Origin of the sequence: Phaeobacter sp. PT47_59 (assembly GCF_028890025.1) — a bacterium.
Lineage (GTDB): Bacteria > Pseudomonadota > Alphaproteobacteria > Rhodobacterales > Rhodobacteraceae > Phycobacter.
Genome location: NZ_JARCJL010000025.1, coordinates 1 through 52692 on the forward strand (window position 1 = coordinate 1; position 52692 = coordinate 52692).

A 52692-nucleotide genomic window follows, 5' to 3' on the forward strand; every position below is an offset into this window, starting at 1 on the left:
CGCCAGCCCGGCCGCGCGCTGCGCTACGCCAAGGGCTTCGCGCGCGGCCTCTTACACCACCCCACGGGGCACTACCGATACGGTGCGACATGAAATGCGCCCTTGAGATTTGTGTCTATGATCGCGTCGATTTCGGCCGGCCCGTGTTCCAATGCGGGAAGAGATGCCGTCGTTCCGGCATTGTTGATGACAGTGTCAAAGACCCGTCCCTTCAGCGCGGCTTCCACCGACTCCGGGTCCGCCACGTCCATCTCTATCACATCGGCCTGCCCCCCTTCCGCCGCTATCTTTGCGGAAAGCTCAGACAAGCGGGCGACGCGGCGGGCGGCCAATGTGACGTCGACATCCTGCCCCGCCAGCAGTTCGGCGAAATGCTCGCCCAATCCCGAAGATCTGGCGGACGACTATCAATTCATCCCGGGCCAGTACGTCACGCTGCGCCGTGCCGGTGATATCGATGGTGTGCGGCGATGCTATTCGGTCAGCTCCGGCCGAGACGATGGCGAGTTGCGCGTTCTGGTCAAGCTGCTGGAAGGCGGAGCGTTTTCCTCTTTCGTTCATAGCGAACTGCCACCGGGCACCGAACTTGATGTCATGACGCCCGAAGGCACATTCGGATCAAAGATACGACAAGGCGGACCACGCACCTATCTCGCCCTGGCCCCGGGCAGTGGAACTACTCCAATCATTTCGATCATCCGCTCGGTGCTTGCCACCGAGGCCGGGGCCAACTTCATCCTTTTTTACGGCAGTCGAACGCTAAGTTCCATCATCTTCCGCGACGAATTGAACGATCTCAAGGATACCTATCCCGGACGGTTCTCTCTTTTTCATACACTGACGCGCGAAGGCACCGATTCCCCACTATTCTCGGGCCGGCTTGATGCGGAAAAGCTGCGCAAGTTCTCCGGTGCCCTGTTCGCTCCGGCAGAAATAGAAGATGCTTTTCTTTGCGGCCCCGCCGAGATGATTCAGGAACTCAAGACCGCGCTCCGCGACCTCGGCGTTGAAGAGAACCGTTTTCATGACGAGCTGTTCGCTCCCGCCGATGCTGACAATACCGCCACCGTCACGCTTGCGCCGCTTACGGCGGAAGCCGCCACTGGAGAAGGAGTTCAGGTCACGGCGATCCTTGATGGCACCGCCCGCAGCTTTGTGATGACACCTGATCAGGAAAGCGTGGTCTCCGCCGCCGCAGCAGGTATCGAACTACCCTATTGCTGCAAGGGCGCAATGTGTTCCACCTGCCGCGCCAAAGTTATCGAAGGCGAGGCAGAGATGACGCTGAACTATGCTTTGGAGCCTCGGTAGTTGAAGGAGAACTTTGTCCTGACCTGCCAGGCCCGTCCGAAAACCAAAAAACTGACAGTCGATTTCGACCACGTTTGACCTGTGCCGCTTTCCGCGACACCCCACGGGCGCGCGGGGCCGGGATCCCCAAGACCTTCGCCAAGTTGAAAGTCTTGGGTCCACGAAAACCCGCGTGCCAGTGTCGGCTAAAAGGTCGGATTCAGGCAAAGCGCACAGAACCCGATCTCAGCGGTCTTTTTGGTTGACGATCAGTTCTGCATTTTCGGGTAGTTCCGAAACAATGTTCACCTCGTCAGCACGAATTCGTGCATGCAGTTTGAAGGTATCAGCGGCGGCTGCTTCTGCGGCGGAAGCGTCGGCACCGTCTTCCAGCACAAGCGAGAGGCGGATCATGTCGCGATCGTTCTCGCGCGTTACCACGGCCTGCGCGGCCTTTGCGCCCGGCGTGCCGATGACAACTTCTTCAACCACGCGCGGATAAACGAAAATCTCGCGCACTTTGACCGCTGCCCCGACCCGTCCCTGCAATGCTGAAATCCGGCTGACGGTGCCATCCGCGTTGCTTTCCAGGGCAAAGGCGCTGTCGCCGGTGCCGAACCGGATCATCGGCCAGGTGGAATCGCGCGCGGTCACGACAACCTCGCCAGGATCGCCATGAGCGACCTGTTCGCCGCTGACCGGATCGCAGATCTGCACCACGCGGTCGGGATGAACCAGGTAGCCTTCGCCGCCATCCTCATAGGCGACAAGGCCCAGATCGGCGGTGGCATAGGCGGCCCAGGTGGACACGCCGTATTCGGCCTCGATCCGGCGGCGCTTGGCCATCCAGTCGCCCATCTCACCGCCGAGGAAGGCTGTCTTCACCTTCCATGCGTCGCGGCCATAGGTTTCGATCACCTTGTCCGCCAGCGTCAGGAAAAACGCGGTCGAAGCGCAGATCGAAGTCACGCCGGTTTCGGCGATGATCTGTGCCTGAAGCTCCGTATTGCCGACGCCTCCGGGGATCACCGTGGCGCCTGCGGCCTGTGCCGCTTCGTCGAACAAAAGCCCCGCGGGCACCAGATGATACATCCAGGTGTTCAGGATGATATCCCCCGGCCCCACGCCTGCCGCCTTGAACAGCCGGTCAAGGCCGTGGCCGCCACCGTCCGAAAGGGCCGGTTCGAAAATCGGGCCGGGGGACACGTAGATCCGCCCGACATCCTTCAGATCCGAGGCCAGGAACCCGCCAAAGGGCGGGTTCTCGCGCTGGATCTTCAGAAGCTCTTCTTTTTTCATCACTGGAAGACGCGAGAGGTCCGCCACCGATGTGACAGCTGCCGGATCGAATCCGGCAGCTGTAAATCGCGATTTCAGGCCAGGAGCTTTTTCGGCCGCAGCGGCATAGGCTTGAGCTATATCTTTGTAGATATCATCAGACATTTCCATGCCTCCTCGTCCAATCTGGTGTTAAAGCGGGCAGTCCTTACGGAAGTTCGGCGCGCGCTTCTCGCGGTGCGACAACACACCTTCCTTGACGTCCTCGCTCATGAAGCCAAGCATCTCCAGCGCGGTCGACGCATCAAAGATCGGCCCGGCCTGGCGCAGCCAGTTGTTCAGCGAATACTTGGTCCAGCGAATCGCGCTTTGCGAGCCGTTGGCCAGTTCGACGGCTGTATCCAGCGCGATCTGCTGCAGCTCGTCATCCTCGACGCACATTGATACCAGACCGATACGCTCGGCCTCTTCGCCCGACACCGGCTTGCAGGTCATCAGATAGTATTTCGCCTTGGCCATCGAGGTCAGCAGCGGCCAGATAATCGCCGCGACGTCACCGGCGGCAACACCAAGGCGGGGATGACCATCGACAATCTTGGCCTTCTTTCCGGCGATCGAGATGTCGGCCAGGATGGCAACCACAAGGCCTGCGCCGGCCGCAGGGCCATTGATCGCGGAAATGATCGGCTTGTTGCAGTTGATGATGTTATAGACGAGATCCTTGGCTTCTTTCCACGTCTTCATGATCTCGTGCGAATTGCCAATCATGTTTTCGATCAGGCTGAAATCACCCCCGGCGGAAAATGCCTTGCCCGCACCGGTCACGATGACCGAATTGATGTCTGGGTCACGGTCGATATCGATCCACATGTCCGTCATCTGGGTGTGGGTTTCGGCATCGACCGAGTTGAATGTCTCGGGCCGGTCGAACGTGATGCGCAGGACGCGATCCGCCGGGTAGTCAAATTTCAGTTTATCGTATTTTGCATAACGATCCGACATGGTTCTATTTCCTCCGTGGGGTATTGATTCAGCCAGGCAGTCCCAGGACGGCCTTGGACAGGATGTTTCTTTGGATTTCGTTCGATCCACCGTAGATCGTGGTAGGTCTGGCCTTGTAGAAACTCGCCAGAACATCGACACTTACGTTGCCGACCTGAAGCGGCCCGATGGAGCCGCCATCGGGACCGGCTGCTTCGATCATCAGCTCGGTGATGCGCTGGAAGCATTCAGTCACCCAAATCTTCAGCATGGACACATCCGCACCGAGCGTCTCGCCACGTTTGAGCTGATCTGCAAAACGGGCATAAAGCGCGGCATGATCTTCCACATCCAGTGCCGCCTGGGCAAAGCGGTCACGGAACACCGGATCGTCAAACGCGCCACGGCCACGGGCAAAACTTTCAAGCTGTCCCAGAGCGTTCTGGGCCAGACTTGGCGAACCGATGAAAATGCGTTCGAAGCTCAAGAGAGCCTTGGCCATCGTCCAACCCTTGTTCAGCTCGCCCACGAGGTTCTCGCGGGGCGTCCGTGCATTGTCAAAGAAGACCTCGCAAAACTCGGTCTCGCCCGACAGGGTCGTGATGGTGCGCACCTCGACTCCGGGTTGATCCATCGGAGCGAGCAGGAAACTGATGCCCTGCTGTTTCTTCGGCGCATCGGGATCGGTGCGCACCAGCATGAAAATATGCGTGGCGTCATGCGCCATCGTGGTCCAGATCTTCTGTCCGTTGATGACAAAGTCGTCGCCGTCAATCTCTGCGCGTGTGCGCAGGTTCGCCAGATCGGACCCGGCGCCGGGTTCCGAATAGCCCTGACACCAGATATCTTCGCAACTCAGGATACGCGGCAGCCAGTAATCTTTTTGTTCCTGGGTGCCGAATTTGATGATCAGCGGCCCGACCATCTGCACGCCCATGTCGCGGCCGCGATTGACGCCCCAGCGCTGCTGCTCTTCGTAAAAGATCAGCAACTTGGCGGCGTTCAGCCCCATACCGCCGAATTCAGCGGGCCAGGCTGGCGCGACCCAGCCCTTGGCGTGAAGCTTGCGGTGCCAATGTTCGATCTCGGCGAACTTCGGTCGGTGCGGCAGGTGACGCAGCTCCTCGGGATATTCCGCCTCGAAGAACTGGCGCACTTCTTTGCGGAACTCTGCATCGGTCATAGCGTTCCAGTCGGTCATTGTGCTGCCCCCTCTGCTTCGCGTGCCTCGAACCATATCCGCCTGTGATAGGCATCGTCGCCCAACCAGGCCGACAGCACCAGCGCCCGGTTCAGGTAGAGCCCGATATCGAACTCATCCGTGTACCCGACGGCCCCGTGCAGCTGGATGGCGTCGCGGGTGATTTTCTTGGCGGCCGTGACGGCGCGCGCTTTGGCGCGGCTGGCAATCGGGGCCCGAACCTTCGGATCGGTTTCGCTGTCCATCTGCGCAAGCGCCTCCCGCACTCCGGCCTGCGCGACCTCGCACATCACGTTGAGGTCGACGGCACGGTGCTGGATGACCTGGAATGATCCGATCGGCTTGTCGAACTGCTCCCGCGTCTTGATGTAGTCGAGCGTGATCTCGAAGGCGCGCTCGCTCAGGCCGACAAGCTCGGCCGCGGCAAGCGCCGTTGCATCGGCGACAGCTTCGGCCAGTGCAGTGAGAACCGCACCGCTGCTGGCCAATTCCGCGGCCGGAGTTCCCGAAAACGAAAGCTCGCCCAGAGAGCTGCCATCCGCCTGCGTCCGCTTGTCGATGACAAGCCCCTGCGCGTCTGCCTCAGCCAGAACCAGAACCGGACCATCATCCTGTTCGGCCACGACAAGGAACCCGTGCGAACCGATCGCACCGACGACCCAGGCCTTGCCACCGGTCAGCTTTCCGTCCGCGTATCGGCAGGTCGCATCGGCAGGCGCCCCGTCGGGGCCGCGTTCCTGCCAGGCAACCGCCAATGAAATTTCGCCGCCGATGAGCTGTGCCATCTTCGGATGATCCGGACAAAGGCGGCGCAGAAGGCCGAGGCTCAGACCGATCGTCGACACGACCGGTTCCGGGGCAATCACACGGCCGACTTCCTCGGCGATGACACCCCCGGCGGCTAGGCCCATGCCAAGCCCGCCCTGATCTTCGGGCACCGCCACGCCGAAAACACCGGCCTCGGCCAGTTCCCGGACCATCTCCGGATCGAAACCGCCCCCGGCATCACGGAGTTGTCGGGCTCTGTCACTTCCGCCCGCCCGTTCAAACAACGTGCGCACGCTCTCGCGCAACAGGCGAAGGTCTTCTTGTTCGCTGGAAAGGATATCAGTTTGTGTCATTTTGTTTTCGCTGGATCATCACGGGGGTGTCGGTCGAAAAAACGACCTCGCCCTCGGGGTTTTTGGCGCTGAGCGTATAGTGCAAAACACCTCTGTCGGGCTTGCTTTTTGACGGTGTGACCGAGTTGACCGTCAGTTCGACATCAAGGGGTTCGTTCGGGTGCACAGGCCGCAGCCAGCGCAAATTGTCAAAGCCCATGCCGCCGATATTGGCAACATCGACCATCATCTCGGTCATGACCGGCTTGAACACCTCAAGCATGGTCTGAAAGCCCGAGGCGATCAGGCTGCCATGTATGGCGGTTGCATAGTCTTCATCGGTGTGCAGCCGCTGCGGATCCCATTCCTTGGCAAAGGCCTTTATTGAATCCGCGCTCATCGGAGCGCTGCGAAAGCGATAGACTTGGCCCGGCGAGAAGTCTTCCAGATACCTCAAGAGGCACCCTCCTTTGCGAAACCGTCATCGTATCCGCTCGCATCCTTGGATATCCGGATGCGGTTGAATTCTTCCAGCTTCGGATAGGTTTCCTTGAACGCCACCAGGAACTCACCCATCGGCGCGTCGAAATAGAGACCACGGTCGTTCACATATTCCATGTGCCGGTGATTCTGTTCGTCGAACTCATGAAAGAGCGCGTCGTGATAGCCGTCGAAGACCAGGGGTTTGACCCCGAATCTTTCACACAGTTCCATGTTGAATGCAGGTGTCACCTTGTAGGCCTCATTCCCCAACCACAGCTGAACATAGCCGTGGTAGATAAAGAGATCGGTCCCCATCAACTCCTGCAACTTGGGTGTATTCAGGTGGTTGCGCACATCCGCGAACCCCAGAGCGGCGGGGATACCCACAGCACGCAAACAAGCCGCCAGAAGAATTGCCTTGGGAACGCAAAACGCCGCTTCCGCCCCAGCGATACGGCTGGCACGGTAAGAGTCCTCATCCAGCGCAAAACAATAGGGATCATAGCGAATATCGTCGCGCACCGCTTCGAACAGGCGGATCGCCTTGTCGCGATTGGTTGCGCCCACAGGGAGATCACGCAAAGCCGATGTCACGAAACCCTGCACTTCCAAGCTATCGCTTTCCACAAAGCGCGATGGCATGACATAACGCTCAGCTTCAGTCGGCAGGTCATCGTCAGACTTGTCCATTGGCCCCTCCTTTTTTCTAACAAATGTTAGATTACCGATTCAAAACCTGCCCGTCAACGGGATTTACTCTGTCTTTGGTTGGTCCAAGCCATAACGCGTATTGTCTTCGCCCAGAGTGGCTGCAACTCCGACCGAATTTCCGGAAGAACGGAACTCCGGCGCAATTGGCAGCGGCAAAGCAGGCGCGTCCCGGCCGGAGATTTTTACTGTCCGCCCGAACACGTCACGCGCTTTGAAATGCGGGTCGCGCGCCGCCTCGGCGGGCGTTTTCACGACCGAACAGCAGCAATCTGCCGCTGCCAGCAAAGGCTCCCAATGGGTCGAGGGGTGTTCCCTCAGACGACGTGCAACCTCTGCGGCGCAGGCATTGGGATCGGACCAGTCATCGCGAAGGGCCACCGGCAAACCAATAACATCGCAGAACGACTGCCAGAACTTTTCTTCCAACGCGCCGACGGCGATCTGACGCCCGTCCGCAGCCGAATAAAGCCGATATCGGGCCAGGCCACCCGTCAGACGGCTGCCACCGCTTTCGATGTTCTGCCCGGCAATCACACCTTCGGCATGGGCCCAATAGGCAAAGGCGAACGCCCCCTCGGCCATTGCGATATCCAGATGCGTTCCCTGCCCGCTTGCCTGCCGCGCAATCAGGGCCAGCAGGATATTCATCACCGCAGGATAGGTTCCGCCTCCGATATCGGCGACCAGCCCGAACGGGGCCGTTGGCTGGTCATCCGGTCCACGACTGAGCGACAGGATACCCGCATCACCGACGTAGTTGAGGTCGTGGCCGGCGGCGCTGGCCTTTGGTCCGGTCTGGCCATAGCCGGTGATCGAACAATAGATGAGACCGGGATTGATCTTGCGCACCGCTTCATAACCAAGCCCCAACCGGTCCATCACGCCGGGACGGAACTGCTCGACCAGAACATCGGCCCTCTCGATCAAGGGGCGCAGACGTTCCACTGCGCCCCTTGACTTGAGGTCGATGGCCACCGATCGCTTGCCGTGGTTCAACACGGCAAATCCGATGCTCTCTCCGTCGATCTTGGGCTCGGTTTGGCGCGCGTCCTCGCCGACTCCGGGACGCTCGAACTTGATCACTTCGGCGCCGACCTCGGACAACATGAGCGTCGCCATCGGACCGGGAAGAAGTGTGCTGAAATCCAGCACCAGGATATCCTTGAGCGGTTGAGCCATCTTCACTGCCTCAGGCGAAGCGCGCCGCGCCGTTGTTCAGAACAACCACGTCGCGTGCCGGAATAGATGCTCGAAACCGGGCCTCGCCGTCCTCTTCCCAGATTTCGAACCGCACGGTTTCGCCGGGATAGACCGGCGCCGAGAACCGAACATCCAGACCGACAAGCCGGGCAGAATCATAGTCCAGCAACGTCTTGAGAATCGCCCGGGCCGCCAGCCCATAGGTCGCCAGACCATGCAGGATCGGGCGGTCGAACCCGACAGAACGGGCAACATCCGGGTCAGCATGAAGCGGATTGAAATCACCGCTGAGACGATAAATAAGGGCTTGGCGCGGCAGGGTATTGATATCACATACATGATCAGGCGCCCGATCAGGCAGCACTGCGGGTGCCGGACCCGCCTGGTTTTCACCGCCGAACCCCCCATCACCGCGACAGAAAGCCGACATCGCCACGCGCGCCAGTTTTTCGCCGCTGTCCGCGTCGATAATATCGCGGCTTTGGTAAATGACGGCTCCCTTGCCCTCGCCCTTGTCGGCGATAAAGTCGATCTTGCTGCGGCCGACAATTCGGCCATGTGTCGGCAGCGGCTTGTAGATGTCGAGCCACTGTTCTCCGTGCAGCACTTTCTGCCAGTTCACGCCGGTTTTCGGATTGCGCAGCCAGAAGCCCGGATACCCCAGGGTAACGGCCATAGAGGGAACCGCCTTCAGACCGTCCTCATAGACAAAGGCCAGTTCTTTCTTGTCTGTCGGATCTTCGCCGAACCCCAGCCCGAGTGCGTAAAGGATGGTATCCCGCTCGGTCAGAGTCTGCTTGATCTCTTCGAAATCCCAATTCGAAAGTGCTTCGAAATCCAGTGGCATGATCTTTCCTCCCTTGATCGCCGTCAGAGCGTGTTTCGTGACCCCAGTATTGCCGTGACCTGGCTGGACAGCACACCGCCATTGCCATGCGCCAGCGCCAGATCAATATCCTTCAACTGAATGCCCGGCGCGTCGCCACGGATCTGACGGGCAGCCTCGATCACTGTGAAGATGCCGTACATCCCGGGGTGCACGCAGGACAGGCCGCCGCCATTCGTGTTCACCGGCAACACGCCGCCAGGCGCGATGCGTCCGCCCTCGACAAAGGCCCCTCCCTCGCCCTTCGCGCAGAACCCAAGATCTTCGAGAAACAAAATCGTGTTGATGGTGAAGGCATCATAGAGCTCGACCGCCTGGATATCCGCAGGGGTCACTCCGGCCGCCGCAAAGGCGCGCGCGCCCGAGTCGCGGGCCGCGGTCACGGTGAAATCCTTCATCTGGGAAATCTGCCGGTGCGAGCTTGCCGCAGCACTGCCCAGCACATAGGCAGGTGCCTTCGGGAAATCCCGGGCGCGGTCCGCGCGGACCATTACGATCGCGCCGCCACCGTCGGTGACAAGACAACAGTCGCGCACGGTCAATGGATCGCCCACCATGCGCGAACCCAACACGTCCTCGCGGGTCAGCGGGCCGCGCTCGAACGCTTCGGGGTTGCGCTGCGCCCAGGCCCGCGCGGCAACGGCCACGTCGGCCAGCTGTTCGCGGGTGGTACCATATTCATGCATGTGCCGCGCCGCCGCCATCGCATAGGCCGAGATCGGATAGCGCGGATTATACGGCGCCTCGTAGGCCGGCGGACGTGAAGCGGTCACCAGTCTGCCCGACGCGGTGCGCTGGTTGGAGCCATAAACAATCAGCGCGACATCACACAGACCGGCGTCCAGCGCCATGGTCGCGGACGTCAGGTAGTTTACGAAGGACGAACCGCCCGACATCGTGCCATCAATGAAACGGGGCTGGATGCCCAGATACTCCGCCGCCATAAGCGCCGGCATGCTGTCTTCCATCATGGTGCAAAACAGCCCGTCGACGTCGGACAGTTTCAGCCCGGCATCGCCAAGCGCCGCAAGCGCAGATTGCGCCATGACATCATAGGCCGTCAGGCCATGGGCTTCTCCGAGACCGGCATGACCGGTTCCCACGATGGCGGATTTCCCCCGAAGTTCAGTGGTCATGGCCTATCCCTCCGACGGTTTGAAAAGCACGGCCGGAACACCCTCGGCCTCGCCCACGAATGCGGTTACAGGCATGTCGATGACGACCTCACCCGGGGCAATGCCCTCGACCCGGCTCATCATCCGGACACCCTCGTCCAGCTCGACGACGCATACGTTGTAGTCGCCGCCCCGTTCGGGCTTTCGGCGCACGACTGTTGTGGTGTGGACCCGTCCCTTGCCGCCGGCCTGCTTCCACGAAATCGCGGTGCCATGACAATGTGGACACAGGACTCGCGGGAAAAAGTGATAGGCCCCGCAGTCGTCGCACTTGGGCAGCAGGATCTCTCCCTCTGCCAGCGCGCGTTGGAAAAGCTGGTCTGGTCCTTTGGCATCCTGCATTGGCGTTCTCCTTCAAGCGACCCAGTCTTTGTTTAAGCGTATTGATAATCTTTCTAACAATTGTTAGATTTAGTCAACCTTTCAGGATCAATTGAGAGAAACTCATGTCAGGTTCAGACTTAGCCCCCCTTTCCGGCAAACTCGTCGTTGCGTTGGAACAGGCAGTCGCCGCGCCTTTTTGCTCCTCGCGGCTGGCCGACGCCGGCGCGCGCGTGATCAAGATCGAACGCAAGGGCGCAGGCGATTTCGCCCGCGCCTACGATACCGCCGCCAACGGTGAAAGCGCCTATTTCACATGGCTGAACCGAGGCAAAGAATCGGTCGCCTTGGACATTAAAGCCGACGAAGACCGTGAAATCCTGCTCAGGATGCTGGAAAACGCAGATGTGTTTATTCAGAACCTGCTGCCGGGCGCGCTGGCCAAGCTGGGGCTCGATTCCGCGAGTCTGCGAGAGAGCTTCCCGCGTCTAGTGACCTGCGACATCACCGGATATGGCGAAGACGGCCCGATGCGCAACGCCAAGGCCTATGACCTTCTGGTGCAATGCGAGAGCGGTCTGGCATCAGTGACCGGTACACCCGACGGACCAGGACGGGTGGGCGTGTCGGTCTGCGATATCGCCACCGGTATGACAGCCCATGCTGGAATCTGCGAAGCACTTGTCGGGCGTGATCGCACCGGCAAGGGCAGCGGCGTTTCCGTGGCAATGTTTGATGTGATGGCCGACTGGATGTCGGTTCCACTGCTGTATCACGATTACCTTGGCAAGCCGACACCTCGTGTCGGACTGAACCACACGGTCATTTGCCCGTACGGGGCCTATGAATGCAAGGACGGTCAGCTTGTCGTCATTACCGTGCAACACAACGGCGAATGGCAACGGTTCTGTGAACACATACTGGGCGATGCGGCTTTGGCAACCGACCCCCGGTTCCATGACAACACGTCGCGAATTGAAAACAAACCCGCGCTCGAAGTTCTCATCAAGGCCGTGTTCGCCTCGCATGACCGCGCCGAGATGCTGAAGCGGCTTGACGCTGCGGGCATTGCCTCGGGCGCGGTGAACGACGTGGCGACCCTGTCCGGTCACCCCCAGCTCGACCGGTCCGTAATTCGCACGCCTTCCGGTGAAATCAACGTCCCGACCCCCCCGATCCGGCGCAGCCTCGGCGAAACGGCACTGGGCCCCTGCCCGGCCTTCGATGCGCAAGGCAAGGCCCTTCGCGCCGAGTTCGGCCGTCGTTCATAAAAAACGGTAGGCAACTAAGTGGACAATCAAATGACCGATGAGAACAATCCGGCGATCCTTCAAGACGTGAAGATCGTCGATCTGACTTCTGTAGTTTTCGGACCTTTGGCGACGCAGATGCTGGGCGATCTGGGGGCCGATGTGATCAAGGTGGAAGGCCCCGAGGGCGATCTTCTTCGCCAGGTCCAGCCATCGCGCAACAAGCTGATGGGTGCCGCTTTTCTGGGGGCCAACCGTAACAAGCGCAGTGTCGTACTCGACCTCAAAACACAAACCGGTCTCGATCAGTTGCGCAAACTGCTCATCGATGCCGATGTGATGATTTCGAGCATCCGGCCTGCGGCGCTTGCCAGATTGTCTTTGGAACCCGAAACCCTGCGCCAGGAAAACCCGAACCTGATCACGGTATCCGCCACCGGTTTCGGACAGGACGGGCCCTATGCCGCCAAGCCAGCATTCGACGATTCCGTCCAGTCGGTGTCGGGATTGGCCAGCCTGGCAACCTTGCGCGACCCCGAGGCACCGCCCGCTTATGCCCCGACAATTCTGGCCGACAAGCTTGGCGGGGTCACCGCCGCCTATGCCGTGATGGGCGCCCTGTTCCACCGCGAGCGTACGGGACAGGCCCAGCATGTCGAAGTTCCGATGTTTGAGACGCTGGCCGCCTTCCTGCTGGCCGAACATATGGATGGCGCCACCTTCGAGGAGGCTCCGCAGGATTTCGGCTATGCCCGCATGCTGGTTCCGCACCGGCGTCCGGTTCAGACCGCAGATGGCTACATCACAATTCTGCCTTACACCAACGTACAATGGGCGCGGTTTTTCAAGACGGTTGGGCGCAATGACATGATCGACCATGTCTGGGTCACGGACATGGACGCCCGTAGCCGCAACATCGGCGCAGTATACGATATGGTGGCGCACATTGCGCTGACCCGGACCACAGATGAGTGGCTTGACCTCATGGAGCAGGCCGACATACCCGCCATGCCAGTGCGCAACCTGTCAGATTTACCGAACGATCCCCATCTTGCCGCAACCGGGTTCTTTCAACGGATTGATCACCCGACCGAAGGTGCGATCTGGACGACACGCCCGCCGGTTCGCTTTTCGGCGACCCCTGCGCGACATGATCATCGCCCGGCCCCGCGACTTGGGGAACACAGCGACGAAATTCTGGGGCCGGGCAGGGAGTAGCCCCACCCGGCACCGGACGGATCAAACATCCATCGAGCGTGCGATCAGTTCCTTCATGATCTCGTTGGTGCCGCCATAGATCATCTGGACCCTGCTGTCGGCATAAAGTCGCGCGATGGGGTATTCCATCATGAAACCGTAACCGCCGTGCAGTTGCAGGCATTCATGCATGACCTCGTTCTGCGTCTGGCTGCCCCACCATTTCGCCATCGAAGCCGTGGCCGCATCAAGTTCGCCCGCTTCAAGACGCGCGAGCCCGTCATTTACGAAGGAGCGTAGCAATTCGGCCTTGGTTTTGCATTCCGCCAGTTTGAAGCGTGTATTCTGGAAGTCCATGATCCGGCTTCCAAATGCCTTGCGGTCCTGAACATATTTCACCGTTTCATCGATCGCAAAATCAATAAAACCGAGCGCGGTAATGCCGATCATCAGCCGCTCCCAAGGCAGCTGCTTCATCAGCTGGTAGAACCCCTGCCCCTCTTCCGGACCAAGCAGGTTCGCCGTGGGCACGCGCACATCCTCGAAGAACAGCTCAGCAGTATCCGAACCTTTCATACCCAGTTTCTTCAGGTTCCGTCCCCGGCGAAAGCCCTCGGCGCCCTCGGTTTCCAGAACGATCAACGAAACGCCCTTGGCGCCGGCGTTGCGATCGGTCTTTGCCACGATAACAACGAGATCCGCCGTGTGCCCGTTTGTGATAAAGATCTTCGAACCGTTGATCTTGTAGTGGTTGCCATCCTTTTCCGCATAGGTTTGTACGTTCTGGAGGTCAGAGCCCGTTCCAGGCTCGGTCATGGCAATCGCCGCAACGCTGTCGCCGCTGACCAGTTTCGGCAACCACTTTTTCTTCTGTTCCTCACTGCCATATGCGTTGAGATAATGGATTACGATGGACTGAATCCCATAGCCCCAACCCGTATCACCGGTGCGCCCCTGCTCGTAGACGGTAATCGCGTCGAACCCGATGCCGCCACCGAACCCACCATATTCTTCGGCAATCGAGCCACCCATGACACCCTGCTGACCGACTGTTTTCCAGAAGTCGCGGTCAACAATTCCCTGCTCCGCCCATTTTTCAATCTTCGGAGCCATCTCTGCATCGAAAAGCCTGCGTGTACTATCGGCGAACATCTTGTGTTCATCCACTGCCCAACTCGGGGAGTTCTTGATCAGAGACATGTTTTATTCCTATCGGTTCATGCTTGCATTGAAGAAATCTAACAAGTGTTTTATTTCCTGGCAATGAACCCGAGGCGTTCTGACGGGGCGTCACAAGGCTTCGGACCGTGCGCATCCGGATTTATCTAATCACGCGCCGCCCATTCGGCTCGTACAAAAAAGGCCCGCCAAAACAGGCGGGCCTTTTTGTAATTTTTTCGCAATGACTTACAGCCTGTCGGTCAGTTCGGGCACGGCGTCGAACAGGTCGGCAACCAGACCGTAATCGGCAACCTGGAAGATCGGGGCTTCTTCGTCCTTGTTGATCGCAACGATGATCTTGCTGTCCTTCATGCCGGCCAGGTGTTGGATCGCACCCGAGATGCCAACAGCGATATACAGGTCAGGCGCGACCACCTTGCCGGTCTGGCCAACCTGCCAGTCGTTCGGTGCAAAGCCCGAGTCGACGGCGGCGCGGGATGCGCCAACGGCGGCGCCCAGCTTGTCGGCCAGTTTCTCGATCAGGGCAAAGTTCTCTTCGGAGCCGACGCCGCGCCCACCGGACACGACCACACCGGCCGAGGTCAGTTCGGGACGATCCGATGCGGCGACCTTGTCTTCGACCCATTCCGACAGGCCGGGGTTGTCCCCGGCACCGATGCTTTCGACCGAGGCAGACCCGCCTTCGCCAGCGGCATCAAAGGTCGAGGTGCGGAAGGTGATGACCTTTTTCGCATCCGACGATTTGACGGTTTGAATCGCGTTCCCGGCATAGATCGGGCGCTCGAACGTTTTGCCATCGACAACGCCGGACACGTCCGACAGGACCATCACGTCCAGCAGCGCGGCAACGCGCGGCATGACGTTCTTGGCGTCCGTGGTGGCCGGGGCGACGATATGTTCATAATCACCGGCCAGCGATGCGATCAGCGCGGCGGTCGGTTCGGCCAGGCGGTGACCCAGCGATGCGTCTTCGGCGACCAGAACCTTGGTCACACCGTCGATCTTGGCGGCGGCGTCGCCTGCGGCAGCAGCAGAGGCGCCCGCGCACAGAACGGTCACATCGCCTAGGGCCTTGGCCGCGGTCACGGCCTTGGCGGTTGCGTCGATTGCCAGTTCACCATCGGTCACTTCTGCGAGAAGAAGAACAGCCATTATACAGCCCCCGCTTCTTTGAGTTTTGCGACCAGCTCGTCCACCGAGCCGACCATGATACCGGCCGCGCGTGCCACGGGCTCGGAGGTTTTGACGATTTCCAGACGCGGCGTGACATCAACGCCGTAATCATCGGCGGTCTTCTCATCCAGCGGCTTTTTCTTGGCCTTCATAATGTTGGGCAGCGACGCATAGCGCGGCTCGTTCAGGCGCAGGTCCACGGTGACGATCGCGGGCATCTTGACCTTGATGGTCTGCAGGCCGCCGTCAACTTCGCGGGTCACGACGGCACTGTCACCGTCGATGTCCAGTTCCGAGGCAAAGGTACCCTGCGACCAGCCCAGCAGGGCTGACAGCATCTGGCCGGTGGCATTCATGTCGTTGTCGATCGCCTGCTTGCCGCAGAGAATCAGACCAGGCTGTTCCTCTTCCACGACCTTGGCAAGGATTTTGGCCACTGCCAGCGGCTCGATATCATGGTGCACGTCATCCGCTGCAACGACCAGGATGGCGCGGTCGGCACCCATGGCCAGTGCGGTGCGCAGGGTTTCCTGCGCCTGTTTGACGCCGATGGATACCGCGACCACCTCTTCGGCCTTGCCGGCCTCTTTCAGGCGTATCGCCTCTTCGACGGCGATTTCGTCGAAAGGGTTCATCGACATCTTAACGTTGGCCAGATCGACACCGCTTCCGTCCGCTTTGACACGAACCTTCACGTTGTAGTCGATCACGCGTTTCACAGGCACGAGTACCTTCATTGGCGTGGTCTCCTTGAGTTTTGCGATAAGGTTTCAACCGAGCTAACGGTCTTTGAATTCTGGAGTTCTTTTTTCCGAAAACGCTTTCATGGCCTCGGGAAAGTCATGCGCGCACAGCAAAACGCTTTGGGCATCGCGCTCGATATCCAGCGCCTCGAGATAGCTGCACTCGGCTGCGGCGCGCATCACACGCTTGGCGGTCTGAACGCCAAACATCGGGTGCGTTGCAATCTCGCGGGCAATTTCCAGCGCCCGTACCTCGACCTGGTTGGCCGGCACGCATTCTTCGACAACGCGCAGGTCCCTGGCGGTGCGCCCGTCGATTTCACGGCCCGTGAGCACAAGCATCCGGGCAACGCCCGCACCGGCGCGCTGGTGAAGCAGCCAGCTTGATCCCGTGTCGGGACAACCGCCGACGCGTGCAAATACTTCGCACAGCCGGGCATCTTCGGCGGCAACGACAATGTCCGCCGACAAGGCCAGGCTGAGGCCCGCGCCAAAAGCCACGCCGCATACCGCGGAAATCAGAGGTTTGCGAAACAGATAGGCCGCGCGTCCGCCATCGTGAACCAGGTCCACCATTTCCGACGTCGCCCGCGCGCCTTTGGCGATCTCGGACTGAAACCCGACAAGATCGCCGCCGCTGCTGAAATGATTGCCACCGGTCATAACAACGACACGGATCGTAGCGTCCCGTTCGGCTTCGCGCAGAAGCGCCACCAGTTCTTCGACGAACCCGATGCTGTAAGGGTTGCGTTTTGTCGGCTGAAGAAAACGCAGGATTCCGACAGGGCCTTCCCTGTCCAGGCGAATAAGCTCAGTCATTCAAGTCTCCATCAGGTCCCGGTCCAGACGGGTGCTCGCTTTTCAGCAAAGGCCTTTGGGCCTTCAATCGCGTCGTTGCTGGCGTAAACCACCTCGTGAAGGCGCTTGCCCTCTTTCAGGCCACCCGCACAGCCCAGGTCCATGGTCGCGCGAACGCCGCCTTTCGCGGCAACAACCGACAGCGGGGCCGCGCTGGCAATGCGTTTGGCAAGGTCAAATGCCCTTGCGCGGACAGCATCGGGAGTGTCTTCGATATAGTTGGTGAACCCGTATTCGTGCAGGCGCTCGATCGGCATCAAGTCGCCGGTCAGAACGATTTCCATAAGGATGGGCTGCGGTAGCATGGACAGTGCCGGCGATGCCCAGGGCGATCCACGACCGATCTTTACTTCGGTGATACCGACCTTGGTCCCCTTGAGACCGACCCGCAGATCGCAATTCAAGGTCAGCATCATGCCGCCCGCCATCAGCGACCCTGTCATCGCCGCGATGATCGGTTTCTTGCAGGCGCGCATGGTCTCGTGAAACGGGTCGCGCATCTTGGTCAGAATATCGACACCCTCGTCGCGTGCGATTTGTGTGGCTTCCTTCAGATCCAGTCCGGCGCTGAAAACGCCGCAATCGGCAGAAGTCAGAATGGCCACACGAACGCTGTCATCCGCCTCGATCTTCTCCCAAGCGTCGGTCAGCCCGTTCGTCGCCGCCACGGAAAGCGCGTTTTTACGTTCGGGCCGGTTGATACAGACGGTCGCAATTCCGTCTTCGATCTTCACGTCAATGGGGCTCATGATACCTGCTTCGCTTTCTCGGGACAATCTAACTGCGGAAAGCTTCCCCGCGACATGTCTGCCGCGGGGAAGCTCTGTCTTATTCGACGGTGAACGTCGCGGAGCTGTGCTTGATGACATCCCAAACAACGTCAAGATAGTCGGCGCTCCAGTCGGTCAGCGGAACCCAGGTTTCGCCATTCCACTGCTCGACCCGGGTCTTGCCGCCACCACCGTGGTCTTTGTCGGTCACTGTAACCGGGGCCATGATGCCGTTTCCATCGAAGTTCTCGATCGATTCATAGGCATTCTTCATGCTTTCCGGTGTGATCGGCCAACCGTTTTCAGTAATTGCGATCCGCGCGGCTTCGAAACCGGCCGAGTAGATCGCCATGCCCGTGTTGTAGTACACGTCGCGCACCAGGCTCTCGGGACCGCTGCCCTTGCCATTGGCATAGTAGGTGTCCAGCATCGTCTTGACGATCGGAACTTCCTGGCCACCGGCCACGTTGGTCCCGCGCAGGATGCCTTTCGCCTCTTGTGCGCCGATATTGGCGATATCGACTTCGTTCAGCCAGTTCACCGACAGATAGCGGTCGATCGGGAAACGGTTGCGGCGCATTTCCTTCGAGGCGACCACATGCCCGCCCGCCAGCAGCCAGCTGATCACGTAGTCAGGCTTGTCGCGGCGGATTTTGCTCCATGCGCCGGCCTGATCCGACCCGGGAAGGGGTACGGGATACAGCTCCAACTCGAACCCTTCCTTTTCGGAAAGCGTTTTCAGGATCTCGATCGGTTCCTGGCCAAAGGGATAATCCAGATAGATGAACCCGATCTTCGCCTTGCTCAAGTCACCGCCCATCTGACCCTTGATGAAGGCAACGTCATTTGCCGCCTGCTGCCAGTACGTCGGACCGACCGGGAAAACCCATTCGAACACTTCGCCGTCCACCGCGTCACCGCGGCCAACGAAAGACTGCATCAGTACGTTACCGTCCTTCATGGCACGCGGCAAAACCGCGTTCGTGACCGGCGTGGACAGAAAGTTGAACAGGAACACGCCTTCGCGCTTGAGCTGCTCGTAGCATTCCACACCGCGCTGCGGTTCGTTGCCGTGATCGCGAATGATGACTTCAACCGGATGACCTTCGATACCGCCATTTTCGTTGGTGTACATCGCCAGGTCCTGCGCGGCCTGGGCCACCTGCGGTGAAATGAACGTGTAGGATTTACTAAGGTCGAAGCAGAGTCCGAAGCGGATAGGCTCCTTGTCCTGCGCTGAGGCAACAGTCGCGCTTGCTGCCAGTGCAGTAGCAACGGCCACTGCCTTAATGTGCTGTTTGACTTTCATGTTATCTATCTCCCGTTGGTTTAGTGTAGGGCGGTGATACCGTTCCGTAAGCGCCACTGCCGCCCCGCGTAGCGTCACACTTCCTGCAATCAGTCATTCACTGCTCGTATTTCGCGGAACTCTCTTTAACCACACCCCACACAACGTCCGTGTACTCAGAGATCCAGTCGGTTTGCGGCACCCAAGTCTCTCCGTCCCACATTTCGATACGGGTCTTGCCCCCGCCGCCATGATCTTCGGCCGTCACCGTAATGGGGGCCATCAGCCCGTTCGCGTCATAGCCCTCAAGCGACTCCAGTCCGGCCTTGTAGGATGTCGGAGTGATCGGCAGCCCCTCGGCTTCCGCCGCCTTGCGCGCGGCTTCGAACATGATCGAATACATGGCCAGCCCGGTGTTGTAGAAAACGTCCTGCGTCTTCTCGATCGGGCCGGATCCCTCGCCCTTGTCATAAAGCTCGGCCATGATTTCCTGATACAGGGCAATATCCTGACCGCCCACGACATTGGTCCCGCGCTTGATACCTTTGGCGGCCTCTTTACCGATGTTGGCGATATCGACTTCGTTCAGCCAGTTGACCGAGATGTATTTGTCCATCGGAATGCGATTGCGCTTCATCTCTTTCGAGGCAACCACATGGGCACCGCCCAGCATCCAGACGATCACATGATCGGGCTTGTCGCGGCGCACCTTGGACCACACGCCGGCCTGGTCGCTGCCAGGCAGTGGCACGGGGTACAGTTCAAGCTCGAAACCCTCTTTCTCGGACAGGGTTTCCAGGATCTCGATCGGCTCCTGCCCGAAGGGATAATCGAAGTAAACAAACCCGACCTTCACATCTGACAGATCGCCGTCATGCAATTGCTTGATGTAGGCGACATCGTTGGCGGCCTGTCCCCAATAGGTCGGCCCGATCGGATAGACCCAATCGAAGACGGTGCCATCAACGGCATCGCCGCGCCCGACAAGAGACTGCATCAGGATACGCCCGTCTTCCATGGCCCGCGGCAGGATAGCCAGAGACACCGGAGTGGACAGGGTATCGAAAACAAAGACGCCCTCGCGGCTGAGTTTCGAGTAGCACTCGATTCCGCGCTGCGGTTCGTTCCCGTGGTCACGCACGATGACTTCGACCGGTTCCCCACCGATGCCGCCCTTCATGTTGATGAGCTTGGCAAGGTCCATCGCGGCCTGCGAAACCTGCGGCGTGGCAAAGGTATAGGCTTTGCTGAGATCGTAGCAGATGCCGATCTTGAATGGCTCGGCCAGCGCCTGGGTGCCAAACATTGCTCCGCCGAACATTGATAATACGGCCAACGCTTTGGTAAGTTTCTTCATTTGTTCCTCCCTGAACAGCTTCTGATTAGTACCTCAACTCAACCAACGTTTGCGTCGGCTGTAGTGCTTGACGTTGTGAAAATCGGTCTCTCCGCCGCCTAGATAGAACTCCTGAATGTCGGAGTTAGATTTGAGCGCCTCGGCGGTGCCGTGCATAACAACGCGGCCGTTTTCGATAAGGTACCCTTGCGAAACGATTTCCAGAGCCGCCAAGGCGTTCTGTTCCACCAGCAGGACGGACAGGCCCTCATCCTTATTGATCTTTTGCAGGATGCCGAAGATTTCCTCGACCAGGAACGGAGCAAGCCCGAGACTTGGTTCATCAAGCATCAACAGCTTCGGCTGGGTCACGAGGGCCCGCCCAATGGCAAGCATCTGTTGCTCACCACCCGACAAATAGCCTGCTTGCGAATTTTTGCGTTCGGCAAGCCGCGGAAAATATCCGTAGATCTTTTCCTTTTCCGCATTCAGCGTTGATCGGGACATTCCGCGTGGCGCGGCGGCGGTCAGGTTCTCGTCGGGGGTCAGGTGTTCGAAGACCCGCCGCCCTTCGATGACATGACAGATGCCCATCTCGACGCGTTTTTGCGCGAGCGCTTCGGTAATGTCCGTTCCCTGGAACGTTATCTCACCTCGGCTGATGCGTCCGCGCTCGGCTTTCAAAAGACCGCTGATCGCTTTCAACGTGGTGCTTTTTCCCGCTCCGTTAGAACCCAAAAGTGCGATCATCTCGCCCTTTGGAACCTGAACCGAAACACCTTTGATCGCCAGCATTACATTGTCGTACAGCACCTCGACACTGTTCATGGACAGAATGTTCTGGGCTTCAACTTTTTCTTGCATCGGCATTCCCCTATTTCTTGAACTGATCGAAGGGCCAGACCATCAGATAGTCTCTGATGTTGCCGTAGAGTTTTCCCAAACCGAGTGGTTCGATCAGAAGGATAATGACGATCAGTGCGCCATAGACTGCGTTCGGGATGTGAGCGAGTGTTTCAACATCGATCTGCATGCCAAGCCCGTCACTCAACGTGACGACGAGACCGTTCACGATACCCGGAACAAGAAGGATCAGGGCAACACCGAAATAGGAACCGATAATGCTGCCAAGGCCGCCAACAATCACCATCGCAAGAACCTGGATCGAAACGGCAACCGAGAATTGCTCGGGTGCGGCGAGAAAGAAAAAGGTGGCAACAAGCAACGCACCGCTGACGCCTGCGATGAACGAAGAAGTCGCGAATGCGAGGATTTTGTAGTAGAAACTGTTCACACCCAGGATCGCGGCCGCAAAGTCTTTTTCCCGGACAGCGACCAAGGCGCGACCGAGTCCAGTCCGCTTGAGATTAAGCATGAAGATCGTCACCAACACACACCAGCCGAAGGCGACATAGTAGAAGCCAGTATCAGTGGTAATCTCTTGCCCGAGCAGCGCCAATGTCGGTGACTGGAGCGACGCGTGTGAGCCCCCCGAGATCGCCGGAGAGTGGGTCAGAACCCAGTCCATCACGAATTGCATAGCGAGAGTAGTGAGAGCGAGATAGAGGCCCTTGACCCGCAAAGCGGCAAAAGCGAACAGGCTGCCGATCACGGATGACGTCAATCCGCCGATGATAAGGGCGAATTCCCACGGCACCCCGAAACGCGCGGCATGGATCGACGAATACGCTCCAACGGCCATGACTGCAGCATAACCCAAGTGAAGTTGGCCTGCCCAACCTGTCACCAGATTCAATCCAAGCGCGGCGGCCGTCCAGATCAGCCAAGGAAGCATGTAGCTGTTCAGATAAAGCGACGGGATGATGAATGGCGCGGCAAGGCCAATCAAGAAGATGAATGCTGTCAGATTCCGGTCAGCAGGCACCTTGAAGATTCGGCTGTCCGAAACGTAGTTGGCGTGATGGACGCCAGAAAGTCTGTAAAACATGCCTTACACCCTTTCGATGTCGTGACGACCGAACAGCCCGTGCGGACGGATCATGACGGTAAGAATGAGCACGGCAGCGACGATAAGCTCACGGCTTCCGCCTCCGACAAGCGGATCGAGGAAATCAGCGCCAACGTTTTCGACGACGCCCAGGATGATGCCTGCGATCACGGCGCCAAGGATACTGTCGAGACCACCGAGAACGGCAACCGTCAGACCTTTGAGAAGCAACAGCGACAGCGCCTGATCGACACCCTGAATCTCGCCCCAGATAACGCCAGCGGCGACGGCAACAACGGATGCCAATGCCCAGGACAACCCAACGCCGCGCTCAACCGCGATACCGACCGACCACGAAGCCATGTAATCATCCGCGATCGCCCGCAACTTGATCCCGGTCCGGGTTCGGAAGAACAGCATGAATGCGACAAACAAGGCGAGCGCAACACCGGCACCAACCAGATGGATGCGGCTGATGAAGATGTCGCCCAGGAACAGCGGATCATAGCTGACGCCCAGTTCCATCGAACGCGACGTCCCGCCCCAGATCGCAAGCGTTGTACCCCGCAGGAAAATGTCGAGGCCGAGTGTCAGCATCAAGATCATGACAACCGGCCGACCTGCGAGACGGCGCAGGGCAACACGCTCAATGCCGAACCCAAGGCCTAACATTACAACCGCAGCCAGAGGGATGGCCAGCCACAAGGGTAAACCCACGTCGCGTGCCAGCGCCAGGACCACATAGGCCCCGACCATGGTCAACCCGCCCTGCGCCAGATTGGGCACCGAAGATGCCTTGTAAATCAGCACGAGGCCGATGGCGAATAGCGAGTACAGCAGACCCGTCAAGGCTCCGTTGATCGCAAGCTCTGATAGAAAGACCCAGTCCATTTATACCTCCCTGATGGGAAGGCTTCTTTCGACCTTCCCTACTTCCCCGGTCTCGTAAGTCACCTGCGCGCTTACATGGACCTCTTTTGAACCGTCGTAGAGCGCCGCGATCACGTCAGCATAGCGTTCCTGAACGACCTTCCTCCGCAGTTTTCGGGTTCGCGTGATTTCACCATCGTCCGGGTCGAATTCTTTCGGCAGACTGACAAAGCGTTGCAGGCGCAATGGTTCGGTGACGGCCTTGTTGACCCGTTGGAAGGCCTCGCGAAGCAACGTCGCGACCTCTTCACGCTGAGAAAGATCGGCATATGACACGTAAGGTACGCCGTTCACTTCGGCCCAGTGCCCCACGGCCTCGAAATCCACGCAGACCATCGCCGTCAGTTCCTTCAGCCCGGCGCCAATCACGGCCGCATCCTTGATATACGGGCTGAATTTCAACCGGTTCTCGATGTAGTTTGGAACGTAACGTTCACCGTCGGCGGTGTGCATGACCTCGGATACACGCCCCAGAACAACCAGGTGTCCGTCGTCCTCCAGATAGCCGGCATCACCTGTATGCAGCCACCCGCCGTCAAGGGCTTCGGCGGTCGCTTCGGGTTTGTTGAAGTACCCTTTAAACACGCTGTCCGAGCGCACCAGGATCTCACCGTCTTCGGCAATGCTGACCTCGACGCCAGGCGCGGGTTTGCCAACCGTATGAAGACGGACCTCGCCCGGAGCCTGAATCGCGTTGATCGCGCTGTTCTCGGTCTGGCCGTAGAGCTGACGCAACTTGATCCCCAGGGCGCGGTAGAACACAAAGGTGTCTTCCCCGATCGCTTCACCGCCGGTGAACGCATTCTTGAGGCGGCTCATCCCGAACTGGTCCTTGATCGGACCGAAAACAATCGCCTCGCCCAGAAGCCGGCCCAATGGCTCAAGAACACCGCCGCTTTTGCCATTCAGCTTGCGCGTTTCCGCCGCGATGGCCCGATCCATGAAAAAATGGTACAGCCACTTCTTTAAAGGGGTCGAATTTTCGATACCAACCTGGATTGTCGTCAGCATCTGGTCCCAGCTTCTTGGCGCCGCCAGATAGAATGTCGGAGCGATCTCGCGCATGTCGCGCACGACCGTTTCCTGGCGCTCAGGCACATTCACGGTGAAACGCCAAAGGAGTGCCGCGGCAACGGTTATGGCGTAGTCTCCCACCCAGGCCATCGGCAAGTACGCGAGGATCTCCTCATTTTCGTCGAAGGCACCCGCCGCATGTCCATTCCGAGCAGCAGCAAGAACGTTCTTCTGACTCAGTACGATGCCCTTCGGCGCGCCCGTCGTTCCGGAGGAGTGCAGAAAAATGGCCGGATCTTCCGGCTTCGCACGACTAAGCAGTTCCTCACGCAGGCCCGGGGTTTCGTTCAGATCGTGCTGACCAACTTCGATCAGGTGATCCCAGGACAACAGTCCTTCAACCTCGTAGAAGCCAAGACCGCGCGCTTCATCATAAATGATGTGGTCGATGCCCTCGGCGCCCGCGTCCTTCAGTTCCAGGATCTTGTCAACCTGTTCCTGATCTTCGGCGATGGCCGCGACGATTTCGACTTCGCCAAGAAAGTGCCGGAGTTCTTCGAGCGTCGCGCCGGGATAGGCAGGCATTGCATAGGCACCCAGCAACGAAATAGCCAGCATTCCGCCATACAGCCGCGCCCGGTTGTCGCCCAGGATAAGCACCGCCTTGCCCGGTGTTACGCCGATTTTCTCAAGCCCGGCCGCGCAGGCCAGCACCTCTTCGGCGTATTCCGCCCATGTGGTTTCCTTCCAGATCCCACGCTCTTTTTCGCGAAGCGCGATTTCCGAACCGTGTTTCGAGGCGTTCCGCGCCAGAATTGCGCCGATCGTGTCGCCGCCCGAAGACTGTTTCTTCGTCAAATCAGTCATGCGACCCTCCGATATATGCCTCGATGACCCGCGGGTCCTTCACAACCTCCTTGGGGATGCCACTGGCGATCATTTCACCATAATTCAGGGCCAGCATCCGATCACAAATGCCGGTGATGACATCCATATGGTGTTCGATCAGCAGAACGCTGACGCCGCGTTCGGCACGGGCATCCAGAATGAAACGGGACATATACCCTTTCTCTTCCTGGTTCATGCCGGCCATCGGTTCATCGAGAATCAGCATCTGTGGCTCGGCCACCAATGCCCGCGCCAGCTCGACCCGTTTTTTCAACCCGATCGGAAGGCCATCGACCAACTCATGCCGGATGCTCTCGAGTTGTAGAAACTCGATCACCTCTTCGACGATCTTGCGGTTTTCGATTTCTTCACGCTGTGCTGCCCACCAGTAAAGCGCGGTGCGCAGAACGCCCGGTTTCATGTGGATGTGCCGCCCCAGCAGGATGTTGTCCAGAACGCTCATCCCGTTGAACAAGGCAAGATTCTGGAACGTCCGGGCGACGCCGAGCTTGGCAACCTTGTGAGGTGCCGTACCCGTGATTTCCTTTCCTGCCAACCGGACAGTCCCCACATTCGGTGGGTAGAACCCGGTAATTGCGTTCGTCAGTGTTGTCTTGCCGCTGCCGTTCGGGCCGACAAGTCCAAAGATTTCCCCCTGCCGAATGACGAGGTCCACACCGGTGACAGCGACGATGCCGCCGAACCGTCGCTCGACCCCGCTGCACTCCAGTATCGCCCCATCATCGGCTCCGATTGCTGTTTTAATCTTAGTCGTCATCTAGATATCATTGTCCCCCTAAGGTTCACGGCCAACATCAGGTAATCCGGAAGTAGTCCGGCCGCCCCGTTGGCCATGGATCCCCCCACAATTGCTGCCCACCGTCGATGTTCAGAACTTCTCCGGTTACGAATTTCCCTGAATTCGCCGCCATATAGACAACCCCTTCAGCGACATCCCATTCGTCCCCGGCGTGCCGCATCGGGTTGGAGTCCTGAAAGGTCGCAGAACCCTCCGGAGGGTAGTTCCCGAAACCGTTGCTTTCGCAGCAACCCGGCGCCACGCAGTTCACTCGGATACCGTGCGGGGCCCACTCCACCGCAACCGACTTGGACAGGTAAACTACCCCTGCCCGGGCCGCACAGGTATGCGCGATGCCGGGCATGCCGCGCCAGATATCGGCCACGATGTTGACGATGGAGCCCGATTGCTTGTTGGCAACCCAGTGGCGCGCCGTGGATTGCATCATCCACCACGTGCCGTTCAGGTTGGTGTCTATGACCGCATTCCAGCCCTTTGGACTAAACTCCAACGCTGCTTGCGGAAACTGACCCCCAGCATTGTTCACCAATACGTCAATCGCCCCGAACTCCTGGTTCGTCTTGGCGACAAAATCCTCGACCTGCTCAGGCTCCCGGATGGTCATAGGCACAGCGAAAACTTCGCCCCCGAAACTTTCAAGGAACTCCTTGGCCAAAGCCAGTTTCTCTTCGTTGCGTCCATTGATCGCCAGATTGGCCCCGAGCCTTGCGAACAAGGTCGCAATTGCCAGCCCCAATCCGCCTCCGGCCCCGGTCACCACAACGACTTTGCCGGTGAATAAACCGCTTGCGTAAACGGTTGCACGTTTTGATAGGTCCTCCCTCGAAGACCCAAACTGCGTCTTATTCATGACGCCTCCTCCCATTCCCATTAGGGGCAGCTGCCAGTAATCTAACGGGTGTTAGAAAATTGGTCAAGACAACTTTTCCCACCAGCCCCGCCCGTTATCTCCGATCAGTAAGACTTTGGAAGTCCAAGGGCTTTTTCTGCTATGAACGACAGAAGCATCTGCGGTGTCACCGGTACGATGCGGAACAGCAGAGCTTCACGTACCAGTCGCTCCACGTGATATTCCTTAGCATATCCGAATCCGCCAAACGTAATTTGCGCGGCTTCGGTCGCCTCGACCGCGGCGTCGGCGGCCAAAAGCTTGGCGGCGTTCGCCTCGACGCCGCAGGGTTCTCCCGCATCGTAGAGGGCTGCAGCGTGCATCACCATGAGATTGGCAGATTCCACTCGCGCCCAGGCTTTGGCGAGTGGATGCTGAACACCCTGATTTTGGCCGATCGGGCGGTCAAAAATCACACGTTCGTTTGCATAATGCGCCGCTCGCGCCAGTGCGTTGCGCGCAATACCGATGCATTCACCGGCCACCAGGATGCGTTCGGGATTCAACCCGTGCAAAATTTGCCTAAAGCCTTTGCCCTCCTCCCCGATCAGGTCCTCAGCCGGAATCGGCAATCCATCGATGAAGACTTCGTTCGAATCGACAGCCTTTCGACCCATCTTTTCGATCTCTCGCACGTCAACGAAATTTCGGTCGAGATCTGTATAGAACAGGCTCAGCCCTTCGGTCGGGCTGCTCACATCCTCTAGCCGCGTTGTTCTGGCCAGAAGCAACATCTTGTCCGCCACCTGCGCGGTAGAAATCCAGACTTTTTGTCCGTGCACGACATATCTGTCCCCCTGCCGCACCGCCATGGTCTTCAGCTTTGTGGTGTCTAACCCGGTCGTCGGTTCGGTTACGGCGAAACAGGCCTTTTCATCGCCTGCTATTAGAGGGCCAAGCATACGCGCGCGCTGCTCATCGGTCCCAAACTTCACCACCGGGTTGAGCCCGAAAATGTTCATGTGGATGGCCGAGGCTCCGCTTGCGCCGGCCCCCGACTCGGCAATTGCCTGCATCATTATGGTCGCCTCGGTGATCCCCAGACCCGCGCCGCCGACAGCTTCTGGCATGGCGATACCTAGCCAGCCGCCATCGGCCATTGCCCTGTGCAGATCATGGGGAAAACCACCGTTGCGATCCCGATCCAGCCAATAGTCGTCGTCGAACCCTGCGCAAATCCGCAGAATCTGGTCGCGAATCTCTTGTTGGTCGGCGGTCAATCGAAATGTCATAGCGCGCGCCCTCCCTCCAATCTTACGAGCCCAGCCTCACATAGGGCAGCGATCCGCTCATCGTTAAAACCAAGATCACGCAGAATGCTTTGGCTGTCTGCGCTAGGCGGTCGTCCCAGCCAACGAAGCTGACCGGGCGTCGCGCTGAGATGAGGGACCGGACCAATGACCTGGGTCTGTTCGCCGTCGACCGACACGATGTCCCCACGATGGCGTATCTGCTCGTTCGTCATGATCTCTTCGACGCTCAACACACGCGAGGCAACCGCATCATGGCGGGCGAATACCGCTTCCACTTCCTTAGCCGTGTGCTGCGTGACGAAATCATTGATCGCGTCAAAGACCACCGTCATGTGCCGCGACATCTCGCCCAATGTCGCGAACCGCGGGTCATCGGCGAGGGCATCGCCTCCGACCGCCCGCAACAGGCGCTGCGCGGTTTCCGCGCTCCCTGCCGAAACGCTCAGCCACACCCCATCGGACGTTCGGAACATCCCCCCCGGAGCAAAGTCCATCGGCTGGCGCAGCCCATTGCGTCGCGGCGAGAGGTTCGCGCCAGTCAATGCGGGAACAGGATAATCCATCAACCGAAGCAGGGCCTCGAATACTGCAATATCGACGACCTGACCGCGTGCTATCCCCTTTTCGCGAGCAAATAGCGCGATCATGATTCCCAAAGCGCCCATTAGCCCTGTCGTGCTGTCAGCCGCCGGAAAGCCGGGGTGCATCGGCGGCCCGTCGGGAAAACCGGTCAGATGCGCTAATCCACTCATGGCCTCCGCAGCACGCCCAAACGCTGGCAGGTCGCGCATCGGACCGTCCTGTCCGTAACCTGAAACCCGCAAGACAACCAAGTCCGGGTTCCAATCGTGCAAGACGTCTGGCCCAACACCGGCACGTTCCAGCACACCCGGTCGGAAATTCTCGATCAGCACGTCGGCATCTTCGACCAACTTTCGCAGGATGTCCCGGCCCTCGTCGGACTTCCAGTCCAGACCTAGTGTTTTCTTGTTACGGCCCAAAGTCTTCCACCAGACGCCCACCCCATCCTCTGCCTTGGGTCCAAGGTCGCGCATCATATCCGTCCGGTTGGGGGCTTCGATCTTGATGACATCTGCACCAAAATCCGAGAGTAAAGCTGCCGCAAGTGGTCCGGCAATTACGTGACCAAGTTCTATAATCTTCAGTTGATCAAGGGGTCCAGACATCTGCACTTTCGACTTTGCTAATTTTCTAATGGTTGTTCGATTCCTAGCAAAGGCGAAGTCGGATCTCAAGATTCAAAGGTAATCACCTCCCCGAAAACGTAACCGCCCGGTTGTTACCATGGATCAGTTCATTGGCGTCCAGTTCCATGGAAGCGGTTCGTTGAGCGGGTTGGTCATGTGATTGTGGATGCGGTCGAGGATTTCGGCCAGCCAGGCTTGCCGATCGAGGCCGTTCATCTTGGCTGTCTCGACAAGAGACATCGCCCGGGACAGCGTTTCGCCACCGCTGTCGGAGCCTGCAAAAAGCCAGTTTTTTCGCCCGATGCTGATCGGGCGCATGACGCGCTCGGCGGTGTTGTCGTCGATGCCGACGCGGCCATCTCCAAGGAAGAGCTCGAATGACGGCCAGCAGCTGAGACCATAGCGGAAGGCCTTCGCGAGATCGCCCTTGCCGGGAATGCGTAGCAGTTGGGCCTCGGTCCATGCCTTGAAGGCCTAGACCATGGAGCGGGAGTGCGCCTGGCCTGCTGCCAGCCGCAGTTCCGCTGTATTTCGTGCCCTCACGAATTATGGCCAGCCGTGCGTTCTTTCAGGCCTGCGGGACGAAGCGCTCGTCTTTGGCGGCACCGAAGTGGCTCCGACATTCGGCGGTTTTCTCGAAGGCGCGCTTGAGGCGGCGGAATATGCCTACACCGTCCTTAAGATGGGTCGAGGGCGCTCAGAGAAGCGCTTATAACTGCATCTGCGTTCAGGCTGTCGCTGGGGAACCTGAAGTAGCGTTTTCTTTTTTGGGCGGCTTGATCCGGAAGAACAGTGCATAAAATACCGGAACCGCGACCAGCGTCAGGATCGAGGCGAACGCGAGGCCACCCATGATCGTCGCGGCCATCGATGCGAAGAAGGCGTCTGGTAAGAGCGGAATCATACCGAAAATCGTTGTGCCCGCAGCCAGCACGACGGGCCTCAAACGGCTGACCGAGCCATCGATCACCGCCTGATAGTCCTCGACACCTTCGGCGCGTTGCTGATCGATTTCTTCCACCAGCACAATGGCATTCTTCATCAGCATCCCGGAAAGGGACAAGAAGCCGAGAAGCGCCGTGAACGTGAACGGTAGCCCAGTGAACAGCAGACCGAGAACCATCTGTGAACCGGCATGCAAAATTGACCCTGTAGAGGGGTGATCGGCGTCCAAAAATGACCCCCTTACAATGATGTGGATGATGCCCCCGAGGTCATCGGGGAGCGCAGTGTGGGATGTTGGTCGTGGAGACGATAGCGAAGATCCGGCGGGCGTATTTTCAGGACAAGAAGTCGATCAAGCAGATCTGCCGTGAGCTGCGGGTATCTCGGAACACGGTGCGCAAGGTGATCCGGTCGGGTGCGACGGAGCTCACCTATGAGCGAACCATTCAGCCGCAGCCGAAGATCGGGCCCTGGAAAGACATGCTGGACGAGATGCTGGCGGTGAATGCGCGGAAGCCCAAGCGCGAGCGACTGACCCGCATTCGGATCTTGGAAGAACTTCGGGCCCGAGGTTATGATGGCGGCTATGATGCCGTCCGGCGATACGCGGCCTCCTGGTCCAAGGAGGAAGAGGTGGCATCTGCCGCGGCCTATGTGCCGCTAAGCTTCGATCCGGGGGAAGCCTACCAGTTTGACTGGAGCCACGAGATCGTGGTGATCGACGGCGTGACAATCACCGTGAAGGTCGCCCACGCTCGCCTCTGCCACAGCCGGATTCTGTTCGTGCGGGCCTACCCGCGCGAGACGCAGGAGATGGTGTTTGACGCGCACGACAAGGCCTTTGCCTTCTTCGGTGGAGCCTGCGCGCGGGGCATCTACGACAACATGAAGACGGCGGTGGATACGATCTTCGTCGGCCGAGACCGCGCCTACAATCGCCGGTTCCAGCAGATGTGCGGGCACTATCTGGTCGATCCGGTGGCATGCACCCCGGCCTCGGGCTGGGAGAAGGGCCAGGTCGAGAACCAGGTCGGTGTGGTGCGGCGACGGTTCTTCGTGCCCCGGCCGCGGTTCAAGAGCCACGCCGAGCTCAACGCCTGGCTCGAGGATCGCTGCGTTGCCTGGGCCAAAGCCAATCCGCACCAGGAGCTTCGGGATCGAACGATCTGGGATGTGTTCCAGGACGAGCGCGCGAGTCTCGTGCCCTACGTGGGTCCGTTCGACGGCTTCCATGCCGTGCCGGCGTCGGTCTCGAAGACCTGCCTCGTCCGGTTCGACAAGAACCGCTACTCCGTCGATGGCCGGGCGGTTGGTCGTCCTGTCGAGATCCGCGCCTATGCCGAGCGGGTCGAGCTCTGGCAGGACGGCAAGATCGTGGGGCAGCACGCCCGAGCCTTTGGGCGCGACAAGGCCATCTACGACCCGCTGCACTACATTCCGGTTCTGGCTCGCAAGCCTGGGGCCCTCCGGAACGGTGCCCCCTTCAAGGACTGGGACCTGCCGGCGGCGATCAGGCGCGTGCAGCGCAAGCTTGGCAAGGTGCCGAACGGCGACCGGCAGATGGTCCAGATCCTCAGCATGATCCCGATCGATGGGCTGGATGCAGTGGACGCTGCCTGTGCCGAAGCCCTGAACGAAGGGGTTCCCGCGGCCTCAGTCGTCCTCAACATCCTGGCCCGGCATCGGGAGCCGCCACCGCCGCTGACCATCGATACACCGGAGGCGTTGCGACTGACCTGCGAGCCCGTGGCCGATTGCAAACGCTACGACAGCCTCAGGAGACCCAACCATGGAAAGATCACAGGTGCTGGACGCGATGAGCCAGCTGAAGCTCTACGGCATGAAGGCCGCCTACGATGAGATCATCACCACGGCGGTGAAGCGTCAGCACGAGCCGCAACAGATCGTCGGCGACCTGCTGAATGCCGAGATCGACCAGGTGACGTCCTGGCTGGCCACCGAAATCCTCGCGCTCAGCGAGTTTTTGACCTCGTACTGGGAAGAGATCGATGACGCGATGTTCGAGCACCTTTGGCAGACCGAGGTCGACGCTGTGCCGGAGTTCACCACCTCGAAGATCACGCTGATCTGCGGGCTTCTCCTGCCGATCTGGGACCGGCTACCTGCCGACAACATACGCATCTATCGCCTGCAAACCGAAGACGGGGAACGCGCCATCGGCCGTCTGGTCAGCCAGGAACAGCGCTCGAACGTCTACGCGCGCCTTGGGCTCGACTGCCAGATCGAGATGTCGCCGCAGGAGGAGCTCGCGGCCGTGATGGACGCCAGGACGACCCTGAACCTCCTCGGCGGTTACCAGCTGCGCAGGTCGCTCGTCATGGGGCAGCCGAGGTGTGAGCTGATCGGCGCGTCCGGTGCGGCCCTGCCCGCACTGAAAGCCATGGGCTGCTTCACCGAGGTTATCCAGTGGAAGACGCGGGTGTTCATCCCGGTGGACGGTACTGACGTGCTGGCGCGGGTGCTCGCCGAGCATCCAGTTGGCGCAAGCGTCGCAGATGCTGCCGCATGAACCCGCGGCGCAGCATCGCAGACCTCTCGGCCGATCTTGCAGACCAGGCCGAGAGTTTCTGCCGCCAGTATTTCCCCGAGGGACGCAAGCAGGGCAATTATTGGCAGGTCGGTGACACATCGGGAGCAAAGGGACAGAGTCTCGCGATCCGACTGCAGGCGGAAAGCGGGCGCAAGGCCGGGTCCTGGCAAGATTTCGCGACGGGTGAATTTGGCGACTTGATCGACCTGCTGCAAGAACGGCTTGGTTCGGTGACACTCAAGGAAACGCTAAGGGAGGCCCGGTCCTTTCTCGGCGAGGCCCCCTGCCCTGCCGTAACTCGTGAAACCCAAAGGGCTGAGCGCCACGATACTGCCTCCAGCAAACGCATTGCGCGGGCGCGCAAGCTCTTTGCGGCTGGCAAGCCAGTTCTTGGCACCTTGGCCGCCACCTATCTGCAAGGGTGCGGCATCACGCGCCTCGGTCCCGCGCTCCGCTATCATCCGCGGGTCTTCCTACGTCAGGGCGAGGACGATCCTGATCTGGCAACAAGGTCCCCTGCCCCAGCCAGATGAGGTCGAACTCGCCATGGCGACCCTCTTTGATACCACCATCGGCCTCCTCACCGGCAGCCAGTTGGAAGACAATCTCGAAGAGATGCTCTGGTCCCTGACCTCGATTTTCCATCGCCGGCTGACCCATATCCAGAAGCTTCTCGAGGACAACGAATTCGAGGTCCGGGAAAGCCTAGCCATCCAGGACGGCTCCGAGGTCGCCTCGGTCGAGCTCGAGCGCCTCCAGATGATCGGCCTCAAGCTCTGGGACCATCGCGACGCTTTCGAGCAGATGCGCGATCTGGCCGTGGACCACTTCTCGGCCGCCACCGGCTCGCCCTGGCTGCCCCGCACCGGGTCCAAGGTCTCGCATCGCGGCCTGACCTCCGCCGTGGTGGACAGCCGGGCCTATCTCTCGGCCAAGCGCCGCAAAGAGACCGAGGTGCATTGCCCCGAAGGCACGCGGATCGCTTTCTCGGGCGGGGACTATCAAGCCTACGATCTGATCTGGTCCGTCCTCGACGCCACCCACGCCAAATACCCCGACATGGTGCTCCTGCACGGCGGCACACCCAAGGGCGCCGAGATGATCGCCGCTCGGTGGGCAGATACCCGCGGTGTCACCCAGGTGGTCTTCAAGCCCGACTGGAAAAGCCACGGCAAGGCCGCCCCTTTCAAGCGCAACGACAAGATGCTCGAGACCATGCCGCAGGGTCTGATCGCCACCCCCGGTTCGGGCATCACCGAGAACATCGTCGACAAAGCCCGCAAGCTCGGGATCCGTATCAAGAGGATCGGGGCCTGAGGCCCCGTTTATCCCATGACATCAGTCGGAGCGCCTTGTGCGGTTCGCTCTATGAGTTCGCAGAGGTGCGCAGTTCTGCGGGATTTGGTCTGTCAGACTGCTGAGAGTGCGGATGAGATTTCTAGCTGGTCGCCGTAGCGGGCCTTCCTGATGCCTCGTGACGCTCGCGTCGTCCGGCCGTCAGTGGGATATTCGCCGAGAGGCAACCCATGTCGGCCAGGAAACTGACCAATCCGACGCTCGTCTTGAACTTGCGAAATTTGAAGACGCTGCGGCTTGTCACAAGCATCTTCGCATCCTGACCATCCTTCGTCACCATGTGCACGACCCAGGAGCCATACCAGCTGTTATGGCGTTTCTCGGCGGTCTGGTTGCAGATCACCTCGATGAGATAGCCATCTGAGAGCAGATCGCGCAGGCCATCCTCGATGACCACGTTCGGTGTTGCGCCGTCCAACTGCTTATCTTCTTCACTTATGCCGACACGTATCGGGATTGGAGCGGGCCGGAGCTTCTACCTGATCTTCCGAGTCGCATGCGTCGTTGCTCAGTTTCGCGATGCCGTACGGGACATCCTCGAAATTCGCAACGCGGCCAGGATTGAAGCCGTCGGGAAGAGATGCGCATGTCCTCGCCCTGGCATTTCAACTTCTCCAGCCTGTCAGATCACTTTCTGCTTGAGGTCCCTGGTTGTTCGACCGAGGAACTGAACGCGGGCCGGTGTTGCGTTGCGACGGATCGTAGTCTGTATCGAACGATCAGCCATGTCTGGCGAGGCCCCTTCGGCGTTCTTGGCGTTGGCTGTTGTCTGATCTCCCTTCGTGGCCCCCCGCACTTCTCCCGATGTCTGAGTTGCATGACATGCTGGTCGCAGCTGTCGTCCCGCCCACAAGGGTTGTCGCCGATCTTTTTCCCCTGTCCCTGCGGGCCATTCCGCGCGCACCAAAAAAACCTGCGCCTGCCCCTCTCCGCTGCGCTTCGCCTTCGGTGTGGCCAGGCCTTGGCCAGCTGCAAGGTGACCATCATTGCAACGCAAACAAGGAGAAGAGCAATGACCACGAACTGCATCAAATTCACCAGCGCCGACATCGAAACCGCCAAGGGCACAGGCTCCATCTCGACCCTGACCTTCGACCTCGACATCACGGTCGAACCCGTCGCGAGTACGAACCCGATGGCCCCCACGCACCGCGTCCTCGGCCGCTCCCCGCGCGGCAAGCTGGTCGAGTGCGGCGGCATCTGGAAGAAGCAGAACAAGGAGACCGGCGCCGACTACTACACGCTGACCATCCGTGACCACGGCTTCAACGCCAACCTCGGCAAGGCCGCGAACCAGGACGATCTGTCCCTGCAGGCCGTCATCCCCTGGGGCCCGAAAGACGCCGCCTGAGCCAAGGGCCAGACCGCTTCGGCGGTCTGGCTGCACCAGGCTCCGAGGTTTTTGCACGCGTGCAAAATCACCTCGGCGGTTCAGGTTGCTGTCCGTATTTTCAATCGGTGTAGCCCATATTGTGCGCCGGAAATCCTGTAGGCGTACAATATCTGTACATTTCCTCAAAAACCGTGCTATTTACAACTCGGAGCGATTCCGTGAGAGAGTCGAAATGAGAGCGGTGTAATGGGCGGCAGTATAGAACAGTTCCTTCAAGAGCTCGAGCGGGGCCTTGGCCGGACCATGGTCTCGGTCAACAAGGAGTTGACGATGCGCGAGCGCATCAAGCGCTCTTGGTCGATGCGCCAATGTGCTCGCTTCCTGAACATTAGCCATCAGCATCTGACGAAGTTCGCTAAGGACAATGAGGATTTTCCTGCCGGCAAGCATGTAGGGCGCGAGCGTGTTTTCACCCTGACGGAGCTGATGCACATCCGGGCTTTGATGGCTGCCTCAGCAAAGCGGCCTGAGCATTTTCTTGCTTGGCGCAAACCCGACGATCCTTTGCCCGTTATTTCGTTTGCAAGTCAGAAAGGTGGAACGGCGAAGTCGCTTAGTGCTGCGCACTTCGCTCAGTACCTGAGTCTGCACTACGGCATGCGAGTCGGCGTCATGGACGCTGACCCCCAGAGCACGATCACGCTCTATTTTGTCGGCGGCGAAGAAATGCCAACTTTGCCAGATGACGAAACTCCGACGATGGTTGACTTCGCGGGGCTGTTTCAGACCGACGAATCCATCCCCTACACTGACTATGATGCGGAGACGCTTGACGGGTTTTTCAAGAAAACGTCCTGGCCGGGCGTGCGGCTAGTACCTGCGCATGGCGAAACCTCAGAAGGTGAAATTCAGATCGCGAGGTTGTTGCGAGCGGGCACCCCGGAAAAGCGGTTCTACAGGTTCCTAAGAGACTCCATAGATCGTTGGAAAGAGGGGAATCCACCGGTCACCCGTCCGAATGAACTGGTGAGCAACGGTAGGGTCGACCAAACGAAGCTTGAAAGTGCCCTCAACGAGACCTTGGACTGCATCATTATCGACTATCAGCCTGCGCTGACACTGTTCCAGCTGAACAATGTGATGGCGTCTACTTCGTTGATTATCCCGCAGACGATGAAGGGGTTCGACATTGCGACCTTGTCCACCTTTGTGACTGGTCTCCTCACTATGCTGCGCCACATTTTCGCGACGGATCGGATCGATATGGGCGGTGCGGCACATATGCTGTTGCCCACGATCGTGCAGAGAACAAATGAGCAAGATCTCACACAGGTCGGCAACCTGCTCGAAAACTGTCCAGATGAGGTGCTGCCGGTATTCTATCTTCGCTCTGATGCTATTTCGAACGCGTCGGACGTTTATCAATCCGTCTACGAGTACGACCCAGATACGCCAGGCAAGCGAAAAGGCATCAACAGGTTCATCGAGAATGCTGACGCTGTGAATGACGCCATCGTCTCACGCCTCTGGCCTGGTCTTGAGCGTGGCTATGCCGAGGATTGGATGCAGAACTTCTACAATTTCGAGGAGGAAGCCGAATGAAGCGAACACTGAGCAGCTCGGTCCTCAAGAAAAAGCCCACGCGCCCAGATGAGGATGTGTCTGCGGCTCCTGGATCTGGTGCAAGCGATCAGATTCACGAAGACGAAGCGAAACTGGTTGGTGGGGTTAAGCCAAGACTGGGCGGCTCTGGCAGTGCTTGGAAGGCCGGAGCGCTTTCAGACGCCAGCCAGATGCTTCACGTTGAGCGCGCACAGGTCGTGGAGCGCATTCTCGCGGGTCGACATGAGTTACAGATTGATCCGTCTCAGATCGTGGACGTGATTGGATCGGACCGGCGTGAAGATTGGCGCGACCAAGAGGCATTTGAGAAGCTCAAAGAGAGTATCGAGAAGAATGGTCAAGATACGCCCATTCATGTTCGGCCAGCGGATCCTGATTGGCGACCGGATGAACGTGAGCCCGAGAACGTAGAAGGCGTGACATTCCAGTTGATCGTGGGTCGGCGACGCCATGCGATCCTTGAAGCTTTGGGATTGCCTGTCCGCGCCATTCTGGTTCCACAATCCCTTCGGGGTTCCCGTGAAGAGCAGTTCGAGATGCTATTCATGCGCTTCCGGGAGAATGAGGAACGTGAAAACCTCAGCGCTTTCGAGCGCCTGGTTTCGATAGGCGAGATGTTTGAGCGGCTACAAGATGCCAAACCGAACGAGAAGATAACCGCAACCGAGTTCGCCAAGCGTGTGGGTGTCCATAACAGCGCGGTATCACGTGGTCGCGCTGTCTATGCCGCTAGAGCTGAGATTTTGCACGCGTGCAAAGATGTCTACGATCTCAGCCACCGTGACCTCGAAAAGGTTCTTGGTGACCTGACTGAGAAGCAGTCCAAGCCTGTAAAAAAGAAATCACAAAGCCCAAAGAAACTCACGGTACAGCGAAAGATCGGTTCGCGGAAATTGAGTGTCACAGGGCAGGGCGGGAAGCTCTCGGTCGCTGCCACGGGGTTAACATTGGACGAGGACATTCTCAGAGGTTTGAGTGATGTCATCGCTGAGTATTTGGAGAAACACGGATCGAAGTAAGAGGCAGGAGCCGCGGAGACGGTGGTCTTCGATCCAAACGAGGTAAGAAACAGGAGCGGATATGCTTTGAGATAAAGGCAAAAGAAAAGCCCCCAAGCTGAGGGCCTGAGAGCTTATCAATATTAGTTTGGTCGCTATCACGATAGTTCTCCGGCGAATCACTGTCAACAGCATCGCTCCTGAGCGAACGGGATTCTTTTGCCCTCCATCAAGCAGAGGAGGCGAGAACTATCCATGAAACATACAGGTTGGCGCAAGCCGACACCGGGTCTTGGCATTGCAGAGCAGCTTGCCAAAGCCGGTGAACAGGTGGCTGTACCCAAAACGCGGGCCTTCGTGGCCGTGAAGCGGGTGGGGGCCTACATTGGCCTCAAGGCCGGAGACATGATGCTCCTCGACACGCTCGGGGCCTTTACGCAGGCCCAGGACTGGGACGAGGGGCAGCGCCCGATCGTCTGGGCGTCGAACGCCTATCTGATGGAGCAGACGGGCTTCTCGCTCTCCGCACTCAAGCGGCATGCGCGGCGGCTGGCCGAAATCGGCGTGATTTCCTTCCAGGACAGCCCGAACGGCAAGCGGTGGGGCCGCAGGGACGCCGAGGGGCGCATCATCGAAGCCTATGGCTTTGATTTGTCGCCGCTGTCGGCGCGTGTCGAGGAGTTCGAGGAGCTCCATGCCGATTTGCAGGCCGAGCGCGAGCTCTGTCAGCGCCTGAAGCGCCAGATCACGGTTGCACGCCGTATGATCCGCACTCGGATCGAGGCGGCCGTCAGCAGCGCGCTGCGCGGGCCCTGGACGCAATTCACAGGCCTTTTCGAGGAACTTCTGGACCGGCTTCCGCGCCGTCACGAAGCCTCAGAGCAGCTTGCACGGCTGCTGGGCTGGTTCAAGGAGCTTCAGGAACGCGTTGAAGCTGCCTATCTCAAAGCAACCGATGTCGTCCAACTTGTGGAAAACACACCTGAAACCAAGGAACAAGCTTCTGAGAAGACTCAAGAAATGAACCCCAGGGAGGTCATTTCTGACCCTCATATACTAATTACAAACCAACTTAATCCTGTAACTCGTAATTCCTCAGAAAATGAGGAAGTCGCGGCCGTGGTGCCCAATGCTCGACCCGAAGATCAGGTTGATAGGGAGCTGGAAGAATGGGTTGCTGAGGTGCGTAAGAAGCGGGCGGCGCTGGATCTGCCTACTGTTATGCAAGCCTGTCCCGAATTCGCATCCTGGGCGCGCAATATGGGCGGGTTCCTAAAGGATTGGGGCGATCTGCACAGGGTTGCCGGGCAGCTCAGGCCGATGATCGGGGTGTCCGAGCATGCCTGGAACGTTGCGCAAGACCGGCTGGGCAAACAGGTGGCGACAGCGGCGTTGGCGCTTGTCTTCGAGAAGCATTGCGCGGGCGAAGTTTCGTCGCCGGGCGGCTATCTGCGCGGCATGGTCGAGAAGGCCGGGGCAGGGGAGCTGCATCTCGAGCGCAGCTTCTATGGCAGGCTCAGCGGGCAGGCGGCGTGATGGGGCAGAAAATCAGAGACCGGCGGCCTTTGTCAGGTTCACCCGGAACCGATCGCGGCGGCGCTGGTAGCGACGGGTCATCTCTGCCGAGGCATGCCCCAGCTGCTTCTGGACGTAGCGTTCGTCAACTTCGGCCGAACTGGCGAGCCCGGCGCGAAGGCTGTGACCGGAGAACAGCGCCAGGCGCTCTTTTTCGGTCAGCTCGGATCGGATGCCGGCGTCCAATACCGTACGCTTGATCAGGCGCGCGACATGCTTGTCGTTCAGCCTGTTTTCGGAAGCGCGTTTGCCGTCCCTCGACGTACCGACGAAGACCGGGCCGAAATTGATCTTCGCGAAATGCAGCCATTGCTCAATAGCATGCACGGGGCAGGTCTGATCCTTGGAGCCGCGGCCGATCTCGACTTCACGCCAACCGGTCTTGGCGTTGAGAGTCAGGAGGGCGCCTTTCTCCATGATCTCAATCCATCCGCCGGAATCTGGCGTGTCATCTTTATGTACATCGAGGCTCACGATTTCCGAGCGGCGCAGGCCTCCGGCATAGCCCAGCAGCAAGATTGCCCGATCTCGCAGCCCGCGCAGATCGTAGGGCAGGGTGGCTATCATCGCGAGGATGTCCTCGGCGAGGATAGCGGCCTTCTGGACCGGCGGTCGCGCATGCTTACGCTTGATCCCGGCCAGCACGGTGGCGATGTGGCGGTTCTTGCGATCAAGGGTGAAGCCGCGCTGCGCGTAATTCCAGGCGAGACCGGACAGGCGGCGATCGATGGTGCTGACCGACAGGGGTCGGGACGCCGACTGCGAAGGGGAGGTGCCCGACCCGGACGCAAGATCCGCGAGGTACAGGCCGATCATCTCCGGTGAGGGGGGCAGCGGCTCCGCGCCCTTCATCCGGCACCAGCGCGCGAAATGCGCCCAGTCCTTTGCATAAGCCTTCAGCGTGTTGTCAGATGCCGCCGCGCGCGCATAGTCGCGTGCCGTATCGACCAGGCGATCGAGCGTGCCCGAGCCAGCCACAAAGGACGGCAGGCTCAAGGCCTCGCCGTCAGGACCATCTCTCTCGCTGTCCTCGTTGGGCGAAGACCCGATTGGCGGCTCTGAGGTCGGTTTCTCGGTGTTTTCTGACATGTCGCCGAGCATATTCTTTTACGTCCGATAAGGCAAACTTATTGGACACGGTGGAGACCGGTGGGGTGGGGCGGTTAGATCGCTATTTTCTGGAAGAAAGCGCCGCGCTGATGTAGGCTTCAGGTATGACATTTGCCCGGCCGGATCACATCATCGACCTCGACACGTTACCCCGGATGCCCGCCTGGGTCACCTCTGCATGCGCTGAAACCCTTGAAGATGTTGCGTTTTTGTCGGGTGCTGCGCTGAACCACCTGCATCTTGTGTTGGGACACGAGGAGGTGCCCCAAGCGTTGTTACGGGACCGGCTGGCGCTTCGCGCAGCGGAGGCTTGTGTCGCGTTCTCTGGCCGACCAGAGCGGGCACGGGAGCTGCGTGATGCGGTGCACCTTCTGCGCCCCTGCGATCTGCCCGGACCGGCGGGCGAAACCTGCCTTGCCTGGCGTCGCGCGGTGGAGCGGCCGGTGTCGGTCAAGGCTCTGGGCCGAGCCTTGCCGACCTTCGAGCCGGGCCAGATCGCGACGTGGCTCGATGCGGGGGAGGGGGCGCCGATCAAACGAGCAGCACTGGTGCTGGATGCTGTCCTGACGGAGGCACCCCGTGCCGAAGTCCCGGCGTTGATCCTCGCGGACGCCGCCCTCGCCCAGGCGCTTGGTTGGGATCATGTCGTGCCGCTATTCGCCGCGGGCCTGAAACGTGCGGACCTGCGCAAGCGCGGGGACGATTTGCGGCTGGCCTTTCATCGCGCGCTCGTCTTGTCGGCGGTCGACGCCGTGCGGCAGGCCGCCGACCTTGCGCGTCGGGCGGCGCATTTGAAGTCGGTCGCACCGAAGCTGCGGGCAAAGGGGGCCGGGGAGGCCGTCGGGATATTTTTGACCCGCGATGCGGTCTCGCCTGCGGCGTTGCCTTTGCCGGATCGCGCCGCGCGGCGGCTCTGTGACCGGCTGGTCGACCTCGGCGCGGTGCGCGAGCTGACCGGGCGCGACACCTTCCGGCTTTACGGGGTGTAGGGATGGCGAAGGATCGACCTGACCTTGAGCTTGACCGCGAGTTGGTTGACTTACCGCCGGAGCTGCGATGGCGGGAATGGATGCGCCGGATTGAGGCGGTGCTCTTTGCCTCTGCATCCCCTGTGCCGCGCGAAGACCTGGCGAGGGTCGTGGGGCAGGGGGCTTCGGTCGACCTGTTGGTCGAGGATCTTGCCGCCGATCTGGAGGGGCGGGTGTTCGAGATCGCCAAGGTGGCCGGCGGGTGGATGTTCCGGACCCGGGCGGCCTATGCGCCCGCGATCCGCGCTGCGGCGGATGTCGGGGACCAACTGCTCGATCTGAGCGAATTCGACGTCGCTGTGCTGGCCGCCATCGCTTATCACCAGCCGATCACCCGCGACGGGCTGAAGGATATCTTCGGCAAAGAGATCAGCCGCGACCTGATCGGGCGGCTGCATGCGCGCGGGCTGATCGGGACCGGGCCGAGGTCACCCCGGCGCGGGGCGCCTTACACCTTCGTGACGACCGAGCAGTTCCTTGTCGCCTTCGGGTTGCAGAGCCTTCGCGATCTTCCGGATCGGGAGCAGTTGGCGGATGCGGGGGTTGTAGGCGAAGCTCCACAAGTCGATTACGGGTAACCAGCTGCCGATGCAGAGGGTGAAGTCCGCCGTTTTGCTTATCGTTTCATTTGCGGTGCAACGATTCATCTGCACGCCGAGAAAGTCACGCGATTACAAAGAGATAATCGTTTCAGGATTTGCAAACGAAGCCTCATGCATCTATTGGCGACAGGGTATTCCCTCCTTGTCGTTGTGGGCGGATTGTGTTGAAAAACTCCGGTTTTCGCGAAAATGGGTGAAAAATTTGTCCATAGAAGGCCTCTCCGAAAATTCGTCGAGGGGGTCGGTCTAAGATCAGCGTTGGCAATGTCCGACGCTCCCAGATGCTCCACAGGGCACTCGGCTTCAATTTGGCAGGAGCACCGAATTCTGGCAGCAAAATACAACCGCCAGATTTTCGGGTTTTTCAACACAATGGGCGGAAAGTGTGAATTCGCTGCACCTGCAAGGGGATTTTGTCAAAGATGTGAAAGCGGTCGTTCACGGCTCAGGTTCAACGCTCCCCATGCTGCACCAAGCACCAAAGTCAGCAATGCGCAGGGAGCGATGTTTGCAAAGTGCGGGCTGTTTCCGGATAGCGGTCATTGGGGTAGTGTGCAGCAAAAGGCAAGTAGGAGCCCGCTTTACTCAATGCTGCGCAGCGTAGGAACAGCGGCTTCAAAGTTGAACCCGCATTCCCCAAGTAGACCGACGATTTGTGCGCCCTGACTGCCAGTAGCGTGATTTATTTCAGCATGTTAACGCAGTCTGGAGCGAGATTTTTTGGTCTCGGTGACAGGTTTACGACAATTCTTGGACTGTGCTGGGGGCACAGGACCCATCGGCCCTGCCCCCCACCTTTAGCTTACTTCTCGCGGTGCATCACCCCGTCGCCAAACGGGTGGTCGATCACCATTTTCCAGTTTCCATCCTGCTGACGGCGCAGGACCGCGGCCGAAAGCGCCGTCATCGGCCCGTCAGGTCCGGGCGCGGTCCAGGACATGAGGTGCAGGCCAATATCACCCGCGACCACGACCTCATGCGCGCCATAGGTGAAGCTTACACCGCTTGCGACGAATTCGGTGAACATTGCACGCAGAGCGGCATCACCGCCGATGGGCTGGCCTGGCTCGCCGACGACGACCGCTTCGGGTTCGTAGGTTGCCATTATTCCGTCGATGTCACCGGCGGCGAAGGCCGTGGTCATCGCCGAGATGGTTTCAAGGATTTTCGTTTGGTCCATGGTGTCCTCTGCATGGGTTGTGGAAGCGAGCGTCGCGGCAAGCAGAGCGGCGGCTGCAATGATCTGAAGCTTCATGTTGGTCTTCCTTTTTGGTTTCCGTACGGCGACCATGCTGGTATGTTGTGACAGTTTCTGTCAGGGGCCATCCATTGCGACTGTTTCGTCTGTTCCGATTGTTGGACGTCATGCGCCTGCGTTCCACGCCGGTGACTGCGGCCTCACTGGCGGTTGATCTCGGTATCTCGGTCCGCTCCATTTATCGTGACATTGCCGATCTGCAGGCGATGGGCGCCCCTATCCGCGGCGAAGGCGGTTTGGGCTATGTCATGGAGAGGGGCTATTTCCTGCCCTCGTTGCGGTTCGAGGCGGACGAGCTGGATGCCATCATCCTTGGTCTGAAGCTGGTCCACGAACGCGCAGCACCCGTCCTAGACGGTGCGGCGGTACGAGCGGCCGCCAAGATATCCTCGGTGCTTGGCGAAGGGCAAAAGGACAGCATGATCGACCCCGCGCTGGAGGCGGGCCCGTCCAGAACGATGTATGGCGACGGCAACTCGGCGACCTATGCGACGTTGCGTGCCGCGATCTCGGCCAGGGAATTCCTGACTATCGGATACCGGAACTCTGAAGGTCGGCTCTCGACGAGGGAAGCGCGGCCCTTGGGTTTGACCTTGTTCGAGAATGCTTGGCTGCTGACGATCTGGAGCGAGGCCGCGCAGGATTTTCGGCACTTGCGCTTGGATCGAATTTCTTCAGTGATCACTACTGGCAAGCGGTTCCGCTTGGAACGAGGTAAGCGCTTCAAGGATGCGATCGACATTGAGCGCGGCAAGATCGCCTTGCAGACGCCCGTGAGCTAGCATTCCAGGTGTCCAACTTGGCTATGGAATTATTTTTCGTTGTTGCAACAGGAGACACATGCCAAATCCAGACCAACGACGTGCGTATGTTGACTGACGTCAAGGCACCTGCGGAATATATGGATCAACTTGAAGACGATTCGCATCGGGATAGGCTGCAAAGCATCCAGAGCCGACGTTGATCCATTGACGTCAAGCCGCATAACCTGAACCCGATAAGCCCGAACCCTCCGCTCCAAAATTAGACCGCCTGCTCCAGGTCATTCGATGGCGGTCAGTCGCATCCAATCGGCTCACAAACCGCGCGGTGAAAAGCAGCTATCACAAATTCGAGCAATGGGCTGTGGGCCCGCTTTGAGGCTGGCTGCAGTCATCCATGTCGGCGTCAGCCCACCCAGAGCGGCAATTTTGGGCGCTGCACCGCTGCAAGGCAGCTTCGAGCCCATTGCGGTCATTCAGGATGAATGGGTTAGTGACTGAAATCCTGTTTCAACCATCGAGATGAGAAGCAATGCGTTTTCACGCCTTAGGTCGGGTTCAACGGACGGTCTCCTCGATCTGGACCGCCGAACTTTTCCAATCCCGCCTCGTTCCACGCGGACAGTTGCGAGACAATTCCGCCCAACGCTAAGGCCCTTGCCGTCAGCGCGTAGCCGACGTGCCGCCTTGCGTCGTTCTTCTCTACGCGTTCGACAAGGCCGAACTTTTCTAATTCGCGGAGTTGTTCGGTCAGAACCTTCCGGCTGATCCCTGGAAGGGAGCGAGTGAGCTCGAGAAAATGCTGTTCTCCATTCGACAGCGCATGCAGGATATTGGGTTTGTGCTTTCCGCCTAGCGCCCGAAGCGTTTCGGCAACAGGACACTCGCCCCTCGATGATAGAAACCCGCGTATCGGGCGCTGTTCAGAACCGTCCATATCCGCCCTCCGGTTACAAAATAGTGCCTAATTGAGTGAAACTTCCAACCATGAAATGTCGATTCCACAGCAACTAGATAGAGGCGATTCGGATGCCAAGCAAAACCAAAGTTGAGACCATTCGGATGCTTCCATTCGGAATGCTAAACGCTTTCCTTCTGATCCGAGGCGAAAATGTGATTCTGGTCGATACCGGGCTTCCGAACTCTGCACCGCTGGTCAAAAAAGCGCTGCAAAAGAACGGTTTGGACTGGTCAAATATCCGTATGATCATATTGACCCACGCGCATATTGACCACGCTGGCTCAGCATTGCAACTGCAGGAGCTAACTGGAGCGCCACTCGTCGGGCACGAAGCTGACTTGCCCCTTTTCCTGGGCGCACCGCCGGTACTGCGGCCTACCAGTCTATTTGGAAGGCTGTTCCGCAAAACTGGAGCGATCCAAAGACCGTTTGCCTATTTTTCCCCGGATATTGTCTGTTCAACAGAAATGCCTGACCTGACAGAGGTTGGCATTCCGGCCCGAATACTTCACACGCCTGGTCACACTCCGGGCTCAATTTCGGTGCTGATCAAGGATGGCAGAGTCATAGCAGGAGATCTTGCGGCGTCGGGTATCCTGCTGGGTGGAATAATGATCAAGGAAAAACCGATGCAGCCACCGTTCGAAGAGTCGCCTCTTCTAGTGGCCGAGGCGCTCAAGAACTTGTTAGCCCACGACAGTACTCAGTTCTATCTCGGCCATGGCGGCCCGCTGGGTGTTGAGCCCATTCGAAAACACATCGCCCGCCTGGAAGCATCTAAATTTTAGTCAGCAAGTAGCTGGTGGGTATTGTCGGAAGAACTTGGCCTAAGGCGACGTGGGCGCCGATCTAGCCTGCCCGGATGACAAAACGCTCCCCTTTTCGCTACTTCAAGACGATCCCCGAGATCATCCCCCTCACCGAGCGCTCACTGATCAAGCCTAGCAGTGGAAATTCCAAACGCATTCACCTCACCCTCAACAAAAACAAGAGCCGAATTCTTCCTTAAACGTCCGCTTTGTCCGGATACTGTTGAAAAAGTCGCCGATCGAAGCGTTCTGACCAGCATCCAAAGCGAGCCGGTTGCTAGTCCCTCTCATGAGGGGGCTGGCACGGGCACCAATTTGGCCAGTTTGCGGAGGTTCTGGGCGGTTGCTGCGAGCTGGAATTGCTCGGTTGCTCCTTTGGGTCCACGCAGTCGCATCATTTGCAGCCCGATGTATCGCTTCAGATGGGCAAAAAGCATCTCGACCTTTCGCCTTTGCATGAACGAGGTCATGTAGGCGTCGGTTTTGCGGATGTCGCGGGCGATGTCTCTTGCTGCTTCGTGAACGGATCGGAGCACTTTCCTGGCAGGTTGGGTCGGGCAGCATTGCGCTTTCAAGGGACAGATGTCGCAATCCTGTTTGCGCGCCCGGTAGCGGATCAACCCGTCCTTGCTGACATTCGCGGGGCGCGGCTTCGAGAATTTCCGGCGGGACGTCTCGAGCGTATTTCCGGCAGGGCACGTATACCTGTCGGCGGTCGTATCGTAAGCAAAGTCCTCCCGCGAGAAGGTGCCGTCGGTGCGTTTCGATTTGTCCCAGACCGGGATGTGAGGTGCGATCTTGCGGTCCTCCACCAGCCAGCCCAGCATCTCGGCCGATCCGTAGCCTGTATCGCCGACAAGCTTGCCGGGTTTGATGCCGAAGCGTGCCTGCACCCGGTCAATCATGTCCCGCGCGGCACGCGCCTCCGCTGGTCGGATCGGAGCTGTGGGTTCGACATCCAAGATCACGGCATTGTCCAGATCCACCAGATAATTGGTGGAATACGCAAAATACGCGGCACCGCCATCGGCACCCGTCCAGCGCGCGGCCGGGTCCACCGGCGAGACGTATTTGGGAATGGCGTCGGTTGCTGCGCCGAAGGCCGCATCGTCGAGTGTTTCAAGATATTCGTCCACGGCGCGGGACGTGAGGTTTGGCGGCAGGCCTTCCTTGCTGTCGATGCCGCGTGTCTGATTGGCATTCGCCGGGATCAGGCTGGCATCGACACCGAAGCTGTGACCGCCGACCAAACCTTCATCCATGCAGCGTTGCAGGACGGTCTCGAACAGATGCCGGAACAGCCCGCTCTCGCGAAAGCGGCCGTGGCGGTTCTTTGAAAATGTCGAATGATCGGGCAGCGCGTCGGTCAGATCGAGCCTGCAAAACCACCTATACGCCAGATTGACATGGACCTCTTCGCAGAGCCGCCGCTCGGACCGGATGCCCATGCAATAGCCCAGCAGCAACATGCGGATCATCAGTTCGGGATCGATCGACGGGCGGCCGCCAGAGCTGTAGAAAGGCGCCAGCAGCGACCGCACATGAGACAGATCGAGGAACCGGTCGATACCGCGCACCGGGTGATCCAGAGGCACAAACCCTTCGATCGAGAACTCGTAAAACAGCGCGCCCTGCGCGACTTGCCTTGGCCCCATCATTGCGATGCCCTCCACTCCCAGATCGAGTGAATCAAAGCCCCGAACGCCAGGCAACAGACTTTTTCAACAGTATCTCCGCATTGCGGTCATCTGCGGCGCGAGAATGCTGCAGCACTGACCAGTGTCTGCTTCAGGGAATGCTGCCAGGCAGCATGGGGCGAGGCCGACCGGCAGGTAAGGGCCGTCCTTGCCGGGCCCAATGCGATCCGTTGCTCGAACATGCTGCAACCGATCTAACGGCGGCGAATGAGCCCAATGTGTCGGATGCTGCATTTACCACGAATGACTGCTTCGACGCTCCGGGCGCAATTCGCTGTAAGGACAGACATCATCTTCGAACGGCACATGCCGACGGCGAAAGCTTGTAGTCGGAACCGCTTCCGGGTTGCTGATCCTGTCCATTCGGAAATGGCGGAAGTCGTCGCGAGCAGGGTCCCAGCCGACGAGATACCATAGGGGGGGCAGGATCAGCATGGCTTGCGGTTCCACCTGCCGCTCGGTCTTGCGCCCTTTTGCATCGCTATAGTCGAACCGGATGAAGTGCCGGCCCAGAAACGCCGTCTCGAAGGCCACAAGGAGGTCGGGGTCCATTTTCCCCATATCCGACAAATCCTGCAAAGGTGACAGCTGGCCGATGTGCAGGCACTCCAAAAACGCGCGTAGGTCTTTCACCTTGTCCGACGGCAAGGCCTTTTCGATCTTGGCCAACCCCGCGTCGGCAAGCTCCGAGAAGGGTAAATTCCCGGCGGCTCGCATTGCCGCGACGCTGATCAGCAGCGCGAACACTTCGGGCACGGACAACTTGGCCCGTGGCTGCATTGATTGAGGGTCAAGCTGGAGGCCACCGCCGCGGCCGACCTCGGAATGGATCACATAGCCTTCGTCCCGCAATGCGCCGATATCGCGCAACACGGTCCGGCGGGAGGCACCAACCTCTTCGGCCAGCGCGTCAACAGTCGACGTGCCGTTGCGGCGAAGGCTGCGCACGATGGCGTCATGTCTGAGTCTCACGTTCATATCTCGACCCTATCACAAATGGTGACAATATTTGGCACCATTTCGCTCTACACCGATTCCAGCAACTGAAAACAAGGAGATTGCGACATGGAACGGACGGCAGTGAACCCCTGGGACTGGTCGATCAAACTGGGCTACAATCAGGCCGAAGTGATCGACGGCGCGACGCGGCAAGTGATTTGCGCGGGCCAGACCGCAGTGGACGAAAACGGCGCCCCCCAGCATCCAGGCGATATGCGCGCACAGATCAGTCTAGCCTTGGACAACCTTGAAGCCGTTCTCAAAGGGGCGGGCATGAATCTTGGCAATGTGGTCAAGCTCGGTGTCTATGCAACTGATGTCGACGAGGCGCTGAAGAACTTTGACCTGATGGGCATGCGGTTCGGACCCCATCGGGTCGCACCGCCGATGACCCTACTGGGCGTTACCCGCCTCGCGATCCCCGGCTTGCTGTTCGAAATTGAAGCAATGGCAATGGCGTAAAGCCAGTCACAGCGGCCATTTGGTTTCAAAACCCAAATGGCCGTTTCGTCCCGCGAACTGTGAATTCGCATGTTCGATGATTTAGCAGTCGCAGCGAAAGTCCGGTCTGACGAGCCGCACCGCAGCATCAGATTGGCTGGTCAACGGCAGCAATGGGCCGTTCTTGTCGCTTGGTCGATGTGGGCCTTACAACGCGAACCCAATTGGTCATGATTTGCCGTCGTCATGAATCTCCTCCTTGTGCCTCAGAGGCTCGGGGAAGGTGTCCCAATAGTGCGATCTGGTCCTAAGCTAGACTGACCCACGGAAGCTTCAGCTTGAAAACCGTCAGAAACCAAGCTATATATCTGACACTAGGAGACGAACATGCAAACCACATCTCAAGCGATCAAGGCCTATGCTGAAGCGCTGCCGGAGGGTGCGACCCTGTCGGCGCGGGAGTTGTTGCACCTCGGAGAGCGTGCCGCGGTCGACCAGGCGCTGTCGCGTTTGGTTCGGCGTGGGGAGCTTCTGCGTGTGAGACGCGGATTGTTTGCCTTGCCTGTGAAAACCCGCTTCGGTAACCGGGCGCCCTCGGTTGAAGCCGTGGTTGAGCATATTGCGAAATCAACCGGTGAACGCGTGTCGCAAAGCGGTGCGTCGGCAGCGAACCTGCTCGGTATTTCGACACAGAATCCATCCCGCCAAGTCTATTGGACTTCCGGGCCGAGCCGTCATCTGAAGCTCGGAGCGCAAAGCGTCGAGCTTAAACATGTGCCGAGCTGGCAGCTTCGTGCACCCAACAGTCGTGCTGGGCACGCCTTTCGGGCGCTCGCCTATTTCGGCAAAACCGAAGCTGCTCAGGCTTTGAGGCGTATCAAGGCGATGTTGAACGAAGAGGAGCAGCGCGAGCTTCTGAGCCTTCGAGCCTCTGCGCCAACCTGGATGGCCAAGGAACTTAGCGCGCTCGCGCCATCGCAATGACAGAGAGCCAAACTTACTTTTCCCTGGCGCGCGAAGACAAGATTGACGCGCTCGAAGTGGCCGCCTCGAAACTGGGGCGGCCTGCAGACCTGTTGGAAAAGGACGTCTGGGTCGTTTGGGTTCTTAACGCCTTGTTCGACAGTGATCTCGGCGAACACCTGGTTTTCAAGGGCGGAACGTCGCTTTCCAAGGTCTACAAGGCGATCGACCGGTTTTCAGAGGATGTCGACCTGACATATGACATCAGGCAAATCATTCCCGATCTGATCAAAGATGGAGAGGATCCATATCCGCCAAGCCGCTCGCAAGCTCAGAAATGGACCGAAGCTGTTCGGGGTCGCTTAGGCGAGTGGGTGGGGTCAAAAGTGGCCCCCATGTTGTCGGACAAGGTCAAGGCAGCGGCGCTCCTGGCGGAAAACCGTGTAGAAGGTGACAAGATCTATCTGGACTACGACGCGGTGCGCAGCGGCAGCGGATATGTTCGATCCTCGGTCTTGTTGGAATTTGGCGCCAGGTCCACAGGTGAACCGGCGCAGCTTCACGAAGTGGTTTGCGACCTCTCTGGGGCGCTACCTGAATTGTTTACGCCCGTTGCCATGCCTCGTGTGATGATGGCCGAACGGACGTTTTGGGAGAAGGCGACGGCCATCCATGCCTACTGCTTGCGGGGCACGTTTCGAGGCGGCGACCGCTATGCGCGTCACTGGTACGATCTTGATCGTCTGCAGGCTGTGGGTATCGCTGCACAGGCGCTGGAGGATAAGACGCTTGCTCAAGATGTTGCGAAGCACAAACAGCACTTTTTCCGCGAAACCGACCGCGCGGGTGCGACGATAAACTATGCCGACGCCGTCTCAGGGGCGCTTTGCCTGATTCCAGAGGGGGCGGCCCTGGAGGCGCTGGCCCAAGATTACCGGAAAATGCAGGAAGCGGGACTGCTTCAGTCAGACGCCATCGCTTTCGATGCCCTAATGGCTCGTCTGATGGATCTTCAAGATAAGGCCAATTCGCGTCCAGAGTGATGTGGGGCACGTTGCTTGCTTTCGGCGTCTTTGTGATTGCCAGAAGGTTCAGCTTCTGGCCTCGTTGCATACCCATGGTGAGCAAGAACGAAACACGTCAAACCGGCTTTCAAATCGATGTCAGCTTTGTTGGGGACTGCCAGGTGTCTCCAGCGGTGTTTAGGTTTTTGTGATGTGCAAAGTTTAGGTTTTAATGATCTTGGCCCCTCCTGCCCTTTGGTCAGGACCGCGCCCTACTCGGCCGGCTGCAGACAGCCGCCCTCCCCGAGCTGAAACGCCGCCTCTCCCTGCGAAGTACCGCTGGCCGTGCAGTCTCTTCCAGAGCCAGCCCGACCAGCCGTCGCATGGTCGTGGCAACGCTTCATCTCGGCCGTTCGGTTACGGTCGCTGGGGCGGGGGTGCGCCCTCAACGGTGCGAACAGATGTATGTGGCCATCGGCCCAATCAAGCATAAAGCATGGGAAGTGCTTCAACCATGACGTTAGTCGTTGCAAAGATGGCTGTGCAAAATAGTGTGGTTCGGAGAGGGTTCCGATAATGTCTTCAATACTCAAGTTTTTCCGAATTGCATTCTTTCTCGTCCTGTATTTTTTCTTATGCATGGTCGTGGTGACCACAATGCTTCAGGGATGGCCGGTTGGCGGCCAGATGCTGTTTGCATTCGGTGTTCCCGTCATTCTGGTCTGGTGGCAAGAAAAACGGAGATCGCGGAAAGTCGCTGCAAAGGCGCAAGCCGAGGAAAGTTCCAAAAACCTACCCGCCCGACCTGAACCGGTGCCGCGCCCAAGTGCCTATGACAAGCGTATCGAGCGTGAGCGCGAACGAACTCGCGAAGCCATTGCGTCCAAAACACCGGCTGCCGTTCAGGCCTATTCCGCACCTAAGCAGGACTACGCCGAAATCGTTCGCGCTGGAAAGTCTGCGGCGCCAGCTCTTTCGGCGGCCGCTGAACGAAACCAGCCCTCGCGAGTGGCATCGAGCGCATCGGCCCGATCATCGAAAAGTGGGTGGGTCCCGTCTAGCGAAACAGCTAGCGTGGCCGGCCGCAACATCGGCGGGATGGTCTATGTCGGCACGCCTCCCTTGCTGAACACCAAGGGCTATCGTGAAAAGTGCCGAGCCTATATCGATCCCTCGCTGCAAGTGGCAAAGTTGGGTGCCGATGTTGCTGGCAGCGGGTTACCCTACTGGTGTCAACGGCGGAGTAAAATTCGGCCATTGTGGCGGAGCAAAAGTCGGCCAGTTTGGGGCGAGCGCCTTGGAGCG

At 59.1% G+C, this 52692-nt stretch carries 50 protein-coding genes and 3 pseudogenes; 19 read left to right on the forward strand and 34 right to left on the reverse strand.

Features of this window, described 5'->3' with window-relative positions; all coding sequences use genetic code 11:
• Positions 1–71: 71 nt before the first annotated feature.
• Positions 72–383 (reverse strand): SDR family NAD(P)-dependent oxidoreductase, encoded by a 312-nt coding sequence (locus PXK01_RS17810; RefSeq protein WP_185959051.1) that lies wholly within the window; start codon positions 381–383, stop codon positions 72–74.
• Here PXK01_RS17810 and PXK01_RS17815 point away from each other — a divergent pair.
• Positions 334–1311, forward strand: coding sequence for an FAD-binding oxidoreductase (locus PXK01_RS17815; protein WP_169739214.1), 978 nt, complete (start codon positions 334–336; stop codon positions 1309–1311). The genes PXK01_RS17810 and PXK01_RS17815 overlap by 50 nt on opposite strands.
• Positions 1312–1536: 225 nt before the next feature.
• On the opposite strand, the gene PXK01_RS17820 is transcribed toward PXK01_RS17815, so the two are convergent.
• The 10 genes from PXK01_RS17820 to PXK01_RS17865 form a co-directional block, all read right to left on the reverse strand.
• A complete protein-coding gene (locus tag PXK01_RS17820) occupies positions 1537–2733 on the reverse strand; it encodes a phenylacetate--CoA ligase family protein (RefSeq protein ID WP_229669281.1) in 1197 nt (398 codons plus the stop codon).
• Positions 2734–2760: 27 nt separating this feature from the next.
• Complete coding sequence (locus PXK01_RS17825; protein ID WP_028095226.1) at positions 2761–3570, reverse strand: enoyl-CoA hydratase/isomerase family protein; 810 nt, start codon at positions 3568–3570, stop codon at positions 2761–2763.
• Positions 3571–3598: 28 nt separating this feature from the next.
• Positions 3599–4750, reverse strand: coding sequence for an acyl-CoA dehydrogenase family protein (locus tag PXK01_RS17830; protein ID WP_136340186.1), 1152 nt, complete (start codon positions 4748–4750; stop codon positions 3599–3601).
• Complete coding sequence (locus tag PXK01_RS17835) at positions 4747–5871, reverse strand: acyl-CoA dehydrogenase family protein (protein ID WP_142494375.1); 1125 nt, start codon at positions 5869–5871, stop codon at positions 4747–4749. The genes PXK01_RS17830 and PXK01_RS17835 overlap by 4 nt, the downstream gene beginning before the upstream one ends.
• Complete coding sequence (locus PXK01_RS17840; RefSeq protein ID WP_027264320.1) at positions 5858–6307, reverse strand: MaoC family dehydratase; 450 nt, start codon at positions 6305–6307, stop codon at positions 5858–5860. The genes PXK01_RS17835 and PXK01_RS17840 overlap by 14 nt, the downstream gene beginning before the upstream one ends.
• Positions 6304–7023, reverse strand: a complete 720-nt coding sequence (locus PXK01_RS17845; RefSeq protein WP_028284916.1) for a transglutaminase-like domain-containing protein — start codon at positions 7021–7023, stop codon at positions 6304–6306. The genes PXK01_RS17840 and PXK01_RS17845 overlap by 4 nt, the downstream gene beginning before the upstream one ends.
• 63 nt (positions 7024–7086) lie before the next feature.
• On the reverse strand, positions 7087–8223 hold the full coding sequence (locus PXK01_RS17850) for a CaiB/BaiF CoA transferase family protein (RefSeq protein ID WP_142494376.1): 1137 nt from the start codon (positions 8221–8223) through the stop codon (positions 7087–7089).
• Between the two features lie 10 nt (positions 8224–8233).
• Complete coding sequence (locus PXK01_RS17855; RefSeq protein ID WP_185959052.1) at positions 8234–9091, reverse strand: MaoC/PaaZ C-terminal domain-containing protein; 858 nt, start codon at positions 9089–9091, stop codon at positions 8234–8236.
• A 23-nt stretch (positions 9092–9114) separates the two neighbouring features.
• Positions 9115–10266 carry a thiolase gene (locus PXK01_RS17860; RefSeq protein WP_142494377.1) on the reverse strand — a complete coding sequence of 384 codons (1152 nt, stop codon included), beginning with the start codon at positions 10264–10266 and terminating at the stop codon, positions 9115–9117.
• Between the two features lie 3 nt (positions 10267–10269).
• Positions 10270–10647: a Zn-ribbon domain-containing OB-fold protein gene (locus tag PXK01_RS17865; protein ID WP_057796766.1), complete on the reverse strand. Its 378-nt coding sequence runs from the start codon at positions 10645–10647 to the stop codon at positions 10270–10272.
• A gap of 104 nt (positions 10648–10751) precedes the next feature.
• On the opposite strand from PXK01_RS17865, the gene PXK01_RS17870 reads away from it, so the two are divergent.
• Both PXK01_RS17870 and PXK01_RS17875 read left to right on the forward strand, forming a co-directional pair.
• Complete coding sequence (locus PXK01_RS17870) at positions 10752–11897, forward strand: CaiB/BaiF CoA transferase family protein (RefSeq protein WP_142494378.1); 1146 nt, start codon at positions 10752–10754, stop codon at positions 11895–11897.
• Between the two features lie 30 nt (positions 11898–11927).
• Complete coding sequence (locus PXK01_RS17875) at positions 11928–13094, forward strand: CaiB/BaiF CoA transferase family protein (RefSeq protein ID WP_142494379.1); 1167 nt, start codon at positions 11928–11930, stop codon at positions 13092–13094.
• A gap of 21 nt (positions 13095–13115) precedes the next feature.
• On the opposite strand, the gene PXK01_RS17880 is transcribed toward PXK01_RS17875, so the two are convergent.
• The 17 genes and pseudogenes from PXK01_RS17880 to PXK01_RS17960 form a co-directional block, all read right to left on the reverse strand.
• Positions 13116–14273, reverse strand: coding sequence for an acyl-CoA dehydrogenase family protein (locus PXK01_RS17880; protein ID WP_081979662.1), 1158 nt, complete (start codon positions 14271–14273; stop codon positions 13116–13118).
• Between the two features lie 207 nt (positions 14274–14480).
• Positions 14481–15407, reverse strand: coding sequence for an electron transfer flavoprotein subunit alpha/FixB family protein (locus tag PXK01_RS17885; RefSeq protein ID WP_142494380.1), 927 nt, complete (start codon positions 15405–15407; stop codon positions 14481–14483).
• Positions 15407–16165 (reverse strand): electron transfer flavoprotein subunit beta/FixA family protein, encoded by a 759-nt coding sequence (locus PXK01_RS17890; RefSeq protein ID WP_028284925.1) that lies wholly within the window; start codon positions 16163–16165, stop codon positions 15407–15409. Before PXK01_RS17890 ends, PXK01_RS17885 begins: the two co-directional genes overlap by 1 nt.
• A 42-nt stretch (positions 16166–16207) precedes the next feature.
• Complete coding sequence (locus PXK01_RS17895; RefSeq protein ID WP_142494381.1) at positions 16208–16990, reverse strand: enoyl-CoA hydratase/isomerase family protein; 783 nt, start codon at positions 16988–16990, stop codon at positions 16208–16210.
• An 11-nt stretch (positions 16991–17001) separates the two neighbouring features.
• Positions 17002–17778 (reverse strand): enoyl-CoA hydratase/isomerase family protein, encoded by a 777-nt coding sequence (locus tag PXK01_RS17900; RefSeq protein ID WP_028284927.1) that lies wholly within the window; start codon positions 17776–17778, stop codon positions 17002–17004.
• 79 nt (positions 17779–17857) lie between these two features.
• Positions 17858–19108 carry an ABC transporter substrate-binding protein gene (locus PXK01_RS17905; protein ID WP_043753095.1) on the reverse strand — a complete coding sequence of 417 codons (1251 nt, stop codon included), beginning with the start codon at positions 19106–19108 and terminating at the stop codon, positions 17858–17860.
• A gap of 97 nt (positions 19109–19205) precedes the next feature.
• Positions 19206–20444 carry an ABC transporter substrate-binding protein gene (locus PXK01_RS17910; RefSeq protein WP_407496257.1) on the reverse strand — a complete coding sequence of 413 codons (1239 nt, stop codon included), beginning with the start codon at positions 20442–20444 and terminating at the stop codon, positions 19206–19208.
• A gap of 33 nt (positions 20445–20477) precedes the next feature.
• Positions 20478–21287 carry an ABC transporter ATP-binding protein gene (locus PXK01_RS17915; RefSeq protein WP_043753147.1) on the reverse strand — a complete coding sequence of 270 codons (810 nt, stop codon included), beginning with the start codon at positions 21285–21287 and terminating at the stop codon, positions 20478–20480.
• Positions 21288–21297: 10 nt separating this feature from the next.
• The gene (locus PXK01_RS17920; protein WP_028095207.1) at positions 21298–22371 is read right to left on the reverse strand and encodes a branched-chain amino acid ABC transporter permease; all 1074 of its coding nucleotides are present in this window, start codon (positions 22369–22371) and stop codon (positions 21298–21300) included.
• Positions 22372–22374: 3 nt separating this feature from the next.
• On the reverse strand, positions 22375–23262 hold the full coding sequence (locus tag PXK01_RS17925) for a branched-chain amino acid ABC transporter permease (RefSeq protein ID WP_142494382.1): 888 nt from the start codon (positions 23260–23262) through the stop codon (positions 22375–22377).
• Positions 23263–25182, reverse strand: a complete 1920-nt coding sequence (locus PXK01_RS17930; protein WP_204114532.1) for an AMP-dependent synthetase/ligase — start codon at positions 25180–25182, stop codon at positions 23263–23265. It lies immediately after the preceding gene.
• Entirely contained in the window at positions 25175–25981 is an 807-nt protein-coding gene (locus tag PXK01_RS17935) for an ABC transporter ATP-binding protein (protein ID WP_036538081.1), read from the reverse strand. The genes PXK01_RS17930 and PXK01_RS17935 overlap by 8 nt, the downstream gene beginning before the upstream one ends.
• Before the next feature lie 37 nt (positions 25982–26018).
• On the reverse strand, positions 26019–26873 hold the full coding sequence (locus tag PXK01_RS17940) for an SDR family oxidoreductase (protein ID WP_028284935.1): 855 nt from the start codon (positions 26871–26873) through the stop codon (positions 26019–26021).
• A 104-nt stretch (positions 26874–26977) separates the two neighbouring features.
• Positions 26978–28144 (reverse strand): acyl-CoA dehydrogenase family protein, encoded by a 1167-nt coding sequence (locus PXK01_RS17945; RefSeq protein ID WP_185959053.1) that lies wholly within the window; start codon positions 28142–28144, stop codon positions 26978–26980.
• Positions 28141–29352, reverse strand: a complete 1212-nt coding sequence (locus tag PXK01_RS17950) for a CaiB/BaiF CoA transferase family protein (RefSeq protein WP_142494384.1) — start codon at positions 29350–29352, stop codon at positions 28141–28143. The genes PXK01_RS17945 and PXK01_RS17950 overlap by 4 nt, the downstream gene beginning before the upstream one ends.
• A 123-nt stretch (positions 29353–29475) precedes the next feature.
• Positions 29476–29898: pseudogene (locus PXK01_RS17955) on the reverse strand (IS66 family transposase); the annotation flags it as partial.
• A gap of 202 nt (positions 29899–30100) precedes the next feature.
• Positions 30101–30496, reverse strand: a pseudogene (locus PXK01_RS17960) (efflux RND transporter permease subunit); the annotation flags it as partial.
• Positions 30497–30609: 113 nt separating this feature from the next.
• Between PXK01_RS17960 and istA the strand changes: the two are divergent.
• The 4 genes and pseudogenes from istA to PXK01_RS17980 all read left to right on the forward strand — a co-directional run bounded on the left by istA (position 30610) and on the right by PXK01_RS17980 (position 34186).
• Positions 30610–32178 carry an IS21 family transposase gene (gene istA / locus PXK01_RS17965; protein ID WP_274861146.1) on the forward strand — a complete coding sequence of 523 codons (1569 nt, stop codon included), beginning with the start codon at positions 30610–30612 and terminating at the stop codon, positions 32176–32178.
• Positions 32108–32257, forward strand: a pseudogene (locus tag PXK01_RS17970) (ATPase); the annotation flags it as partial. The gene istA and the pseudogene PXK01_RS17970, both read left to right, overlap by 71 nt.
• A gap of 587 nt (positions 32258–32844) precedes the next feature.
• Complete coding sequence (locus PXK01_RS17975; RefSeq protein ID WP_255552485.1) at positions 32845–33402, forward strand: DUF7146 domain-containing protein; 558 nt, start codon at positions 32845–32847, stop codon at positions 33400–33402.
• A 13-nt stretch (positions 33403–33415) separates the two neighbouring features.
• The gene (locus PXK01_RS17980; protein ID WP_255552486.1) at positions 33416–34186 is read left to right on the forward strand and encodes a DUF2493 domain-containing protein; all 771 of its coding nucleotides are present in this window, start codon (positions 33416–33418) and stop codon (positions 34184–34186) included.
• Between the two features lie 121 nt (positions 34187–34307).
• On the opposite strand, the gene PXK01_RS17985 is transcribed toward PXK01_RS17980, so the two are convergent.
• Entirely contained in the window at positions 34308–34643 is a 336-nt protein-coding gene (locus tag PXK01_RS17985; protein WP_218394081.1) for a hypothetical protein, read from the reverse strand.
• A 594-nt stretch (positions 34644–35237) separates the two neighbouring features.
• Between PXK01_RS17985 and PXK01_RS17990 the strand changes: the two genes are divergently transcribed.
• The 4 genes from PXK01_RS17990 (at position 35238) to repC (ending at position 39715) form a co-directional block, all read left to right on the forward strand.
• Complete coding sequence (locus PXK01_RS17990; RefSeq protein ID WP_037207756.1) at positions 35238–35576, forward strand: DUF736 domain-containing protein; 339 nt, start codon at positions 35238–35240, stop codon at positions 35574–35576.
• Between the two features lie 228 nt (positions 35577–35804).
• Positions 35805–37160 (forward strand): ParA family protein, encoded by a 1356-nt coding sequence (locus PXK01_RS17995; RefSeq protein ID WP_218394082.1) that lies wholly within the window; start codon positions 35805–35807, stop codon positions 37158–37160.
• Positions 37157–38200, forward strand: coding sequence for a ParB N-terminal domain-containing protein (locus tag PXK01_RS18000; protein ID WP_218394083.1), 1044 nt, complete (start codon positions 37157–37159; stop codon positions 38198–38200). The genes PXK01_RS17995 and PXK01_RS18000 overlap by 4 nt, the downstream gene beginning before the upstream one ends.
• Before the next feature lie 234 nt (positions 38201–38434).
• On the forward strand, positions 38435–39715 hold the full coding sequence (gene repC, locus PXK01_RS18005; protein WP_218394085.1) for a plasmid replication protein RepC: 1281 nt from the start codon (positions 38435–38437) through the stop codon (positions 39713–39715).
• 12 nt (positions 39716–39727) lie between these two features.
• On the opposite strand, the gene PXK01_RS18010 is transcribed toward repC, so the two are convergent.
• Positions 39728–40855: a tyrosine-type recombinase/integrase gene (locus tag PXK01_RS18010; protein ID WP_255552487.1), complete on the reverse strand. Its 1128-nt coding sequence runs from the start codon at positions 40853–40855 to the stop codon at positions 39728–39730.
• Positions 40856–40968: 113 nt separating this feature from the next.
• Between PXK01_RS18010 and PXK01_RS18015 the strand changes: the two genes are divergently transcribed.
• Together PXK01_RS18015 and scpB are read left to right on the forward strand one after the other, a co-directional pair.
• The gene (locus PXK01_RS18015) at positions 40969–41853 is read left to right on the forward strand and encodes a DUF1403 family protein (RefSeq protein ID WP_197918800.1); all 885 of its coding nucleotides are present in this window, start codon (positions 40969–40971) and stop codon (positions 41851–41853) included.
• A gap of 2 nt (positions 41854–41855) precedes the next feature.
• Positions 41856–42470 (forward strand): SMC-Scp complex subunit ScpB, encoded by a 615-nt coding sequence (gene scpB / locus PXK01_RS18020; RefSeq protein WP_197918799.1) that lies wholly within the window; start codon positions 41856–41858, stop codon positions 42468–42470.
• Positions 42471–43296: 826 nt separating this feature from the next.
• Here the strand turns inward: scpB and PXK01_RS18025 are convergent.
• The gene (locus tag PXK01_RS18025) at positions 43297–43749 is read right to left on the reverse strand and encodes a YybH family protein (RefSeq protein ID WP_274861150.1); all 453 of its coding nucleotides are present in this window, start codon (positions 43747–43749) and stop codon (positions 43297–43299) included.
• Between the two features lie 74 nt (positions 43750–43823).
• Here PXK01_RS18025 and PXK01_RS18030 point away from each other — a divergent pair, with 74 nt between their 5' ends.
• Entirely contained in the window at positions 43824–44534 is a 711-nt protein-coding gene (locus PXK01_RS18030) for a helix-turn-helix transcriptional regulator (RefSeq protein ID WP_197918816.1), read from the forward strand.
• Positions 44535–45060: 526 nt separating this feature from the next.
• On the opposite strand, the gene PXK01_RS18035 is transcribed toward PXK01_RS18030, so the two are convergent.
• Positions 45061–45450 carry a winged helix-turn-helix transcriptional regulator gene (locus PXK01_RS18035; RefSeq protein WP_274861151.1) on the reverse strand — a complete coding sequence of 130 codons (390 nt, stop codon included), beginning with the start codon at positions 45448–45450 and terminating at the stop codon, positions 45061–45063.
• A 92-nt stretch (positions 45451–45542) separates the two neighbouring features.
• On the opposite strand from PXK01_RS18035, the gene PXK01_RS18040 reads away from it, so the two are divergent.
• Entirely contained in the window at positions 45543–46262 is a 720-nt protein-coding gene (locus PXK01_RS18040) for an MBL fold metallo-hydrolase (protein WP_197918814.1), read from the forward strand.
• 308 nt (positions 46263–46570) lie between these two features.
• Here the strand turns inward: PXK01_RS18040 and PXK01_RS18045 are convergent, their stop codons facing one another.
• Both PXK01_RS18045 and PXK01_RS18050 read right to left on the reverse strand, forming a co-directional pair.
• A complete protein-coding gene (locus PXK01_RS18045) occupies positions 46571–47941 on the reverse strand; it encodes a transposase (protein ID WP_197918813.1) in 1371 nt (456 codons plus the stop codon).
• A 273-nt stretch (positions 47942–48214) separates the two neighbouring features.
• Entirely contained in the window at positions 48215–48958 is a 744-nt protein-coding gene (locus PXK01_RS18050) for a helix-turn-helix transcriptional regulator (protein WP_197918812.1), read from the reverse strand.
• Positions 48959–49045: 87 nt separating this feature from the next.
• Between PXK01_RS18050 and PXK01_RS18055 the strand changes: the two genes are divergently transcribed.
• The 4 genes from PXK01_RS18055 to PXK01_RS18070 form a co-directional block, all read left to right on the forward strand.
• Positions 49046–49441 (forward strand): RidA family protein, encoded by a 396-nt coding sequence (locus PXK01_RS18055; RefSeq protein WP_197918811.1) that lies wholly within the window; start codon positions 49046–49048, stop codon positions 49439–49441.
• Positions 49442–49807: 366 nt separating this feature from the next.
• The gene (locus PXK01_RS18060) at positions 49808–50404 is read left to right on the forward strand and encodes a DUF6088 family protein (protein ID WP_197918810.1); all 597 of its coding nucleotides are present in this window, start codon (positions 49808–49810) and stop codon (positions 50402–50404) included.
• On the forward strand, positions 50401–51426 hold the full coding sequence (locus PXK01_RS18065) for a nucleotidyl transferase AbiEii/AbiGii toxin family protein (protein WP_197918809.1): 1026 nt from the start codon (positions 50401–50403) through the stop codon (positions 51424–51426). The genes PXK01_RS18060 and PXK01_RS18065 overlap by 4 nt, the downstream gene beginning before the upstream one ends.
• A 537-nt stretch (positions 51427–51963) precedes the next feature.
• The coding region (locus tag PXK01_RS18070; protein WP_274861163.1) for a TerB N-terminal domain-containing protein at positions 51964–52692 on the forward strand (729 nt) is incomplete at its 3' end.

What these genes read in the sequence shown, in the direction of transcription:
- PXK01_RS17820 (WP_229669281.1), bottom strand. Translation starts at nt 2,733, where the DNA reads ATGTCTGATGATATCTACAAAGATATAGCTCAAGCCTATGCCGCTGCG.
- PXK01_RS17825 (WP_028095226.1), bottom strand. Translation starts at nt 3,570, where the DNA reads ATGTCGGATCGTTATGCAAAATACGATAAACTGAAATTTGACTACCCG.
- PXK01_RS17830 (WP_136340186.1), bottom strand. Translation starts at nt 4,750, where the DNA reads ATGACCGACTGGAACGCTATGACCGATGCAGAGTTCCGCAAAGAAGTG.
- PXK01_RS17835 (WP_142494375.1), bottom strand. Translation starts at nt 5,871, where the DNA reads ATGACACAAACTGATATCCTTTCCAGCGAACAAGAAGACCTTCGCCTG.
- PXK01_RS17845 (WP_028284916.1), bottom strand. Translation starts at nt 7,023, where the DNA reads ATGGACAAGTCTGACGATGACCTGCCGACTGAAGCTGAGCGTTATGTC.
- PXK01_RS17850 (WP_142494376.1), bottom strand. Translation starts at nt 8,223, where the DNA reads ATGGCTCAACCGCTCAAGGATATCCTGGTGCTGGATTTCAGCACACTT.
- PXK01_RS17855 (WP_185959052.1), bottom strand. Translation starts at nt 9,091, where the DNA reads ATGCCACTGGATTTCGAAGCACTTTCGAATTGGGATTTCGAAGAGATC.
- PXK01_RS17860 (WP_142494377.1), bottom strand. Translation starts at nt 10,266, where the DNA reads ATGACCACTGAACTTCGGGGGAAATCCGCCATCGTGGGAACCGGTCAT.
- PXK01_RS17865 (WP_057796766.1), bottom strand. Translation starts at nt 10,647, where the DNA reads ATGCAGGATGCCAAAGGACCAGACCAGCTTTTCCAACGCGCGCTGGCA.
- PXK01_RS17870 (WP_142494378.1), top strand. Translation starts at nt 10,752, where the DNA reads ATGTCAGGTTCAGACTTAGCCCCCCTTTCCGGCAAACTCGTCGTTGCG.
- PXK01_RS17875 (WP_142494379.1), top strand. Translation starts at nt 11,928, where the DNA reads ATGACCGATGAGAACAATCCGGCGATCCTTCAAGACGTGAAGATCGTC.
- PXK01_RS17880 (WP_081979662.1), bottom strand. Translation starts at nt 14,273, where the DNA reads ATGTCTCTGATCAAGAACTCCCCGAGTTGGGCAGTGGATGAACACAAG.
- PXK01_RS17885 (WP_142494380.1), bottom strand. Translation starts at nt 15,407, where the DNA reads ATGGCTGTTCTTCTTCTCGCAGAAGTGACCGATGGTGAACTGGCAATC.
- PXK01_RS17890 (WP_028284925.1), bottom strand. Translation starts at nt 16,165, where the DNA reads ATGAAGGTACTCGTGCCTGTGAAACGCGTGATCGACTACAACGTGAAG.
- PXK01_RS17895 (WP_142494381.1), bottom strand. Translation starts at nt 16,990, where the DNA reads ATGACTGAGCTTATTCGCCTGGACAGGGAAGGCCCTGTCGGAATCCTG.
- PXK01_RS17900 (WP_028284927.1), bottom strand. Translation starts at nt 17,778, where the DNA reads ATGAGCCCCATTGACGTGAAGATCGAAGACGGAATTGCGACCGTCTGT.
- PXK01_RS17905 (WP_043753095.1), bottom strand. Translation starts at nt 19,108, where the DNA reads ATGAAAGTCAAACAGCACATTAAGGCAGTGGCCGTTGCTACTGCACTG.
- PXK01_RS17910 (WP_407496257.1), bottom strand. Translation starts at nt 20,444, where the DNA reads ATGAAGAAACTTACCAAAGCGTTGGCCGTATTATCAATGTTCGGCGGA.
- PXK01_RS17915 (WP_043753147.1), bottom strand. Translation starts at nt 21,287, where the DNA reads ATGCAAGAAAAAGTTGAAGCCCAGAACATTCTGTCCATGAACAGTGTC.
- PXK01_RS17920 (WP_028095207.1), bottom strand. Translation starts at nt 22,371, where the DNA reads ATGTTTTACAGACTTTCTGGCGTCCATCACGCCAACTACGTTTCGGAC.
- PXK01_RS17925 (WP_142494382.1), bottom strand. Translation starts at nt 23,262, where the DNA reads ATGGACTGGGTCTTTCTATCAGAGCTTGCGATCAACGGAGCCTTGACG.
- PXK01_RS17930 (WP_204114532.1), bottom strand. Translation starts at nt 25,182, where the DNA reads ATGACTGATTTGACGAAGAAACAGTCTTCGGGCGGCGACACGATCGGC.
- PXK01_RS17935 (WP_036538081.1), bottom strand. Translation starts at nt 25,981, where the DNA reads ATGACGACTAAGATTAAAACAGCAATCGGAGCCGATGATGGGGCGATA.
- PXK01_RS17940 (WP_028284935.1), bottom strand. Translation starts at nt 26,873, where the DNA reads ATGAATAAGACGCAGTTTGGGTCTTCGAGGGAGGACCTATCAAAACGT.
- PXK01_RS17945 (WP_185959053.1), bottom strand. Translation starts at nt 28,144, where the DNA reads ATGACATTTCGATTGACCGCCGACCAACAAGAGATTCGCGACCAGATT.
- PXK01_RS17950 (WP_142494384.1), bottom strand. Translation starts at nt 29,352, where the DNA reads ATGTCTGGACCCCTTGATCAACTGAAGATTATAGAACTTGGTCACGTA.
- istA (WP_274861146.1), top strand. Translation starts at nt 30,610, where the DNA reads ATGTTGGTCGTGGAGACGATAGCGAAGATCCGGCGGGCGTATTTTCAG.
- PXK01_RS17975 (WP_255552485.1), top strand. Translation starts at nt 32,845, where the DNA reads ATGAACCCGCGGCGCAGCATCGCAGACCTCTCGGCCGATCTTGCAGAC.
- PXK01_RS17980 (WP_255552486.1), top strand. Translation starts at nt 33,416, where the DNA reads ATGGCGACCCTCTTTGATACCACCATCGGCCTCCTCACCGGCAGCCAG.
- PXK01_RS17990 (WP_037207756.1), top strand. Translation starts at nt 35,238, where the DNA reads ATGACCACGAACTGCATCAAATTCACCAGCGCCGACATCGAAACCGCC.
- PXK01_RS17995 (WP_218394082.1), top strand. Translation starts at nt 35,805, where the DNA reads ATGGGCGGCAGTATAGAACAGTTCCTTCAAGAGCTCGAGCGGGGCCTT.
- PXK01_RS18000 (WP_218394083.1), top strand. Translation starts at nt 37,157, where the DNA reads ATGAAGCGAACACTGAGCAGCTCGGTCCTCAAGAAAAAGCCCACGCGC.
- repC (WP_218394085.1), top strand. Translation starts at nt 38,435, where the DNA reads ATGAAACATACAGGTTGGCGCAAGCCGACACCGGGTCTTGGCATTGCA.
- PXK01_RS18010 (WP_255552487.1), bottom strand. Translation starts at nt 40,855, where the DNA reads ATGCTCGGCGACATGTCAGAAAACACCGAGAAACCGACCTCAGAGCCG.
- PXK01_RS18015 (WP_197918800.1), top strand. Translation starts at nt 40,969, where the DNA reads ATGACATTTGCCCGGCCGGATCACATCATCGACCTCGACACGTTACCC.
- scpB (WP_197918799.1), top strand. Translation starts at nt 41,856, where the DNA reads ATGGCGAAGGATCGACCTGACCTTGAGCTTGACCGCGAGTTGGTTGAC.
- PXK01_RS18025 (WP_274861150.1), bottom strand. Translation starts at nt 43,749, where the DNA reads ATGAAGCTTCAGATCATTGCAGCCGCCGCTCTGCTTGCCGCGACGCTC.
- PXK01_RS18035 (WP_274861151.1), bottom strand. Translation starts at nt 45,450, where the DNA reads ATGGACGGTTCTGAACAGCGCCCGATACGCGGGTTTCTATCATCGAGG.
- PXK01_RS18040 (WP_197918814.1), top strand. Translation starts at nt 45,543, where the DNA reads ATGCCAAGCAAAACCAAAGTTGAGACCATTCGGATGCTTCCATTCGGA.
- PXK01_RS18045 (WP_197918813.1), bottom strand. Translation starts at nt 47,941, where the DNA reads ATGATGGGGCCAAGGCAAGTCGCGCAGGGCGCGCTGTTTTACGAGTTC.
- PXK01_RS18050 (WP_197918812.1), bottom strand. Translation starts at nt 48,958, where the DNA reads ATGAACGTGAGACTCAGACATGACGCCATCGTGCGCAGCCTTCGCCGC.
- PXK01_RS18055 (WP_197918811.1), top strand. Translation starts at nt 49,046, where the DNA reads ATGGAACGGACGGCAGTGAACCCCTGGGACTGGTCGATCAAACTGGGC.
- PXK01_RS18060 (WP_197918810.1), top strand. Translation starts at nt 49,808, where the DNA reads ATGCAAACCACATCTCAAGCGATCAAGGCCTATGCTGAAGCGCTGCCG.
- PXK01_RS18065 (WP_197918809.1), top strand. Translation starts at nt 50,401, where the DNA reads ATGACAGAGAGCCAAACTTACTTTTCCCTGGCGCGCGAAGACAAGATT.